This is a genomic window from Promicromonospora sp. NPDC057138 (assembly GCF_042670845.1).
GTDB lineage: Bacteria > Actinomycetota > Actinomycetes > Actinomycetales > Cellulomonadaceae > Promicromonospora.
This window is the reverse complement of sequence record NZ_JBHUUX010000029.1, coordinates 1-57,671: the sequence shown is the minus strand read 5'-3', so window position 1 is coordinate 57,671 and position 57,671 is coordinate 1. Positions and strand designations below refer to the sequence as shown.

Genomic DNA, 57,671 nt, shown 5'->3' with positions numbered 1-57,671 from the left:
CTGTCGCGGCGCCCCGTGTAGTGGTCCACGAGGGTGTGCAGCTTCTTGGTCATGGGATCCCGCACACCGCTCTGAAGCAGCGGTATGCCGAGGTTGACGGACACGGGGGTGGCCTTCGACCGGGGCAGCTGCAGGTCGACGCCGGTGCCGATCGTGGCCTCGACGTCGGCCACCGACATCCCGCTGCGCTGGCCGGTGAGGTTGAGCGCGATGTACCGCGCGTCGATGAACATGCCGAGGTCGTCGAGGGTCTGCAGCTCCTTGCGCAGACCCCGAACGCCCGGCACGTCCATGGTGGTCACGAAGAGCGGGTCGGTGGTCTCGTCCAGCGCGGCGAGGGTGTGATCGAGCAGGCCGGGCGCGGTGTCCACCACGACGTAGCGAAACTCCGAGGCCAGCGTCGCGAGCAGGCGACTCACGTCGTCGGCCGTCACCCCGTCTGCGGCGGCGGGCGAGTCGACGCCGCAGATCACGTGCAGCCCGGTCTCGTGCTGGGTGAGGAACGTCTTGAGGACCATCGTGTCGCCGCCCGCAGATCCCTGGACGGTGTCGGCGAGGCTGTGCTGCGGCGTGAGATTGAGCGCCGAGGCTACGTCGCCGAACTGGACGTCGAGGTCGACCAGCACGGTGGAGCCCGGCTCCTCCTTGGCGAGACCCACGGCCAGGTTCGTGGCGACGGTCGTCTTGCCGACCCCGCCCTTGGGCGAGAGCACGCTGATCACCCGGCCTCGGGACATCGGCGACTGCGGCTGCGAGCCGTCGGCCGCGGTCGCGGCCATGACAGTTGTGCTCATCGGAACAAGCCCCCCTCGGTCACGGTGCGGGTGCCGTCACGCGGGGTGCCTTCCGGCTCCCGGGACAGCCAGATGGTGCCGATCTCCTGGCTCCAGACGAGCGTCTCGGCGTCGGGAGCGGACAAGGCCAGGGTCACTACGACGCTGCCCTCCGGCACGGCGGGAGCCGCTGGTTCTGCGCCTTCTTCGGCATCGGACTCGGCATCGGGTTTGGCGTCCGACGGCGCGACGCCGTTCTCGATGCGCGTGACGAGCGCCTGGTGCAGGACCTGGTGCGTCGGCTTTCGGCCCTCGTGGTAGGTGGCGAAGACGCCGACCGTCTCGCCGGCGGTGATGGTGCTGCCGACCACGCGCTGGGACTCGAGCATGATCGAGATCTCCTGCATGTCCTCGGGAACGTCGACGGCGCCCTTGTCCTTCGCCTTCTCGGGTGCTTCGAACCGGTCGGCGAGCAGCTGCTCGCCGGCCACGAGGTCGGCGGTCGCGACCTTGCCGGCCACGTCCTCCAAGCTGGTCAGCGCACCGGGGGCGACGGCCTTGGCCGGCAGCACCTTGGGCTCCACCAGCTCGGCCAGGTCCTTGGCCGGGGTGCCGGCCTTGACTGGTTCGGTCACCACCAGCACGCTCGTGGTCTTCATCCCGGCCATCGCGCGCTGGTCAGCGCCCACGACGTAACCGGTCAAGAGAACCACGCCGACGATGGCGAGCAGTATGGCCGCGACAGCGGCGATGATTCGACTACGCACAGGTCTGGTCCTTCCGAGATGACAGTGCAGGTTGGGGGGTCGGAAACTATTGCTCGAGCGAGACGACGGACCCGCCCAAGGACGGTGCCGTCGTGCTGTAGTCGAAGGCGTCGTCGAGGTCGACGAACTCGACGAAGTAGCCCTGGACGCACTGGGTGCCGCCCTTGCAGCTGCCCGCGTTGCTCCACGAGAACTGCCCGACGAAGTGGTAGCCCGTGATCTTGAAGGCCGCGTACCCGTAGAGGTGGTACCAGGCGTTGCTGCCCGTGCCGCCGGCGTCATCGAAGATGGGCAGGAGCACAGTCTTGCCCTGGAGTGCGGCGAAGTCGGCCGGGGAGCAGGCGCTGGGCACTGACGCGCCAGTGCTCGACCAGATCACGTCGTCGATGCTGGTGCTCGTGGTGCACCCGGCCACGTTGTCGTCCAGCCAGCCGAAGCCGCCAGGCACGGCGTTGTTCGACGGCCCGGTGCACGAGGTCTTCGCGGCCTTCGTGAAGAAGACCGTGTACTCGACGGTCGAGGACGGCAGCCCGCCGCCCGTCTGGAGCGCGAACTCACACCAGGAGAAGGCGAGCGGCAGCACCGCGGTGCCGCCGGACGGCGCCCCCCACGATGCGGTGGCGCTTGCGCCGACATCGCTCTGGTCGAAGCCCAGGACCGGCGCGAACCAGTGCTCGCGGACGCTGGCGGTCTCCACGGTCACGGACCCGGTCGCGGGCGTGAGCGGGGACGTGACGACCGTCGCGGTCACCTCGGCGTCATTCTTGTTCGGTGTGGCGAGCGTCTGTGCGGTCGTGGCTGGCACGCCACAATCGTTCTTGGCGCAGTCCTGGGCGATTCCCAGGGCCGCGGCGTCGGCCCCGGTCTGGAGCTGCTGACGGTCGGCCCAGACGGCGGCGACGTCCACGGCGATCGCGGCGAAGCCGATGAGCGGGATGATCAGCAGGGCGACCATGACGCTCACGGCGCCCCGCTCCCGTGGGCGCGACAGAGCGTGCGTTATCCGTGGCATCGCATTGTCCCTCTTCCGGTGAGGTTGAAGCCGGACCCGAAGAGCCCGAACATGAGCTGCACGGGGTACGTCACAGTGACCGTGGCGGTCCCGGGGTTCGTCCCCGAACAGGTGGTGGGGGTGACGCTGATCTGGCTGTCGGTCAGGGCGAGCTGGGGCGAGGCGGCCTTGGCGGTAGCCCGCGCCTCCGCGACGTCGTCCTGCAGAGCCATGACGCGCACACCCTCGCGCGCCGCCCCGGAGAGGGCGGTCTGGATGTGGTAGGCCCGGCCGCACTCGACGATGCCCATCACCAGGAGCAGCAGGATGGGAAGGACCAGTGCGAACTCGACCGCGGCTGCACCGCGCTCGTGGTGCCTTCGCTTCCTCAGTCGAAACATGTCGTTCCCGTTCTCTCTGATGGTGGATCTTGGTTGGTGCATGAGACGGGCCGGCTCCCTCTCTGGGGGTGGTGGGAGCCGGCCCGTGGTCCTGCGTGCACCGCATGCGAGGTCTTCGATCGGAAGAGCTCGTCCTGCTCGGGCGTTGCTTCTGCGATTACGGCAGAGCGTTGAGCACCTGGAGGAAGAGGGCGTTCAGCTTCGGGCCGATGAGGGCGAGCGTTCCGATGATCGCGATGGAGATGAGTCCGACGAGCAGGCCGTACTCGACGGCGGTGGCGCCCTTGTCCTTCTTTACGCCGTCGAAGCGGGCCGTGAGGACGTGGAGCGAGGTCATGAGGAGTGCAGCAGCACGTGACATGTTGGATTCCCTTGCGGTTCATGCTCCGACGTCCGGAGCGTTCTGGTGGCTGCTATCTGCAACCGAGATGAACTCTAAGCGCAAAGATGCGTGATACGCAAACTCTTTCACCCGGCATGATTACCACCTGCGAAAATACACGGCTGTGATCGTCTCTTCTAGTCGCGCAACCTTGCGCGGTGAGCGTCCATACCTCCTCCGGAGACGACGAACGGCGGCAGCCCAGGGACCGGGCTGCCGCCGTCGCAAACAGGGTTGGCGGGGTGAGTTCAAGCGGAATTCAAGACAAAGGGGCCACCTTCCGTGCGGAAGGTGGCCCCTGAGTCGTCTGGCAGCAGAGCGTCAGCCGCCGTTGCGCGCGATCTCGATCATCTCGTCGCGCGGCACGACCTTGACGCGCTCGCGGCCCTCGACCTCGCCGAGCGAGCGCTCGTGGGCGTCCAGGAGCTCCCAGCCGGACCACTCGATGTACTCCACGCCCTTGCCGGCGAGGAACTCGGTGACGGCGTCCGGCGCGCCCTGCGGTGCGGTACGGCCGCCGTCCAGGTCGCCCGGCGCCTCGCCGTCGGCCACGCCGGTGACGTCCTCGACGAGGTGGCGCACGGTCTCGGACGCGTCGGACTTGGTGTGGCCGATGAGGCCCACCGGGCCGCGCTTGATCCAGCCCGTCGCGTACACGCCGGGCACCTGGTTGCCGTCGATGTCGACGACGCGGCCCTCGCGGTTGGTGATGACGCCCTTGACGTCGTCGTACGGGATCTCCGGCAGAGACGAGCCGAAGTAGCCCACCGCGCGGTAGAGGGCCTGGACCGGCCAGTCGACGAACTCGCCGGTGCCCTTGACGGTGCCGTCGCCCTGCAGGGCAGTGCGCTCCGTGCGGAACCCGACGACCTTGCCGTTCTCACCGAGCACCTCGGCCGGGGCATGCAGGAAGTGCAGGTGCAGACGGCGCGACGCCGTGTTCTGCGCCGGGTCCTTCAGCGTCCAGTCCACCAGGGTCTTCACGACCTGCTTGGTCTGGTTCGACGAGTTGATGGCCGCCTCGGAGCCCTCGTCGAAGTCGAAGTCCTCGGGGTACACGACGATGTCGACGTCGGGCACGTGGCCCAGCTCGCGCAGCTCCAGCGGCGAGAACTTGACCTGCGCCGGGCCGCGGCGCGCGAACACGTGCACGTCCGTGACCGGGGAGGACTTCAGGATCTCGTGCACGTTGGCCGGGATCTCGGTGGGCAGCAGGTCGTCCGCGTGCTTGGCGAGGATGCGGGCCACGTCGAGGGCGACGTTGCCGGCGCCGATCACGGCCACCTGCTCCGCCTCCAGCGGCCAGGTGCGGGGCACGTCGGGGTGGCCGTCGTACCAGGACACGAAGTCCGCGGCGCCGTAGGAGCCGTCGAGGTCGATGCCGGGGATGTCCAGCTCGGCGTCCTTGATGGAGCCGGTGGAGAAGATGACGGCGTCGTAGAACTGGCGCAGGTCTTCGAGCTTCACGTCCACGCCGTAGTCCACGTTGGCGAGCAGGCGGATGTCTCCGCGGCCCAGCACCCGGTGGAGCGCGACGATGATCTGCTTGATGCGCGGGTGGTCCGGCGCCACGCCGTACCGGACCAGGCCGAACGGCGCGGGGAGGCGCTCGAACAGGTCGATGCTGACGTCGAGATCGGTCTTGGACAGGATGTCGCTCGCGTAGATGCCGGCAGGGCCGGCGCCGACGACGGCGACGCGCAGGGGTCGGGTGGTGCTCACGAAGGGGCGCCTTCCGGGTCGAGGTCAGGAGGGGAAGCGAAGGCCGTTCCTGATTCTACCGACCGGGTAAGGATCGCCTCATACCTCTCTCGCAGGGCGGACGTGCGGGGGTTGTGGAGAACCCGGCCCGTTGACCGGCCCGGAACGCAAGAGAGCCCTCTCCCGACGTCGGAAGAGGGCACTTGCGCGCCGTGTGCGGCGCTGGTCTCAGATACCCGAGGCCAGCTGCGAGTCCGCGTCCTGCAGCGTCGTAGCAGCCTGCTCCAGGAACGAAGCCATACCCTCGATACCCTCGATGGCCTGCTTCGCGCCCGTCGTGAACTCCTCGTACGACTGCTGGAACTTGCCCGACGCCTGGTCCGTCTGGAAACCCGAAGCCACCAGGTTGTTCACCTGCGTCGACAGGTTCGTGAGCTGGTCCATGATCGCGGTCTGCCCGTTGCGCAGCTGACCCGCGGTACCCCGAAGCTCGTCGTACGTCACGTTCATGTTAACCATGAAGATTCCCCTTCTCAGATCCCGGCCGGCCCCCACGGCCGATCCGACTAACCCCGACAGTAACGGCACCCCACAACCCGGTCGATGGGTACCGCTACCCATGAGCCGGAGCGGGCGAGAATCGGCTGCGGAGCGCTTGCCGACCCGTACCGCGGACCAGATCGCCGGTCCGAGGGCGAAAGTACCGCATGCCCCGGGCACACGCGAGGAAAATCGGTCGCGACCGCGGGAGAGGCGGGCGCCGGCGGCCCTCGCGCACCCGGACATGACGACGGGGGCGGTTCCGGACCATGATCCGGAACCGCCCCCGCGCGCCGTCTGCGGCGCAGGTCTCAGATACCCGAGGCCAGCTGCGAGTCCGCGTCCTGCAGCGTCGTAGCAGCCTGCTCCAGGAACGAAGCCATACCCTCGATACCCTCGATGGCCTGCTTCGCGCCCGTCGTGAACTCCTCGTACGACTGCTGGAACTTGCCCGACGCCTGGTCCGTCTGGAAACCCGAAGCCACCAGGTTGTTCACCTGCGTCGACAGGTTCGTGAGCTGGTCCATGATCGCGGTCTGCCCGTTGCGCAGCTGACCCGCGGTACCCCGAAGCTCGTCGTACGTCACGTTCATGTTAACCATGAAGATTCCCCTTCTCAGATCCCGGCCGGCCCCCACGGCCGATCCGACTAACCCCGACAGTAGTGGCGCGGCGACGGAGACGTCGATGGGGAGCCCTACCCATCAGGCCAGGTCACGAGCGGTCACTCGTTGCGCAGTCGGTCTTCGCGCTGCTTCTTCAGCTCCTTCATGCGCTGTGCGCGCTGCCCGGCCGACATCGTCGCGACGCGGTCCTCGTTGCCGGCGCCGGCGGTCGACGCGCTCGCGCGAAAGGCACGGACGCCCAGTGTCCACGACGCCCCGAGGAGCAGCACCGTCAGCGCACCGAACACCACGTGGAGCACCTCGGAGACGCTCGGCGCGAGAGCGCCGATCGCCGTCGCCCACGCGAGCCCGGCGGGCAGCATCGCGACGATCATCCGCCCGTCGAAGCTCCATCCCGCGACGTAGAAGCGCATCACCCCGTCGGTAAACCGCGTGGCGCGGACCGGCTGGAGCGACAACGCGACGCCGCTCAGCGTGGGCGGCCCGATCGTGCTGCCCCACGCTCCGCGAGCCGTGAACGACAGCTTCTCGCCCGCGTAGGCCGGGTTGAGCGCGCGGACCACATAGGTGAACGACAGCACGGCGAGCGGCCACGAGGCGGTGATCACGTACCAGCCCCCGGCTCCGACGGCAGCCGCCACGATCGGCACCAGGATCACGAGAAATACGACGGCCTCGACCGGGTTCGAGAGCCTGTCCCCCACGCCCTCGACCAGGCTGTCGGAGTCGCCATACGCCAGGGCGGGCACTGAGCCCACCAAGAGCAGCACGGCGATCAGCCAGATCGCCAGCCAGACCAGGCCGATCAGCAGATACCCCAGGGGCCGCAGCGCCACGCTCGCGGTCCCCGGCCGCTGTCCGTCGTTCGTCGACCTCGCTGGGTCTCCGGCCACCGTTCCGCTCATCGCTTCTCCCCCTCGTCGCGCCGTCCGGCCGCCCTACGCTAGCGTCCGGAACCCTGCTGTACCACTATGTCCGCGTGTGTCGAAAGTTCACCCGTTCCGCCCAGCGGACTAGGGTCGAACCAGTACGGAAAAACACCATCCGGGACACCCGCCCAACCGACAGGAGCGCATGCGATGAGTAACAAGAGGGATGCGGAGCGGGACGCCGCGGTGAACAAGGCCGCGCGACCGGCGATGTACGCGTTCGGCACCGCCGCCGTGATCTGCGTGCTCGGTGTGCTCCTGAACGTCGCCGCGACGGACCTCTTCGTCGCGTTCGGCGGCTGGGTCACGGTCATCGGGCTGCTTCTCGTCATCTCTGTCTGGGCGGGGCTAGCCATGGTCCGGCGAACGAACAAGAACGCGGCCCAGCCGGACGATCAGTCAGGCTCTGACGGCTGAGGCGGCCACGGACAACGACGGGGGCGTCCCACCACTGCTGGTGGGACGCCCCCGTCATGTGCCGCTCAGCTCACCACTTGCCCGCCACGTAACCACCGTGCCCCGCGACGTCGCTGATGCCGTTCACGGCATTGTTGATGTTGTTCGGCAGCCCCGTGATCTTGCCCCAGGACCCACCGGCGCCGCTGGTGGCCACCGAGTTGCCGCTGGTGTACCCGCCCCACCCGTCGCCGCCGCCGATGCTCGTGCCGAGCTTCGCCGCGTTGTTGCCCAGGTTGGCGGCCTGGTTGAAGACAGCCCCGACGGATGCGATGGCCTGCGCGTTGCTCGTCGCGCGGTCGATCACCAGGCCCGTCTGGTTGAAGTGCTTCATCATGTCCACGACGTCGTCGTTGCCGAGGGCGAACCGCGCTCCGCCGTCCTTGTACGGAAGCGGGAACTTGGAGCCCTGCCACGACTTGAAGGCGTTCTTGTACAGGCCGTTCTTGGCCATGCCCCACACGGCCTTGTCGCCCGCGGACCGCACGAACGGGGACTTGAGCACCTCGGTCACCCGCTGCCCCTTGGTCATGGCCAAGGTCTTGCGGGAGCTCTTCAGCAGGGCGTTGCCGAACTTGACCTTCGACGCGCGGGTGCTCATGGTCGCCGCGGTCTTGACCACGGAACGGGCCTTCGCGTACTTGGCCACCGACCCGATCGCCTTGCCGCCGAAGAGACCCATGACGCCGAGGCCGACACCGAGCAGCATCGCGCCGAAGCCGATCTCACCCCGTGCGAACTTCACGATGTTCTCGATGATCGAGATGATCGACCCGATCGCGGCGAGCACCAGCAGGATCTGCCCCAGGATCGGTACCCAGGACAGGAAGATCGCCAGGATTCCCGCGATGTCGCAGATGATCTTGAAGACCTTGTAGACGCCCTTGACGAAGTTCTTGAACTTGTCCCAGCCGCTGTCCTCGAGCCCGTGGACCTTGTCGCCGCTCACGACCTCCTCGATCTTCGAGATCGCAGTGCGCGCCGCGGTGTCCTTGTCGCCGTGCCCGCTGTTCCACTCGGACTCGGCCTGGGTGATCTGCCCCTGAATGTCGCCGACCGCGTTGTTCGCGTTCGTCTGCGCGCGCGTCGCGTCGTTCTTGTCGGCCTCGCTGGCATCCTTGGGCAGGTCGTCCACGCCGTTCTCGGCGCTCTGCGCGGTGGCCTGCGCCGTCTCGAGGTCGGCCCGGAGGGTCCTCAGCCGCTGCGCGGCGGGGTCCGCCTCGTTCTTCGCGGCACGCAGGGAGGCGCCGTACGTCGTCAGCGCCTCGCCCGTGTAGGAGTAGCGCTCGCGCGCCTTCTCGATGTCCTCACGCACCTCACCGGCAAGCTTGCGCGTCTTGTCCATCGACTTGGCCGTCGTGTTGGTGTCGTCGACGATCTGCTGCAGAGTGCTGACCGACCGGGCGATCGCCTCGGCGAGCTCGGTATAGCTCCGGCCTTTCGACTCGACGGTGCCGGGTTCTCCGTCGAGCTCCTCCCACTGTGTGTCGCTCATCGCTACTCTCCTACGTCGCTGCCGCCCCTGCGAGCACCTTGTCGAACTCGGTATCGACCTGCGTCAAGCTGTCTGCTGTCGACCCGACTGCCCCGACAGTAGAGGCGCCACCGCGACCGCGTCGATGGGTATCTCTACCCATCGATCAGCGAAGCCCCTTGACCAGTGAGCCCTCCAACAGGGGGCGCGACCGGCAGCGGTTCAGGCGGTCGCGGATGCGGTCGCTGCCGCCTCGGGCACGACGCCGGTCGGCGAGTCACGGTCGTCCAGGAACATGATCGAGTCGACGATCTCGTCGAAGAGCATGGCGAACGGCTCGGCGGACGGGATGTCCGGGACGTTCACGCGGACGAAGAGCATCTTCGACGGGTCGGCCGGGTGGGGCATGTGGTACTCGAGGCGCATCGTGAGCACCTCCACCGCCTCCTCCCCGTCGCCGGCCTGCCCCTGTGTCATCTCGACGATGCGAGCGGCCGGCGATCCGTTGCTCTGCACCGCGACCTCCCCCTCGGGGTAGGCGAGCTTCAACGCCCCTTCGAGGTCTCCCGCCTCCACCAGGGTGCGAGTCGACGCCGGCCACTCGTCGTCGGCCATCAGCAGCGCCGCGGGAAACGGCACACCGGGCGCGAGCTCGAGCGACATCAGGTAGGTGTGTACGCCGATCTGCGCGGCGTCCCGAGCGGTGCCGAACACCTCCTCCACCGCCTGGCGTCGCATGCGTGCCAGCCGGTCGGCGGGACCCACCTGGTCACGGACGAGGCGCTTGATGAACGCACCGGCCTTCTCCGGGCTGTCCAGCGGGATGCTGACCCACGTTCCGGGCACGATGACGCGGACCTCGCGCCCAAGCACCTTCACGTCGTGGTTCACGTCCTGCGTCATGCTGCCTCCAGCTCCACGGCCAGTCCCGCGAGGAGGTCGATCATCTCCTGCGGCATGTCATCGAACGTGCCCACGCTGCGGGCGATCGCCGTGAGCTCGACCATGTCGGGGCATCCCGCCGGAAAGACGCCGAGCACCACGCGCTCCTCCAGGACCGCGGTGCCCTCGATGCCCAGGTCACCGAAGTGGCTGATCATCGAGTGCAGGCCCGTCACGTCCCCGGCGTCGGACGTGCCATCGACCCGGCCGGCGAACGCGAAGTCGTGCTCCTCGGAGTTCTCGACGATCGCCGCGAGCTGTGCCGCGAAGGCGTCGAGCGCCAGGTCCTGCTGGGCCCCCACGGTCACCATGGCGTCGACGGCGCCGAGCTCCGGGTGCCGCACGAGCACTGCGGTCTGCAGGCCGCCGATCCGCGTGTCGACGACGGCCTTCGCCACGTCCGCGAGCTGCTCGGCGAGGATCTCCGTCGCGTCTTCGGTCATCGCGTCGGGCCGCTCGAGCGTCGGCGACTCGAGCGTCGGCGCCCCGCCGACGAGCGCCTCGGCCGTGGACCGGGCCCAGCCCTCGATCTCGCCAGGCATCTCGGTCGGGACGACATGCCACGATTCAGGAAGGCGCAGCTCAAAGCCTGCGATCCGGTTGCTCACCATCCCGCCACCGTACCGGGCGCACCGATGATCTTCCCCCAGTCACCGCCAGCTCCGCTGGTGGCGAGGGAGTTCCCTTCACCGAAGGCTCCCCACCCGTCGCCACCGCCGATGGCCGTGCCGAACTTCGCGGCGCCGACCGCCATGGTGGCGCCCTGGTGGAAGATCGCGCCGACCGTCGCGACGGACTGGGCCGCGCTGGTCACGCCGTCGATCCGCAGGCCGGTCTGGCTGAAGTGGCTCATCATGTCCACGACGTCGTCGTTGCCCACCGCGAACCGCGCGCCGCCGTCCTTGAACGGAAGCGGGAAGTGCGAACCCCGCCACGACGTGAAGGCGTTCTTGTAGAGGCCGTTCTTGACCATGCCCGCCACCGCCTTGTCGCCGGCGGACCGCACGAACGGGGACTTGAGAACCTCGCCCACACGCTGTCCCTTGGTCATGGCCAAGGTCTTGCGGGAGGACTTGAGCAGGGCGGTGCCGAACTTGGCCTTCGCCGCGGAGTTGCTCATGGTGCCGGCGGTCGAGACGACCGACCGCGCCTTCGCGTACTTCGCGAGCGAGCCGATCGCCTTGCCGCCGAAGAGACCCATCAGACCGAGGCCGATCCCCAGGACCGCGCCCCAGCTGAAGCCTTCCCTCGCGATCTTCACCACGTTCTCGATGATCGCGATGATCGACCCGATCGCGGCGAGCACCAGCAGGACCTGACCCAGGATCGGCACCCAGGACAGGAAGATCGCCAGGAAGCCCGCGACGTCGCAGATAATCTTGATGACCTTGAGCGCGCCCGCGGCCCAGTCCTTGAACTTGTCCCAGCCGCTGTCCTTGAGGCCGTTGACCTTGTCGCCGGTCACGACCTCCTCGATCTTCGAGATCGCAGTGCGCGCCGCGGTGTCCTTGTCGCCGTGCCCGCTGTTCCACTCGGACTCGGCCTGGGTGATCTGCCGCTGGATGTCGCCGACGGCGTTGTTCGCGTTCGTCTGCGCGCGCGTCGCGTCGTTCTTGTCCGCCTCGCTCGCGTCCTTGGGCAGGCCGTCCACGTCTGTCTCGGCGCGCGCCGCCGTGGTCTCCGCGGCCTCGAGCTCGATCCGGAGGGTCCTGAGCTTCTGCGCGGCAGGGTCCGCCTCGTTCTTCGCCGCGCGAAGTGCGGCGCCGTAGGTCGTCAGCGCCTCACCCGTGTAGGTGTAGCGCTCGCGCGCCTTCTCGATGTCCTCGCGGACGTCGCCCGCCAGGGAGCGCGTCTTGTCCATGGACTTGGCCGTCGTGTTCGTGTCGTCCACGATCTGCTGCAGGGTGCTGACGGACCGGGAGATCGCCTCGGCGAGCTCGGTGTACGTACGCCCCTTGGACTCGACGGTGCCGGGTTCGCCGTCGAGCTCGTGCCACTGTGTGTCGCTCATTGCTGCTCTTCCCCTACTTCCTACTTCGCAGCGGCGTCTTCGAGCGCCTTGCCGAGCCCGGAGTCGATCTCCTTGAAGGTGTCCACGATCTGCGTGATGATGTCGGACAGCTTCTTGACGTTCTCGAGCATCTCGCCGCGCTTGATCTCCCACTTGTCGGCGAAGTCGTTCACGCGGTCGCGCAGGTCGTCATGACCGGTCGCATCCGCGGCCGCCTGTGCGTTTCCGTCGGCATTCTCCAGCTCGCTGGTGATCTTCTTGAGGTCATCCTTCAGCGCCGTCAGCTGTTCCATGTCGATCGAGAGATCGTAGCCAGCCATCGTTCACCCCCTGCTTCGTCGGGTCAGATTTCACGTCTGGGAGCACCGTACTGGGGCCCCCTGCGGGCGACCATGGGGAGCACTACCCATGGCCGCCCGCAGGTCAGCCCTCGGTTCCGAGGACCAGCGGCACCTGTACCCGCACGCTCTTGCCGCGCGCGATCCAGGCGCCACGTCCGGGCGGGAACTCGCCCTTCGCAGCGCGCGGGAGCGTGGTCTTGAGGATCGTGTCGCCGTCCAGGTTCTCCGGCTGCAGCAGCAGACCGCGGCGGCCGCTCTTGACCTCGGAGAGCAGCGGCCACGTGGCCGCCCACGAGCCGGTCTCCGCCTCGGCGACCAGCAGGTGGTCCGACTTCTTGATCGCCTTGGTGAGGTCCTGGATCGCCTTGTCGGCGGGCGTCTGCAGGTACTCGTTGATGCCCTCGATCATGACGACGACGCCGGGTGCGGTGTCCTCGTCCTGCACCGCAGCGAGCAGGTCCTTCGCCATCTCCGCGACCTTGTCGACGCCGGTCGCGACGTCGGCCCACGTGATCTCGCCCGCGAGCGGGGAACGCGACTGCGCGAACAGGTAGAGCCGCGCGCTCGGGTTCGCACGCTGGACCGCTCGCGCGATGTGCGCCATCGCGTTGGAGCGCCCCGCTCCGGGCGGGCCCGCCACGACGAGCGTGCCCGTCGGGTCGAACGACAGCGGCTGGAGCGCGATGTTGTCCAGACCGAGAACCGGCTGGCCCTCGACCGACGCCGGCAGGTCCCACGCCGAGTACTCGGCGGGCAGCACCTTCACCGCCGGCGCGGGACGCACGCCGGCCCGGCGCATCGACTCCGCGAGCCGGTCGGTGGCGATCGCCTGCTCCTGCACCGACTTGGTGCCGCCGACCACCGCGACCTGGACCTCCAGGCTGTCCACGACGGCACGCCCGCTGGGCGACGTCGGCGTCACGATGTCGCGCGGCGCGTTGAAGGCCAGGTAGCCGTCGTCGGTCATGCGCAGCAGGATGTTGCGCTGCACCAGCGACCGCACGTACGTCGGCACCGCACCGGACCGGTCGGCCGTGAACACCACGTGGATGCCGAGGCCGCGGCCGTCGTTGAGGATGTCGCGGAACGCCTCGAACCACTCGGCGCGGCCGGCGCCCACCTCGTACTCGTCGCGGAAGTTCGCGAACCCGTCCACGAGCAGGAGGATGCGCGGCACGTCCTGGCGGCCGGTGACCTGGCGGTACTCCGTGACGCTCGCGGCGTTCACCGCGGCGAACGCCTCGCCGCGGCGCAGCAGCTCGTCGCGCAGCAGCCGCATCAGGCCCACGACACGCTCGGTGTCGTCGCCCTTGGCGATGGTGCCGACGTGCGGCAGGGCCTCCAGCATGCGCAGCGCGCCGGCCGCGAAGTCCAGGCCGTACACGTGCACGGGGCCGCCGCGCGGCGTGATGCCCGCGACCGCGGCGAGCGTGCGCAGCGTGGTCGACTTGCCGGAACCACCGGTGCCGTAGACGCCGAGGTGGCCGTCCTGGTCCGGGTAGAAGTACATCGGGGCCTGTGCCTGATGCTCCGGCATGTCGGCCACGCCGATGAGCAGCTCGCTGTCGGTGCGCTGGTACAGCCGGGTGAGGTCGTAGACGTCGGCGAGCGAGTCCAGCCACGGGCGGCGCGGGATCGGCAGGCGGCCGCGCTCGAACGCCTCCTGGACCCGGGCGACGAGGCGCTGCTGGTCGTTCGGGCCGAGGTCCTTCTCGTCCACGGCGTTGTCCGACTCGACGACCGGCTCCTCCCACTTCTCCTCGCGGCCGAAGTGCAGGCGCGCGACCTCGACCTTGGCGCGCTCGGGTGCGCGCGTGCTCCACGCGCCGGCGTAGCCGGACTGGAAGGCCTGCACGCGGCCCGGTCCGGTCTTGACGAGCCCGCGGCCCGGGATCGACGGGTCCACGAACGCGGCGTCCTTCACGTCGACGACGTCGGAGGAGTCCGACTCGTCGGCCATCCGGAGCGCCACGCGCATGTTCGTGTTGGCCCGCAGGTTGTCCTTGATGACACCGGCCGGGCGCTGGGTCGCCATGATCAGGTGGATACCGAGCGAGCGGCCACGCTGGGCGACGTCGACGACGCCGTCCACGAACTCAGGGACGTCGCCCACAAGGGCGGCGAACTCGTCGATCACGATGACCAGCGCGGGCGGCGTCTCCGGGTCGCCGCGCTTCTCCAGCTCGAGCAGGTCCTTCGCCTTCTTGCGGTTGAAGAGGTGCTCCCGGTAGTGCAGCTCGGCCCGCAGGCTCGTGATGGCCCGCAGCACCAGGTGCGGCGACAGGTCGGTCACGAGGCCCACGCAGTGCGGAAGCTGGACACAGTCCGCGAACGCCGAACCACCCTTGTAGTCCACGAACAGGAACGTCACGCGGTCCGGGCTGTACTCGGCGGCCATGCCGAGCACCCACGCCTGCAGGAACTCCGACTTACCGGCACCCGTGGTACCGCCCACCAGGGCGTGCGGGCCCTGGGTGCGCAGGTCGAGGTGCTGGGCGTCCACGCCGGCGGAGCCGACGATGGCACGCAGCGTGCCGGGACGCTTGCGCTGCACGCCAGCGCCCGACCTGTCGTACACCGACAGGTTCTGGCGCCAGCGCTCCATGACGGCGTCCGGGTTCTCGAACAGGTCGTGGCCCAGCAGGGCCGGCATGGTGATCGAGCGCGGCAGGTCGGAGGCGTCCTCGACGATGGCGCCCGCGTCGAACACCGGGGCCAGGCGGCGGCCGTACTCCAGCGCCGTCTTGCCGTCGACCTCCTCCAGCACGATGTCGTCGACCCAGCGGCCCAGCCGCACCATGCCGACGCGCGGGCCCTCCTGGCCCACCTCGACGAACGTGCGGCACGCGGCGGGCAGGCCCGACGTGTCCGAGGAGATCCACAGCGGGTAGACGCCGGCGTCGGCGCCCATCTCGGCGAGCTGGATGAGCCGCGCGCGGTCCACGTCGATGTCGTCGGAGATCACGACGACCACCGCGGGGACCGGGGACTTGGTGCCGGTGTCGGTCTTGCTCTTGTCGCCGATGTCGCCGCCACGCTCCAGGGCTGCGGCGTCCTCGGCGATGGCACCACGGCGCTGCCCGCCACGGGCCGCCTTCAGGCGGGTGGAGATCAGCTCCTCGAGCTGCGCCAGCAGGCGCTGCGCGCCCGAGGCGGAGTCCGCGAGGTGGTGTCCCTCGACCGGGCTGTGGGCCGACGACGTGTGCGGGATCCAGGTGAGCCACTGCAGGTGCTGCGTCCAAACCGGGCTGACGATGCTCGTCACCACCAGCTCCGACGGCGAGTGCAGGCCCGTGAGCTGGAGCAGGACCGCATTGAGCGAGCCGACGACTCGCGCGGGCGGACCCGCGAAGCCGAGCGCGCCGGCGTCGTACAGGTTCTCGACGACGGGGACGCCGTCGACGTCCTCGTACTGGTCCACCAGCTTGTCGAGGACGTCCTGGTACTCCTTCATGAGCTGGCCCTTGCCACCGGTCTTGACGGTGTTGCGCGACGGCATGGTGCCCAGGCCGAACCGGACGTTGAGGAAGCTCCAGTGCTCGGGACGGCGTGTCCAGAGCAGCGGGCCGTGCCGCATGGCCTCCACGTAGACGTGCTGGGTGGCAGGGGCCTCGCGCAGGCGGACCGACCGCTCGGTCTCCTTCTCCTCCTTGAGCGACTCGCGCAGCGAGGTCAGCCGCTCCTCGAACTTCTCGACGTCACGATCCAGGCGCTTCTTCTTCTGCCGCTTCTGCGTGACGAAGTTGCCGACCATCATCAGCGGCGCCATGGCCACGAAGAGCAGCGAGGCCGGGCGCCCGGTCATGACGAACATCGCGCCGCCCATGAGGACCGGCGCCAGCAGCGCGAGGAACGGGAACTCCGTCGGGTCGGTCTCCTTGGGCGCCTCCGGGGACTCGAACTCCTCCCCGTTGTACCGCGCCTCGACCCGCGGCGAGCGCGTGAACGAGACCGGACCGGCCTTGGGCGTCACGCCGGTGATGGTGCTCGGCCGGCGGGTCTCGATGGTCACCGCGGTGTCGCCGAGGACCACGCGCTGCGAGCCCTCGATGCGCAGGCGCTGCACGTGCACGCCGTCGACCAGGATGCCGTTGGCCGAACCGAGGTCGACCACCTCCACGCCGTCCGACACGTCGAGGCGCAGGTGCTGCTTGGACACCATCGGGTCGTCGACGACCACGTCGCACTCCTGCGAGCGGCCCAGCACCCACGAGCCCTCCGTGAGCTCCACGGTGCCGCCGCCCTCGATGCGGATGGCCGCGCGGACGGCGTCGGAGCCCGGATAGTCGAAGCCCGGCATGGCCTGCTCCACCGACGCGACGAACGCGCCCGAGCCGATCCACGCCTCACCGAGCGCGGCGTCCGCGGGCAGCCGGACCGGGCGGTCCTGGCCCGGCAGCTGCGCCTCCAGCGTGCGAGACCGACCCGAGGCGCCGGGCGCCGACGGGTCCACGCGGGCGATCGTGTCGGCGATCTCGCCGATCCGAGCGCCGGCGTCCGCGGTCACCACGACGTCGTCGTGGCTACCGTCCGAACGTACGAGCGTCACTTTGACGCGCATGAATCCTCCCCGTCACTTCTGCTTGTCCTGGGGGCGGCCGACCAGGGCGCCCACGATTCCACCGGCCACGCCACCGCCGAGCGCGGCCAGCCACGTCGACCCCGTCGTGAGCACGCGCACGAGGGCGCGCCAGGGGTCAAAGAAATTGCCGGTCCCGGCGCCCGTGACCAGCACCGTCCCGAAGACCACGATCACCCAGACGATCGCGGCGCCGCCGATGGCTCCCGCCACCACGAGGTCCGCCCTCGTCCGCGCGGGCTTGCTCATGCCGTCGCCCCCTTCTCGTCGTCCGACTCGTCGAGGAGCGGCAGGTCGGCCTGCGTCACCAGGCGAGAGGCCACCGCGTACTCGACGAGACGCGCGCGGCGGTTGGTCGCCAGCGCGCCCGGGCCGCCGCGCAGGCCCTTCACGCCGATCCGGTCGAGCTTCTCGCACACGTTGTCGAGCTTGCGGTTGAACCGCGTGCTCGCCCAGCCGAGCCGCCGGGCCGCGGACGCCGACGACGGGATCTCGCTCAGCCCTGTGCCCTCACGCCGCAGCATGGGCTCCGCCAGCGACACGATGAGCTGCTTCTGGCTCTTCGTGAAGCTGATCGCGCCGATGGTAGTGGCGCCCGAGTCGTCGTCGTCCTCGGAGCGGATCTCGTGGTACGGCGCGTTGTCGAGCTGCGCGGTGATCTCGTACGTCGTGGGCCCGGCGGTGAACACTATCGACGTCGTGGGGAACACCATCGGCAGGCGGTTGCCCGGCGGGAGCCAGGACTGCACGCCGCCGCCGGCGTCGCACACGGTCGCCGAGATGAGGGAGCCGACGTTGGACAGCCACCAGATGCCGTCCTCGTGCGTGATGCGCAGGAAGCGGCGGTGCAGGTAGGGGTTGTCGTCGATCGCGAGGTCGCCCTCGCGGCCGATGTCGAAGGGCGCGCCCTCCTCGGACGGGCGAAACCACTCGCCCGCGAACTCGATCGCAAGGCCGTTCATCCAGTCACCTCCCTCTGTCCTTCTCCGGGCGGATGCGCTCGGAGCTACCGTCGTCGTGTCCTTTTCTGGTCAGCCCTGTGGGCTGACGCAGTCGTCCTGCGCGTTCTCCTGGGGACTGGACGCCTTGCCGGAGCGCACCACCACGATCTCCACGCACGTCTCGCCCTTGAGCGGCACCGTCACGGACGTACCGCTCGGCACCGGCTGGAACACGGGGTCGCCCGTCAGCTCCAGCACCCGGTATGCGTAGGTATCACCCTCCTCCAAGGACTTGGGGGGTGTCCACGAATACACCACCTCCTTGCCCTTGACCTCGGCCTTGACGTCCCCGACCGGCGGCACGTACCCGCCGGCGGGCGGCGGCGGCACGAAGGTCGACGTCACGGCCGTCTCCTCGCCCTCGGGGTCCTCGCCGCCGGAGCCGTTCAGCGCCCACACGGACACCCCGACCACCGCGACGACCACTACACCGACGACGAGCGCCCACACCCCCCGGCGCGGCTGCTCCTCCGCCTCGGCGTCGGGGGCAGGCGCCTGCTCGGCCGGCGCGAACTGCCCGGCCATGCCCGCCGGCGCCTGGGTCCCGGTCGTCGAGGAGTCGGCGGCACCGCGGTACACCGTGTCGTCCGACGGCGAAGGGCCGGGCGCCAGGGCCGGCGGCGCGGGAGCGTACGCGCCCGCCGCGGCGCGCACGCCGCCGCCCGAGCCACCGGGCCCGAAACCGCCCTGGCTCGGCCCGAAGCCGTTCCCACCCGGCCCGAAACCCCCCGCACCCGGACCGCCAGGACCGGCGGGGTCGATGGTGACGACCTGGCGCAGCCGGGTGCCGTCGGCCTCTGCCTCGTCCTCCTGCATGGCGCCGGACTCGTCCAGCAGGTCAATCGGGGTGACGTCCCGGGACAGCTCGACCTGGACCTTCTGCAGCTCGCGCGCGAAGGCCAGCACCGTCGGGTACCGCGAGGACGAGAGCTTCGACATCGCGATGCGCAGCACGCGCTCCAGCGACGGCGTGACATCGCTGCGGCTCACCGGCGGCAGCTCGTCCTGCGAGATGCGGCGCACCAGGTCCGCCGAGGTGTTGGACCCGCCCGGCGTCTCGAACGGCGTGCGCCCGGCCAGCAGCGTGTAGCAGGTGGCGGCCAGGGCCCACACGTCCGTCGCGATGCCCGACATCGGCGGGTCGCCGAACGACTCCGGCGGCGACCACGGGATCGACATGCCCTCCGCCGCCGCGGCCTCGTCCACGGTCGACGAGATGCCGAAGTCCGTCAGCGCCGGGTGCCCGAACTGCGTCACCAGGATGTTCGAGGGCTTCAGGTCGCGGTGCAGGATGCCGAGCCGGTGCGCCGTCTCGACGGCGCCCGCGATCTGGATGGTGATGCGCAGGGCCTCCGCCACCGAGAACCGCTCCGACCGGTAGCGCGCGCCCAGGTTCGGGCGCGAGCAGTACTCCATGGCCAGGTACGGGCGGCCGTCGTTGGCGACGCCTGCCTCGTACATCGTGACGATCGACGGGTGGTTGCCCAGCGTGGCCATGAGGTCCGCCTCGGCGTCGAACGCCGCCCGCTGCGTCGCGCTCGACCACTCCTTGAGCAGCACCTTGACCGCCACCTGCCGGCGCGGTCGCTGCTGCTCGTACAGGAACACATCCGAGAAGCCACCCGAACCGATGAGCTTGCGGTACTCGAAGCCCTCGATCTCGGGTGGCGGGGACGGCTTCCTCTTGCTGCTCACACTTCTCCTCTGTCGTTGGTCGAGCTTGTCGAGACCCTCACCAGATGCCCTCGAACGTGAGGGTCACGCCGTCGCCCAGGTCCACGACGTCGCCGTCGGACACGAGCTCCTTCTCGTTCGGGTGCAGCCGCCGCGGGGGCTGGCCCGGTCGCAGCAGCGTGGTGCCGTTCGTCGTGGCCAGGTCCGAGACCAGCACGTGCCAGTCCTCGAGCGAGATCTCGGTGTGGGACCGCGAGATGTCCTGCTGCGGGCTGGAGACCGTGACGAGGCGCGGCATCTGGTCGGCGGACGTGTTGTTCGTGCGGGGGCGGCGGCCCACGATCACCGGACGGTCCAGCTCGACCACCTGACCGCCCCGGATACCCGCCGCCCCGGACGTCGCGGCGCCGGAGCTCACGACCATCCGGCCCAGCGACGGGCGCGGCGCCAGCTCGGCCTCCGCCGACAGCGCGGCGCCGCACTCCCGGCAGTTCTCGCGGGCGGTGGGATTGGCGTGGCCGTTCTCGCACGTCACGGCCAGGATCTTCGGCGCGTTCGGGTTGGCCGGCGCGGAGAACTTCGGGGCCGACGGCGAGGACGCCGCGGCCTTCAGGTCGGCGATCGCCGACGACATCACCGTGTGGCCGTCGTGGTCGTCGTCGTCCTCGGCGGCATCCGCGCCGACGGCGGCCGCGCGGTGCGCGGCGGCGGGCGTGGAGCCGGGCGCGGCGCCGGACCAGCCGGGCACCCCGGCGATCGGGACGCCGGAGATCAGGCCGTCCGAGCCGGACAGCGCCGGGGCGGGCGTCGCGGGGCCGGGCGCGTTCGGAGCGGGCGGCGGAGGCGGCGGTGCCGAGGGCACCGGTCCCGACGTCGGGGCCGGCTCGTCCTCGCTCTCCTCCGTGCTCTCGGGCCGCACCGCCGCGGCCTCGACGCCGTGGGCGATCGTGGCGCCCCACAGGTGCATGTAGTCGTCGTCGTCCGGGCCGTCGTCCGCAGGAGGCTCCGGCGTCCGGTTGGGGGTCTCGCCGCCGTTGTCCTCGGCGGGCGTGATGGTCTCCTCCGAGGCGGGGACCATGGTGACGGTGCCCATCGGGGCGGAGGTGTCGGCGGGCTCGGGGGTCGACGCCGGTTCGGGCCTCGAAGCGGGCGCGGGGGTTGAGCCTGTCGAAACCGGGGTCTCGACAGGTTCGACCAGCGAGGGGGCGCGCTCGACCGGCGAGGGGGCACGCTCGACCAGCGGAGCAGGCGAGTCGATCGGGGACGAGGCCACCCCGGTCGACGGCGCGGCCGGCTCAACCACCTGGTTGCGCACCACGCCGGCCAGCACGACGCCCGACTCGACGGGCAGGCCGTCGGCGAAGCTGCCGAAGCCCGACACGCCGGTCGCCACCTCGACGGCCGTGACACCCTCGACGACCCGCTCGGTCCACGAGATCACGCCGGCGCCCGACACCGTCTGGGAGCCGTCGCCGGTCTCGATGGTGACGGTCAGCCCGTCGCCGCGCGCCACGACGTGCGCGCTCGCGGGCTCACCGGTCCCCGCGCCCGTGAGCACGACCACCGCGAACGGCGGGACCCCCTTCAGGCCGCCCACCGCCGACGTCGTCAGGGCTCCCAGCACCTCGGCGACGCCGGCGCCGGGCGCGCCGAGGTCCGCCCAGAGGCGGGCGGCCGGGTCGGACGCGTCCGACCCGGCCTCTTCACCGGGCAGCACGACGACGGCGTCGCCGCGCACGACGACGCGCGCCTTCCCCGTCGTGTACCGGATCCCGGTTCGCTGTCCAGCGTCCGAGGTGCTCATGGTCGCCTCCCTGTTGTTTCCTTGCTCGTGTACCGCCCCTGCCGGTGCCCGCGTCAGACTCTATTGACCCTGTCCGACATCGTGGCCCGGCTCAGCCACGTCACTCCCGCGGCAGCGTGTCCTCGTCCGCCGCGAAACCACCCCGCGGCGAGGTGCTCGATCCCGCCGTCTCCTGCGCCACCCCTGTCGCGTCCACCACGATGACCGTGATGTTGTCCCTGCCGCCCGCCGCGATCGCCGCCTCGACCAGCCGGCCCGCTGCCACCTGCGGGTCGGGATGGTCCAGCATGATCTCGGTGATCCGCCCGTCGGTGAGCTCGCCCGTCAGCCCGTCCGAGCAGACCAGGATCCGGTCGTGCGCACCGATCGGGATGTACCGGAAGTCGGCTCGCGCCTCGTCCCGCCCGCCCAGCGCGCGCGTGATCACGTGTCGGCGCGGATGGCTCCGCGCCTCCTCGGCGGTCAGCGTACCGGCGTCGACCATCTCCTGGACCTCGGAGTGGTCCACGCTGACCTGGTCGAGCACCCCCCGGGACAGCAGGTAGGTCCGGGAGTCGCCCACGTTGACGAACAGCCAGTAGGGCATGTCGTCCAGGTAGGCGACCACGGCACCGGTCAGCGTCGTGCCGGCGCCCCGGCCCGCGCCCGCGGTGTCGATGGCCCGGACCCGCTCCTGCGCGGTCTCCAGCAGCGCCTCCACATGGTGCGGCTCCACCCGCTCGATGTCCGAGAGCGCGCGCAGCGCGTCCAGCGCCGTCGCGCTCGCCACCTCCCCCGCCGCGTGCCCGCCCATGCCGTCAGCCACGAAGAACGCCCCGCCGGCGGCGAAGTAGCCGTCCTCGTTGAGCTGGCGGCGCAGCCCCCGGTCGGAGGCGGCCCCCCACGCGAGGGTCAACGACTCCTCGCTCATGCCGCCGCCTGCGGGTGCACGACGACGCGGCGGTCACCCACGTGGATCGTCGAACCCACCGGCACGCGCACCCGGGCGCCCGGCTCCGCCACACGCGGCGGCAGGCCCGGCGCCGAGACGACAGTGCCGTTCGTGGAGCCGCGGTCCGTGAGCCACAGGCCTGCGGTGTCCACGCCGAGCTCGGCGTGCGTCTTGGACACCGACCTGGTCGGGTCCTCCACCTTGATCAGGATCCAGCCCGAGCCGTCGGGCGCCTGCGGGTTGCGGCCGACGAGCGCCTTGGTGTCGACGACGTACCGCTCGCCGCTCTCCACCTCCAGCACCACCGTCGTCACGGCCGCCGGTGTCATCGGGCGGCTCATGTGGGTCCGCGTCATGTCGATCGGGGCCGAGTCGCGCTGCTCGGGCTCCGGCTGCCGCACGGGCTGCGCCGGCTGCTGCTGGCGGGGGAACGGGGCCCGCTGTGTCAGGTCCGGCTGCGCGAGCTGCTGGACGGGCTGCTGGAGGGGCTGCTGCTGAACCGGCTGCTGCTGCACGGGCTGCTGCTGCACCGGCTGGGCCGCCGGGCCCGGGTGCGGCGTGCCGCCCGAGCCCGGGTGCGGCCGGCGGACCGTCGCCGGCTCCTCCTGCGGGGGCAGTGCCCCCGCGCCGCCCTGCGCCTGACCGGGGATACCCGTGATGACGCTGCCTCCTCCACTCGCCGAGGAGTCCGGGAACGCCCATGGGTCCTGGGCGGGCGCGGTGGGCTGGGGCTGGTGCGACGTCGCCAGCTGGGCGGCCGGCTGGGCCTGCTGCTGGTTCGCCGCACCGGTCCACACCTGGGAGGTGCCGGCCGGCGCCTTCGCGCCCGCACCCGTGGTCGAGCTCGTCGCCGGGCTCGGGGCGGCCCCGACCGGCGCGGCAGCGACGTCGGACGCCATGAGGACCACCGCGCGGGCGGCCTTGTCGTGCCAGCCCTGCCGCTTGCCGCCGCCGTCGAACGCCGGGGACACGAGCACCAGGATCTCGCCGACCAGGCACACGAGGGACCCGAGCCCCACGATGAGCAAGCGCACGAACGCCCGGCCGAACCCGATCGGGCCGTGGCCCGCGACGTCGACCGTGCGGATCTTGCAGACGAGGTTGCCGACGGTCTTGCCGGTCTTGCCCTCCCAGGCCGAGACGCCCAGCCAGTAGCCCAGCGCCAGCACGCTGCTGATGAGCTGCGGCACCAGCATGGCGTCCGGGCTCATGAGCAGGGCGCTGATGCCACCGGCGCCGGCCAGCCCGATCATCAGGATGATCCAGACCACCACGCCGACCACGGCGCCGTCGACCAGCGCGGCGAGGAACCGGCGCCCGGTTCCCGCGTACGCGACCGGGACCGGCTGCACCGCCGAGACGCCTACCCGCGTGTGCGAGAGCGACTCGGGCACCGTGGTCCCCACGTCACCGGTCTGGGCGCGCGGGAACGGGCGCCCGCACACGCCGCAGTACGGCACGTTCCCATCCTGTGTAGAACCACATCCAGCGCAGACGACGTCCGTCATCGACCCTCCTTCGTCCGACGGGACCCGAGTCCCCCGAGTGCCGCGAGGATCCCGCGGCGTCCACCGATTCGTGCCCAGACGGAGCGGAGCGACAACGCCGCCCGCACTCTCCGCCGCGTGCTCACGGTGGAGCGTAGCCCGCCGACCAGCTCGTCCACCTCCATCCAGAAGGCCTCGACGTCCGTCTGCGTGGGTTCTCCCCGGCCGAACACCGTCGCGTCCGCGCGATGCGCGAGCATGAGCGTCGACGGGACCTGGTGCGCCCCGGCGATGACCCCGGCGCTCTCGCGCCTGGTCGCCCCGTGCGGCACGGTCGTGCCGAGGTCGGTCACGACGTCGACGACCTCGTGCCAGCCTCCGCTGATCCGGTCCGCGAGCTGGTCCGCACTGCGCCGCAGCGCCCGGCGCCGGGCCTTGTAGGCGAGGATCGCCACGATCGGGCCGGCGATCAGCAGCAGCGGAATGCCCACCGCCAGCAGGATCACGCCGAGCAGGCCCCAGTCGAAGAGGTCGTTCTCCGCGTCATCCTTGTCGTCGTCCTCGACGCTGCCGGCCTTCGCCTTGTCCGGCTCCTCCGGCGGCTCCGGGTCCTGCAGCACCGGCGGCTTCGGCACCTGCTGGCTCTTCGGCTCGGGCTGGATCTGCGGCTTCTCGTCCGGGACGGCGTCGATCGGCACCCAGCCGTAGCCCTTGAACGGCACCTCGATCCAGGCGTGCACGTCGCTGCCGAGCACCGTCCAGGGCTCGCCCTTCTCGTACTTGCTCTTCTCGTCCGGGTAGAAGCCCATGACGACGCGGGCCGGGATGCCGGACTGCCGGGCCATGAGGGCGAACGCGACGGCGAACTGCTCGTCGTCGCCGACCATCTCCTCCGTCTCGACGAGCGTGTCGATGCGCTCCGCGGAGTGACCGGGGCGGGACGGCGGCTGGCCGTCGAGCCCGCTGGACAGGTGCCCGGACGACACCAGCGCCTCCCGGATCTGGAACAGCTTGGTCGCCGGGTCGGTCTCCTCACCGCTGAACTGCGTGGCCTTGGCCGGCAGCCCCGGCGGCAACGCGGTCTGCTCGGTCTCCGGGAGGTCGGCCGGGAGGATCGTGCCCTTCTTCAGGGTGTCCTCGTCCGGCTCCTGGGTCACGAGCGTGTTCAGCGTGTACGTGTCGCCCGACTTGATGCCCGCCGTGGTGAGAGCAGTGCCGGTTTTCGAGTTGTAGTACGTGCCGTCGGTCTGCGCCTCGGCGTTCGAGCCGGACCACCGCACGCCCGTCAGGTTCCCGATCTCCGGGACCCAGACGCCGCTGTAGCCCTTCACGCTGATCTTGATCGGCTCCGGTGTGCCCTCCTGGGCCGTAGCGATCTCCTCGCCGACCCGCGTGTAGACGCCGGTGTCGCCGCCGTCGCCGGACGCGTCGTAGACGACGCCGTCGTACCGGTCGAGCGTGGCGAGCCGGATGCGACCGCCCTCGGGCAGGTCGCTGACCGTGAACAGCTCGGCCTCGCGGGCGTCCTTGGCGTAGTGCCGGAACGCCACGAGCGGGCTGGTGAACTGGTGGACGTCGAACGGCGGGACGATCGTCTCGCGCAGGACCGTGCGCGGCTGGTCCGGCATCAGGATCGGCGCGGTGAAGCCCGCGGCGACGGCCGCGACGCTCAGGATCGTGGCGCCGGTGCGGATCCGGTACCAGCGCAGGCGGCGCGTGGCCTCACGGCTGGACTCGGTGCTGATCGAGTGCGTGCCGACGCGCGCCTCCATGACCCGCACCGCGCCCCACAGGAGCGCGACGATGGCGATCACGAGGCCCTGCACCACCGGGATCGCGGCGTCGACGGTACCGAGGAGGATCACGGCGACCAGGCCGGCGACGACCGGCACCACCGCCCACACCGCGTGCTTCGCGCGCCAGGAGATGGTGCCCGTGATCAGGGCCACGAGCAGCATGAGCAGGAACGGGACCACGGCGAGGTCGGGGAACGACCGCATGGGCGGCACGGTGGTGACGAACTGCTTCCAGCCCTCCACGGCGCCGAGCAGCAGCTCGCGCAGCGTGTCCAGGGTGGGTACCACTCCCGCGATCGTCGTGTGCGGCAGCGCGAGCGCCCCACCGAACAGGAGGTAGCCCAGCACGGCGAGCGCGGTCACGGTCACGGCCGGGAACCGGCGCCAGGCGCCCACCCAGGCCACCAGCAGGCCGACGGCGGCGCCGCCGACCGTCGGCAGCAGGTAGCCGAGGGAGCCCCAGACGGGTCCGAAGCCGACGGCGACGGCGCCGAGCATCACGCCCAGCGCCGCGACGTCGACCAGGGCGAACCAGGTCAGCGCCCGTGGGCGCTCCGCCTCCTTGCGGCGCGTGGTGCCGCGGCCCGTACCGGTCCGGTACCCGGTGCGGGTGCCGCGCGTGCGGGACGACGGCCGGCCCGAGCCGGCACCGGCCGGCCCGGACTGCTGGTTCCCGCGCGTGTTCTCGTCGCTCATCCGTCGCTCATCTTCTTCAGCGCAAGGGGCAGGTCCGCCAGACGGCCCAGGGTGAGCACGCCCAGCTCGGCGATGGCGTGCCGGCCGAGGGACGCGCCGGGCACGCACTGAATGGCCATGACCTGCACCCCGGCGGGGACGCGGGCCGACGCCGAGCGCAGCTCCGTCGGCGTGACGCGGCTGCCGATGACGAACGCGATCACCGAGAAGTCCGCGGCGGCCATGGCGGCCGACCGGGCCAGGTCGACCAGCTTGGACTTGCGGGACTCGAGCTCGATCCGGGACAGGTCGTCCATGAGGCGGGTGCGGTGGTCGCCGCGCAGCGTGGCCTCGTTGACGAGCACGGTGACGCCGCGGTCCTCCTTGATGGCCTGCAGGCCCAGGGAGCCGCACACGCTCACGGCGAGCTCGAACTCGTCCTGGTTCGCGTAGTCCTCGGCGCGCGTGGACAGCAGCACCGCGAGGTGCGACCGCCGGGTCTCCTCGAACTGGCGCACCATGAGCTGGCCGGTGCGCGCCGTCGTCTTCCAGTGGATGTGCCGCCGGTCGTCGCCCGGCACGTAGTCACGCAGGGCGTGGAAGTTCACGTCCGAGTTCGTGATGTCGTTGGTGACCCGGCCCTCGAGGTCCTTGAGGAAGCCGGTCGAGGAGCCCGTGAGGTTCTTGACGCGCGGGTGCACGAAGACCTCCTGCTCGTTGGTCCAGGTCATCTCGCGGCGCAGCAGGCCCAGCGGGTCGGCACGCACGGACTTCACCGGGCCCACCGTGATCACGCTGCGGCGGCGCGTCGGGATGGTGAAGATCTCCTCGTGCGAGCCGCCGCCGGGCAGGCGCGGCACCGGGAACGCGGCGGTGCCGGTCCCCACGGGAAGCTCCATCACCGACGGCAGCAGCGCGCGGCTCGACGCGTTGCGCACGTCGAGCCGCCCGACGGCGCGGTCGCCGACCGTCACGCGGGCCTGCGCCAGGTCCAGCACGACGTCGTACTTGAACCGGCCCAGCACGAACACGATCGCGCACACCAGCGTGACGGTGAGCACGATCGCGGCGACGAGCACCTCGAGCCAGCCGAGCATCAGCCCGGCCACCCAGGCGCCGGCGGCGACGAGCGTCACCGCTATGCCGAACGTGCTGAACGTGCTGCGGACCGGTGCCAGGACGCGGCCGACCGCCGCCGCCCGCGAACGGGCGGCGGCGGCGAGTGTCACCCAGCCACGCTGGCCGCGCAGCACCTGCGCGCGGCCCGCGGCCACGGCTCCGCCGAGGCCACGCTGCTTCTCCTGACGCTTCCCGTACGCGGCACCCGACAGGCGGCCGGACGAGAGACCCGTGGCTGTCATGCCGAGGCCCGCTCCTGCGGCGCCGCGACGTCCGCCATGATCCGGGCGAGGATGACGTCGGGGCGGGCGCCGGCGAACTCGGCCTCCGGGTCCAGCACGAAGCGGTGGCCCCAGACCGGCTGGGCCAGCTCCTTGATGTCGTCCGGCAGCACGTAGTTGCGGCCGTGCGCGGCGGCCCACACCTTGGCGCAGCGCACCAGGGCCAGCGCACCACGGACCGACACGCCGACGCGCACCTCGGCCGCGTTGCGCGTCTCCTCGCTGAGCCGGCTGACGTACTCGAGCACCGCGGTGTCGGTGTGCACGGTCATGGCGAGGTCGGCCATCTCCGTGACGGCCTTGGTGGTGATGATCGGCTGCAGGATCTTGCTGCGGTCCTTCACCGACGCGCCGGACAGGATCTCCACCGTGGACGCGTGGTCCGGGTAGCCCACCGACGTCTTCATGAGGAAGCGGTCGAGCTGGGCCTCGGGCAGGCGGTAGGTACCGGCCTGCTCGATCGGGTTCTGGGTGGCGAGCACCATGAACGGGCGGCCGGTCTCGTGCGCGATGCCGTCTACGGTGACCCGGCCCTCCTCCATGACCTCCAGGAGCGCGGACTGGGTCTTCGGCGAGGCGCGGTTGATCTCGTCCGCCAGCACGATGGAGTTGAAGATCGGGCCGGGGTGGAAGTCGAACTTGCCCGTGTTCTGGTCGTAGATCGTCACACCGGTGACGTCCGACGGCAGCAGGTCAGGCGTGAACTGGATGCGGTTGTGCGTGCCCTGGACCGACGCCGCGATGGACCGCGCGAGCATCGTCTTACCGGTGCCGGGGGCGTCCTCCAGCAGCAGGTGCCCCTCGGCAAGCATGCAGGTGAGCGCCAGACGCACCACTGGGGCCTTGCCCAGGACCGCCTGGCCGACGTTGCCGACGAGCCGGTCGAAGGTCTGGGCGAACCAGGCCGCCTGCTCGGGGGTCATCGTGGTCATCTCGTGTTCCCTACTGCTCGTTACTGCTCGTTCGGAGGGTGAAGTTGTGTGTCGATGATGGCGTCACCGGCCGCCGACGGCGCGGCGGCCGGTCACCACCCGCCAGGTTCTACCATTTCCTGGCCTCGTAGAGGGTGCCGTCGATCCGCACGGCCACGTCGGTGTTGGCGTAGCCGTAGTAGCAGCTCAGCTGGAGGTTGCCGTTCGCCGAGCCGAAGTTGCGGGTGGTGCTGCGCCCGCTGCCCACGATGTTGTGCCAGCCCGACTCAGCGGGGTTCGTGCCCGACCAGCACTCAACGCTGTGGTTTCCGGTGCTGAAGTCCGCCCAGTTGACGACGAAGTAGGCGCACGCGGAGGTGTTGCAGTCGCTGGTGTTGACGCCCGGGCCACGCGTGACCCAGGCCTTCGGGTTCGGCCTCGCGTCCGACGTCGCGTCGTCGCAGTTGGAGGCCTTCTGCCCCTCGGTGTCCGTGACCTCGACGCACGCCTGCTTGTTGTCGCTGTAGCCGGCCGTGGCGGACTCGGTACCACTCGGCGCGGTGCTGTTGATCGCGCCGGTGACCCGGACCGACTGGATGGCCCGCCCGTTCGTCGCGCGACCGTCCCACGTGAACGTGACCTTCTGGTCGCCGCCGGTCGCCGTGATCGACGGCGTAGGCACCGGGCCGTAGGGCACCACCGCGTTGGAGGCGGTCGACCAGTCGGAGCACGTGTACTGGTTGCAGGCACGGACCTGGAACGTGTACGACGTGCCGTTGTTCAGGCCGGGGTAGGTATAGGACGTGGTGTCCCCGACTGACCTACCGCCCGCCCCGTTGGCCTGCACCTCGTACCGGTGCGCCGGTCCCCGGAAGTCGGTGCTCGCGATGGCGTTCCAGCTCACGTCGGCCTGCCGGTCCCTCGGGTTGCCGGCCTGCACGCCACCCGGGACGGTGGGCGTACCGTACGCCGGCTGCGCGGCGGACTGGGCACTGACCGGGGACCTGCCCGCCTTGTTCTCGGCCTGCACCGTGAACGTGTAGGACGACTCCGGGTTCAGGTCCTGCACCCGCTGCGACGTGGCTCCCGGCACCTCGATCGTCCTGGTCTTGCTGCCGTCCTGGTACACGTCGAGGTAGTAGGTCTTGACCGCGTCGCCGTTGTTGGCCGGAGCGGTCCACGACACGTCGATCTGACCGCCGACCGCCGTGTCGACGCGGCTCGCCGTCGGGGCGGCCGGCTGCGCGGGCGGCGCCGCCGGGGTCTCGGGCGCTGACGGGTCCGACCAGTCCGAGGGGTCGGGGGCGGCGTTCTTCGCCTGGACCCGCACCGTGTAGGCGGTGCCGTTCTCCAGCCCTGACCACACGATCGAGCTGCCGGTGACGCACGTCTTCTGGGTCACCCCGTCGGTCGGCGGCGGGCTGATCTCCAGGTTGACGCACTCGATCGGCGAGCGGTCGGTGTACGTCCGGTTCTGCCACGAGACGGTGACCTGCTGGTCGCCGAACTTGAGCGTCGGCGGCTCCGGCTGGTCCGGCTTCTCGTCCGGCCGCACCTCGCGGGACGCCGGCGACGGGTCCGAGTCGCCCACCTCGTTGGTCGCGACGACCGTGAACGTGTACTTCACGTTGTTCTGCAGCCCGTCGAACGTGCACGTGGTCGTGGCGCACTGCTTTTCCTGGCCGTTGCTCGCCCGGGCGGTGTAGCCCGTGATGTCCGCGCCGTTGTTGTTCGGCTGGTCCCAGGAGAGCACCACCGTCTCGGAGCGCACCTCCTCGACCCGCGGGGCCCGCGGGGCCTCGGGCGCGCCCAGCACGGTCAGCTTCACCATGCCGTCGACCTGGCGGTCGGGGTCCTCCGTGGCATCCTGCACCGTGTAGCGCACGGTCATGACGCCGTGGAACTCCGCGTCCGGGGTGACGACCACCTCGTCGTCGCTGAACGTCACGTCGCCGCTGCCGGTCTCGCCGACCGCGCCGACCACCTTCAGCGGGTCCTCGGGGAACGGGTTGACGTCGTTCTCGAGCACGGGGACCGATACCGGTTCGCCCTGGTGGGCGTCGGGCACCTCGTCCGGCGTGGTCTGCGTCAGCGGCCGGATGGACTGGACGACCTTGATCGTGAGCGTTCCGTTCACCGGCGGGTTCTTGCCGTCGGTGACCGTGAAGGGCAGCTCCTGGAACGTGCCCTTGGGGACGGACGGCTCCACCTGGGCGGACACCGTTGTCCCGGTGACCGACGGCGCGATGTCCCCCGTGCTCTCGACGTCGAACGTCAGCGGGTCCTTGTCCGGGTCCTTGACGTAGCGGCCCAGGTCGACCGAGCTGTCCTCGCCGGCCGCGACCTCGAGCACCGGGGTGCCCGTGATCTTGGGCGGCATGTTCTTGGAGGGGGTCACGTCGATCTGCAGGGTCAGCACGGACGTGAGGCCCTCCGGGTCGTCCGGCCCGTCGCCGTCGGTCACCTCGAAGCTGACCGACGCGGCGCCTGCGTAGTCCTCGACCGAGGTGTACTCGAGGGTGTCGGCGTCGATGATCTTGGCCGTGCCCTCCAGGGCCTTGACCGTCTCGTCCTCGGTGATGCGCGGCTTCCGGTCCTCGCGGACCACCACGTACTTCTCGAGCTCGATGGTCAGCGGCTCGCCGCTCGTGGCCTGCAGCGGCCCGAGCCCGGACTTGACGTGCGGGCGCGACTGGTCGCCCGGCACGCGCACGAAGGCCTTGGCCTCCAGCCCGTCCATGTCGGTCACGGTGTAGGTGATGACCCGCGCGCTCTCGGTGAGCTGCACCTCGATCGCCTTCGACTCGGTGATCGTGACGCCCTCGATGCCCTCGTCCACGGTCACGTCGAGGTCGGCCGCCACGCCGTCCGGGTCCACGTCGTTGTCCAGCACGTTCACCGTCACGCTCGAAGCCCCCTCCACGTCGTCGGCGGTGACCACGTCGTCGTGCGCGATGGGGTGCAGCAGGGGCGCGTCCTTGTCCACGTTCACGGTGATGGCGCCGCTCGCGCGGGCCTTGTAGCTGTCCTGGATGCCGTAGAAGAAGGAGTACGCGCCTTCGGCGCCCGGCGCGGTGACCACCACGTCGTCGCCCACCGCCTTCGGCTTCAGGTCGTCCGTGCCCTCGAAGCCCTTGGCCACCAGACCGATCTGGTCGCCGTCGGGGTCGGAGTCGTTGTCGAGCGCCGCGATCGCCACCGTGCGGCCGGGCCGCACGGTCGTCTCGTCGTCGGTGGCCTGGGGCGACTGGTTGCTCGCCGGGGTCGTCGCGATACCGACGCGGATGGTGCCCTCGGCGGGTGCACCACGAGTGTCCGTCGCCTGGTAGGTGAACTGGTCGAGCCCGGTCTCGTCGCCCGAGGCCTGGTAGTCGATGAAGCCGTCGACGATCGTCGCGGTGCCCTTGGACGGAGCACTGGAGATCGAGCTCAGCGTCACGTAGTCGCCGTTGGGGTCAGTCCCGTCGAGCGGTAGCGGAATCCGCACGATCCCGCCGCTGAGCACCCGCGCCTCGATGTCCGGTAGCGCCGGCGCGGCGTTCTCGGCGTCGTCCACCACATTGATGGTGACCTGCGCGGAGTCCTTCTGCCCGTTGGAGTCGACCACCTCGTAGACGGCGTGCACGGTCCCGGCCTCGTCGCCCGCGCGGAAGCGCACCGTGTCCTCCGAGACGAAAGCCTCACCCTCCGAAGGCGACGGTGCCTCCTGGAGCTCGTCGTTGAGCGTCAGCTCCAGACCGTCCGGGTGGGTGTCGTTCTTCAGCACCGGGATGGTCACCACGTCCCCCGTGTGCACGGTGGCGGTGTCGGGGCCCGCCTCCGGCGGCCGGAGCTGGGCCGGCGCCGGGATGGGCACCACGCGTAGCTGACCCGTGGCGGTTCCTGTGCCGTTGGCCACCTTGTAGTCGACGACCACCGGCCCGTCGAGCCGCTTGACCTCGGAGACCTTGAGGATCTGGTGGTTCAGGACCGCCACCTTCACCGGGGCGTCGGCGGGCACGGTCACGCCCTGCACCACGAGCACGCCGCCCGCGGGGTCGGTGTCGTTCGCGAGGACGTCCACCAGGGCCGAGCCACCGGTCGGCAGGAGCACCTGGTCCGAGACCGCGACGGGCAAGCCTGCGCTGTCCGGCGGGTCGACGACGTCCACCCGCACCAGACCCATCGCCGGGTTGGGGCCGTCGGTGATCTGGTAGGTGACGTCGTACGAGCCGGGCTCGTCACTCTGGAACTTGAACGTGCCCGCCGTCGCGTTGGTGGTGATCGTCGCGGGGTCGGCCTCGGCGACCGCCGTCAGGCGTACCTTGTCGCCGTTCGGGTCGTAGTCGTTCTTCAGCGGGTCGACGGTGATCGGCTCGCCGGTGAGCACCGTGGCGTGGTCCTGCACCGCGATCGGCGGCACGTTGGTCGCCACGACGTCGACGTTGAGCTTGCCCTCCACCGGCAGGCCGGCCGAGTCCGACACGGTGATGTCCACGATCTTGCGGCCGATGGACGTGCCGCCGTCCCGGAACTCGATGGTGCCGTCCGGACGGGACCGCACCTCGTCCCGGGGGTCGGCAGTGCTCGCGCTGGAGAGGAACATGTCGTCGCCGTCGGGGTCCTTGAAGTACGGCAGCACCTTGATGGTCGCCAGGCCGTCCTGGCCAACCTGCAGCACCGGCTCACCCGACTGAGCAGGCGCGTTGTTCTCCTCGAGCGGGACCACCTTGACGTCCACCGACGCGGTAGCGGTGCCGCCTTCGCGGCCGTCGTTCACCTCGTACTCGAACGTGGTGGTGCCGGTCGCGTCGGCGGGAACGTTCGCCTGCAGTGCCGCGCCGTCCAGCACGCGGTCGACGCCGATGTTGCCGTCCGGCGCAGTCTTGACGGACGCCGTCATGACGTCGCCGTCCGGGTCGACGTCGTTGCCCAGCACGTTCAGCACGGTGGTGCGGCCCGGCCGGACACCGAAGGTGTCGGGCTTGGCCACCGGCGGACGGTTGGCCTTGTTCCGCTCGGCCACGAACTGGTCGACCTGCTCGGGGGTGGTGTCCTCGGACTCGGTCTTGTCGCCCTCGGCGTCCTCGGGCATCGTCAGGTCCCAGTCATCGACCTTCTCGAACTCGTCCGCCGCCATCCACAACGTGCCGTCGTTGACGTCGTTCAGCACCACGATGTTCCGGTTCACGCGGTAGACCAGGTTCGCGGTGGCGTCCACGCCCTCCAGCACCTGGTCGACGTCGTTGTCGGGGCCGGGGCAGTCGCGGACGACCTGGCCGGACTCGGACCAGGCACCGTAGGTGCACCCGCCGAGCTGTACGGGGGCCGACGGCCTGCCGGACGCTGTACGCGTGGTCGCATCCCCGCCGCCCAGCGGCTGGGAGACGAGGCCCTTGGTGGTGGCGAGCACCACGTTGTCCGCATCGCCGGACGGCTGCTGCAGCATGGCCTGCGCGCCGTCCTCGACCTCGACCGTGTCGCCGCCCGGCAGCACCAGCGTGCCCGTGGACTGGTCCAGCACCACCGGCTCGTCGCCCACGGCGGAGACCTGCACCTCGGCATCGGTCTCGACGGGGAGGTCGGACTCCTCGGGGTCCTCCGCCGTACCCTGCGCGCCGGTCGGGATCGAGTAGAGCTTGCCCTCGGACGGCACCGCGAGGAACACCGTGCCCTCGTTGCTGACCGTCAGCTCGCCGCCCTTGCCGGCCTTCAGCGTCGGCTTGAGCTCTTTCTCGTCGAACGCGACCGCGCCGTCGAACGGGAGGACCCAGGTCCTGCCCGTCTCGCCGTCGTAGACGGCGGTCGTCGCGCCGCCCGCCGCCACCTTGGCGCCCGAAGGGAACTTCATCGTCCCGTCCAGGGCCAGGAGCGCCGGGTTGACCGGGCTCGCGGACGAGTCGCCCACGCTGTTCAGCAGCACCCGCTGCGCGTCCTGCTCGACGTCGAAGCTCGTCGAGTTCGCGAGCAGCGTGCCGTCCAGGGCCTTGGCCTCGTAGTTGAAGCGGCCCAGCTTGCCCGACGCCGTCTGCGTCACCCACACGCCGGAGTCGTTGAGCTGGACCTCCGCCGTCGCCTCGCCGTCGTAGAGGAGCGCGAAGCCGACCAGCCCCGCGCCGAAGAGGGTTACCACACCGATCGATGCCGCTGACCGGCGATTTTCATACACGCGTGAGACAAAGCTCATGCGCCCTCCTCTTTCATCACTCCACGGAAGTCTGTTCGCCCGGTCTACACACACAGGCGCAACGGGAGCACCCTACCGGGGTGGTGGGTGAATCGTCCCGGAGTTTTGATGGGCAGGACTACCCATACAGCCCGCCCGGGACACGTCCAGATTGTAGGGGTGTGTCCCGAAGAGTTCTAGGTCACCAGATGGTGTGTGTGGCGTCGCCCGGAACGGTCCAGCACCACCGGCTCGTCGCCCGACCGGCATCAGCTCCGGATCGGCGTCGAGGCCCCTCGCCGGACGATAACAAGCCTGTTATCGTCAACTCATGGATCTTGAGTTCGGCACGTGGGTGCACATCCGGCGGACGGCGCTCGGACTCTCCCAGGCGCGCCTGGCGGCGATCGCAGGTGTACACCAACCGACCATCGCCGCCATCGAGAAGGGCCACCGCAGCGCGACCGAGCCGGTCCGCCGCAAGCTCACCGCAGCGCTGCAGGCGCGGCCCGGCGACCTTCTTGCCGGCCTCCGCGACGAGGTGGTCGCTCTGGTCGAGCGGCACGGCGCGAGCAATCCCAGGGTCTTCGGCTCGATCGCCCGGGGGGCCGATACTGTCTGGTCCGACGTCGACCTGCTGGTCACCTTCCCCGACACGGCGGCTCGGCTTGCGTACTTCGACCTCGTCCAGGACCTGGAGGACCTCCTGACCGTCGAGGTCGACGTCGTCGACGACGCGTCGACCGGGCGAGCGGCTAAGCAGGCGCGACGCGAAGCGCTTGCCCTGTGACCAGCCAGAGCGCAGACGGACCTCCACGGTTCGAACGAGCCGTCACGCCACCTTCGGGCACCCCTGCAAGGGCCGACCTGACCAGGCGGCCGTACGATCCGGAACATACACGGCGCAGGCTCGGCGACCTCACGAAGTTCGCTGCGCGGTCCGCTGAGATCGTGAGCAACGGCCGCGCAGCTTTCCACACGGAACAGGGTTGGATGACGCGCGCGGCCGCGACCTATCTGATCATCGAGGTCGCGACGGTCTGCGAGAAGCTGCACAGCCGAGTGCGGGACCACTTCCCCAAGGTGCCCTGGCGTCGGATCGCCGGGATGCGCAACATCGCAGCCCACGCATACGACGAGGTGAACGACGATGTGGTCTGGGACGTGCTCGCGGTGTTCATGCCACAGCTCGTGCGCGATCTGGGGCTGCCGGAGCGGCCCGGTGACCCAATAGTGCTACCGCCCGGTCTCGACACCGCATGAATGACCCCGTCCTTCACGCCGCGCGGTCCGCTAAAACCTGGGCGAACTGCGCCAGCGACTCCTTGACCGGTCCCTCCGGCAGCGGGGCCAGCTCGGCCGAGGCGGCGCGCGCCCACTGCACGGCCAGGTCGCGCGTCTCGGTCAGGACGGCGTGGGCGCGCAGCCGCTCCACCGCGGCGTTCAGCGCCTCGTCCGAGGACAGGTCGCCGTCGAGCGTGGCGAGCAGGTCCCGGTCATCGGAGGTGGCCGCGTCCGAGGCGACGTGCTGCCGCAGCAGCAGCACCGGCATGGTCGGGACGTGCTCGCGCAGGTCCGTCCCCGGCGTCTTGCCCGAGGTCTCGCCGGTCGAGGCGACGTCGAGCACGTCGTCGGCGAGCTGGAACGCGACGCCCACCTTCTCGCCGAACGCGCCCACGGCCTCGATCTGCTCCTTGGGCGCGCCGGCGAGCATCGCGCCCAGGCGGGCCGACGCCGACAGCAGGGACGCCGTCTTGTCCGACAGCACCTGGAGGTAGTGGGCCACCTGGTCCTCGCCGTCGTCGGGGCCCATGGTCTCGTGGAGCTGGCCGAGGCACATCCGCTCGAACGTCTTGGACTGCAAGATCACGGCCTCGGGCCCCAGCTCGGCCACGCGCGCGGACGCCCGCGCGAACAGCATGTCGCCCACGAGGATCGCCACCGAGTTGCCCCACACCATGTGGGCCGACGGCGCCCCGCGCCGCATCGGCGCCGAGTCCATGACGTCGTCGTGGTACAGCGAGGCGACCTGCGTCAGCTCCACCACCACCGCCGCGTCGACGACGCCGCGGGCGGCTCCGTCGCCGAGCTCACCCGTCAGCAGGGTGAGCAGCGGGCGGAACCGCTTGCCGCCGGCGTCGATGAGGTGCCGGGAGGCGCCGTCGGCCAGCTTGTCGGCGCTGGCGACGGCCTCCAGGAGCGCCTCGTCGACGCCCGTCAGCCGGTCCGCGAGGCGCGACGCCAGCTCCGGGTCGGAGATCGGCAGGCCGAGCGCGGTCGGGTCGGGCAGGTTCGACGGAGCGGCCGGAGAAGCCGACGCGGACATACCCGTCGTCGTCTGGGGCGGCAGCGGTGCGGAGGTCACGGCACGAACTTACTTGCCTGTTCCACCAGACCGAGAACCGGGGACGGGAAAACGCCGAGAATCACTGTCACGATCGCGCAGACGGCGATCGCCACGGCGGCCGGTCCGCGGGACCGCACCACCGTCACGACCACCCGCTGCGCGGTCGTGACCTGCACCCTGGCCAGGGTGGCGGTCGCGCTGCCGCCCCCGCTGGTCGAGCTTGTCGAGACCTCGAGCCCACCCCCGCTGGTCGAGATCTCGGCCTCGCCCGGCTCGGCTCCCGGTGTCGTCTCGGCGAGCTCCACCCGCGACTCCGCCGGCTCGTCCTGCGCCCGCTGGAACACCATGACCACCAGCAGCCGCAGGTAGAACGCGACGGCGACCACCGACGCGAGCACGCCGAGCACCGCGAGCCACCACAGGCCGCCCGACGTCGCCCCGGTGAACGCGCCGAACTTGGCGATGAACCCGGCGGTGAGCGGGATGCCCGCCATCGACAGCAGGAACAGCGCGAACGCGCCGGTCAGCCACGGGGCCTTGCGGCCCAGGCCCGCCCACTGCGCGATCTCGGTCGCCTCGCCGAGCACGACGCCGTCGTCGCCGACCGGGCCGTTGTCCTCGCCGGAACCCGGCGTGATCCGGCGTTCCCGCACCAGCGTGACCACGCCGAACGCGCCGATCGTGGCGATGCCGTAGGCCAGCAGGTAGAAGAGGGTCGACGACTGCACCGGCGCGTTGAAGCCCGCGATGCCCACCAGCAGGAAGCCGGCGTGCGCGATCGACGAGTAGGCCAGCAGGCGCTTGACGTCGGTCTGGACCGAACCGACGACGGTGCCGACGGCCATCGTCAGGACGGCGACCACGACGATCACTATCTGCAGCTGCCGCATGATCTCCGGGTTGCTGGCCCCAACGCCGATGGAGATGCGGTACAGCACCTCGACGAGCGCCGCGACGGCGGCCACCTTGGTGCACGCCGCCATGAAGCCGGTGATCGGGGTGGGGGCGCCGGTGTAGACGTCGGGCGTCCAGGCGTGGAACGGCACCGCGCCGACCTTGAACAGCAGGCCGACCGTCACCAGCAGCACGCCGGCCACGAGCAGCCCGCTCATGCCCTCCAAGGGCAGGCCGCCCTGCCCCACCGCCTGAGCGATCTCCAGGAGCCGCACCGTGCCGGCGAACCCGTAGATCAGAGCGACGCCGAAGATGAACAGCGCCGAGGCGAACGCCCCAAGCAGGAAGTACTTGGCCGCGGCCTCCTGCGACAGGAGCCGACGCCGGCGCGCCGTGGCGCACAGGACATACAGCGGGAGCGAGAGCACCTCCAGCGCGATGAACATGACGATCAGGTCGTCGGTGGAGGCGAACAGCATCATGCCGCCGGCCGCGAACAGCAGCAGCGGGTAGATCTCGGTCTGCTCCAGGCCGGAGCGCCGGGCCAGGTCCTCGTACGAGGTGCCGGGCACCGCCGACGCCGTGGGCGCGAACGCGTCCTGCCCGGTGTTCGTGCGGTCGGCGACGACGAGCACGCCGAGGAAGGCCAGGACGGCGATGATGCCCTGCGCGCCCAGGGCGAACGGCGTCAGCGTCACGCTGCCGCCCACCACCTGCACGGGCTGCGCCACGATCTGCGGCCACAGCACCGCGATGAACGCGAACCCGCCGGCCAGCGCCGCCAGGGTCAGCACGATCTGGGTCATGCGGCGCGCCCGCGCGGGCACGAACGCCTCGACGAGCACGCCGACCACGCCCGCGCCCAGCACCACGATCAGCGGTGCCAGGGCGAACCAGTCGATCTCGGGTGCCACGAACTCGGTCACTTGTCGCTCCCCATCTGCGCGGCGGCGTCCGCCGGTTCGTCGACCGCCGTGAGGGCCGCCGACTGGTCGGCCGGCGCGTTCACATAGGTCAGGGCCAGGCCCGGCACGAGTCCGAGCACCAGGAGTCCGGCCACGAGCGGCGCCGCCACGATGCGCTCACGCACCCTGAGGTCGGGCAGGGCGTCGAGCCCCGCCGCCGGCGCTCCCGTGAAGATCTTCTGATAGGTCAGCAGCACGTAGACCGCCGCGAGCACCACACCGGGGATGGCCGCGATCGCCCAGCCGGCCGAGCCGGCGGGGGCGCCGCTGAACGCGCCGATCAGCACCATGATCTCGCTGACGAACGTGGCCAGGCCCGGCAGCGACAGCGTCGCCAGGCCCGCCACGAGGAACGTCCCGGCGAGCACCGGCGTGACCGACCGCAGGCCGCTGTAGGCCGCGATCTTCTGCGACTTCTCCGGGTGCCGGGCCACGAGGAACCCGGCCACCAGGAACAGCGCGCCGGTGGCCAGGCCGTGGTTGAGCATCATGAAGCTCGACCCGGCGGTCCCCAGCGGTGTGAAGGTGAAGATGCCCAGGATGATGAAGCCGAAGTGGCTCACCGACGTCCAGCCGACCAGCCGCAGCAGGTCGGTCTGCATGATCGCCATGATCGCCCCGTACAGCACCGAGATCGCGGCGAGCGCGATCACGAACGGCGCGGCCCAGCGGGACGCCTCCGGGAACAGCGGCAGGCACAGGGTCAGCATGCCGAACGTGCCGACCTTGTCCAGCACGCAGATCAGGAGGGTGGACGTGCCCGGGGTGGCGTTCCCCGCGACGTCGGGCAGCCAGCTGTGCACCGGGACCATGGGGGCCTTGATCGCGAACGCGATGAAGAACCCGATGAAGATGAGGCGCTCGGCCACGGGGTTCATCTCGAGCCCGGTCAGGTTGGTCGTGAGGAACGCGTCGGAGGCACGCAGGCCCGTCTCGGGGTCCGCCGGAAGCTGGAAGTACAGCGCGATGACCGCTGCGAGCATGATCAGCCCGCCGCCCAGGCTGAACATCAGGAACTTGACAGCGGCCCTGCGCCGTCCGGCACCCTGCCCGAACCCGCCGATGAGGAAGTAGGCCGGGATCAGCATCGCCTCGAACAGCACGTAGAACAGGAAGACGTCGCGGGCGCAGAACACCGCCACCATGAACGCCTCGAGCAGCAGCACGAGCCCGACGAACTTGCGCAGCCGCACTTCGTCGCGGCCCTGCTCCTTCCAGGCGGCCAGCAGCACGAGCGGCACCAGCACCACGGCGAGCGCCACGAGCAGCAGGCCGACGCCGTCGACGGCCACCGCGTACGAGACGCCGATCTGCGGGATCCACGGGTAGGTGGCGCCGAGCTGGTGCTCAGCAGCCGCGCTTGTGTCGAAGGCGGCGAACGCCCCGACGAGCAGGACCACCTCGACCAGCGAGAACAGGAGCGCCAGCGGCCGGGCGAGGCCCGTCCTGGCGCTCGCGGGGCCGGTACGGGACCGGCCGAGCGCACCCAGGCCCACCACGGCCGCGCCGACCAGCGGCCATGCGATGAGCACGGTCAGCCAGGGAAACATCTCTCCTCCGATCACTGGGCACCACCGAGGCCGACCACGAGCCAGGCGACGACGGCGATCACGAGGACGCCGCCCGCCATGCCCGCCGCGTACGAGCGGACGTAGCCGCTCTGCGCCTTCCGGAACACCGCGCCGAACCACGACACGGCCTGGGGCAGGACGCTCCAGCCGCGGTCGACGACGTCACGGTCGCCGACCTCGACCAGGCGCGCCACCCCGTGCGCGGGCAGCAGCACCAGCGTCTCGTTGGCGGCGTCCTGGTACAGGTCCTTGCGGGCCGCCCGGGTCAGGACGGAGCCGCGCGGCGCCTCCACGGGTACGAGCTGGACCGCGTACATCCGGAACGCGATCAGCGCGCCGAGCACGACGACCACCAGCGTCGCCGTGATGATCACGGGCACCGGGAGCACCGGCTCGTGGTGCCCGGCCTCCCCGACCACCGGCTCCAGCCAGGTGACGAACGTGCCGCCGATGCCGAGCACGGCACCGAGTGCCGCGGACCCGACGCCGAGGAACACGAGCGGCCACCACATCAGTGGCGAACCCTCGTGCGGGTGCCGGTGGTCCTTCCAGCGCGGGCGGCGTCCGCCGAACGTCATGAAGAACAGGCGGGTCATGTAGAACGCGGTGATCGCGGCGCCGAGCACCGCGACCGACCCGAAGACCCACGCCCGCCACGGCTGGCCTTCGACCGGGATGAACGCGGCCTCGATGATCCCGTCCTTCGACCAGAAGCCGGAGAACGGCGGGATCCCGAGGATCGCCAGCCAGCCCAGACCCATGGTGATCCACGTGATCGGCAGGAACCGCGACAGCCCGCCGTAGCGGCGCATGTCGGTCTCGTCGCCCATCGCGTGCATCACCGAGCCGGCGCCGAGGAACAGCCCCGCCTTGAAGAAGCCGTGCGTGAGCAGGTGGAAGATCGCGAACGCGTACCCGGCCGGGCCGAGGCCCGCGGCGAGCATCATGTACCCGATCTGCGACATCGTGGAGGCGGCCAGCGCCTTCTTGATGTCGTCCTTCGCGGTACCGACCACCGCACCGAACAGCAGCGTGATCGCGCCGACCAGCACCACGACGAGCTGCGCCGTCGGCGCCGCCTCGAGGATCGGGCCGGACCGCACCATGAGGTACACACCGGCGGTGACCATCGTGGCGGCGTGGATGAGCGCGGAGACCGGCGTCGGGCCGGCCATCGCGTCGCCCAGCCAGGCCTGCAGCGGGAACTGGGCCGACTTGCCGCACGCGGCGAGCAGCAGGCACAGGCCGATCGCGGTGGCGACGGCCGGGGAGATCCCCGCGGCGCCGCCGCCGGCCGCGGCGGGCAGCACCTCCGCGAAGCTGACGCTGCCCACGGCCGAGAACATCAGCGCCATCGCCGCGATGAGGCCCATGTCGCCGATGCGGTTCATGACGAACGCCTTCTTGGCCGCGACCGCGTTCTCCCGGGCGGCGGGCCGCCCCGTGTCCCAGAACCCGATGAGCAGGTAGGACGCCAGGCCGACACCCTCCCAGCCCACGAAGAGCAACAGGTAGGAGTCGGCGAGGACCAGCGTGAGCATGGCCGCGACGAACAGGTTCAGGTACGCGAAGAACCGGCGCCGGTCCGGGTCGTGGTCCATGTACGCCACGGAGTACACGTGGATGAGCGTGCCCACGAAGGTCACGAGCATCACGAAGGTCATGGACAGCGGGTCCAGCCGGATGCCGAGGTCCACGTCCAGGCCGCCCGCGGACAGCCATGTCCACAGGTGGTGGTCGATGGCGCGCTCCTCGGGCGCCGTGCCGATCATGCGGAACATCAGGATGAAGCCCACGGCGCCGGCGGCGGCCGAGGCCAGCACCCCGAGCCAGTGGCCCCAGCGGTCGGTGGCCTTGCCACCCAGCAGCAGTATCGCTGCGCCGATCAGCGGGAAGCCGACCAGCCAGGGGGCGAGCCCGATCACGTCGTTCACGTCTCTACCCTTCAGCCCTTGAGCAGGTTGACGTCGTCGACCGAGGCCGAGCGGCGGGTGCGGAATATCGTCACGATGATCGCGAGGCCGACGACTACCTCGGCGGCGGCCACGACCATGACGAAGAAGGCGAGCACCTGGCCCGTCACGTCGCCGTGCATCCTGGCGAAGGTGACGAAGGCGAGGTTGGTCGCGTTGAGCATGAGCTCGACGCCCATGAACACGACTATCGCGTTGCGGCGCAGCAGCACGGTCGTCGCCCCGATGGCGAAGAGCACGGCGGCCAGGATCACGTAGTTGGTGATGTCCATCAGGCGTCGCCCTCCTCGTCGCGGGTCGAGCCCGTCCCCTCGCGGGTCGAGCTGGTCGCCCCGCTGGTCGAGCTCGTCCCCTCGCGGGTCGAGCTGGTCGAGACCACCACCGCCGCGTGCGGCGCCGGCCGCTCCTGCCCGCGGATGCGCAGCACCCGCGACACCGACTGCGGCACCTGCTCGCCGTCCGGGCCGAGCGCCGGCGTGTCCATCGCGTTGGACCGCGCGTAGACGCCGGGCGACGGCAGCGGGGTGAGGACCACGCCGTCGGGCAGCGCCTTGATCCGCGCGTCCGCGACCGACCGCTGGTTCTGCTTGGGCGTGAGCCGGCGCCGGTGCGTGAGCACCAGCGCGCCGACCGCCGCCGTCACGAGCAGCACGCCCACGGCCTCCATGGCCAGCACGTAGTCGCCGAACAGCACGCGGGCCAGGGCCTGCGGGTTGGCGACGCCGCCCGGGTCGCCGCCGGCCAGGCCGACGGCGGGCGGGAACGCGGCGCGGCCCACCACGCCCCCGAGCACCGCCGCGAGGCCGATGCCGATGAGCAGCCCGAGCCAGCGCTGCCCCCGGATGGTCTCGGTGAGCGAGTCGGAGGCGTCGACGCCGACGAGCATCAGCACGAACAGGAACAGCATCATCACGGCGCCCGTGTACACGACGACCTGCACGACGCCGAGGAACGGCGCCTCCTGGGTGATGTACAGGATCGCCATGCTGACCATGACGAACACGAGGCACATCGCCGCGTGCACGGCCCGCTTCACGAACAGCAGGCCGAGCGCGGCGAGCACCATGAGCGGGGCGATCACCCAGAACAGAAAGGTCTCGCCGCCCGAGATCTCCAGCGTGCCCGGGGTCATGCCGTCACCCCGTTCCGCACCGAGCCGACGGCGGCAGCGCCCGCGGACTTCTCGGCGGCGCCGGGGCCCTCCTCCGGGCGTGCCTCGTGCTGCCTGGTCCCGGGGGCGGGCGCCGTGCCGGACACGACCGCCTCGGCCGCGTCCAGCGTCGGGTCGTCCGGCCGCTGCTCGCGGACCCAGCCGACCTGCGCCGCCGTCGGGCCCAGGACGTCGCCGCTGTAGTAGTCGGTGTCCGTGGTGCCCTCCACCATGGGGTGGGGCGCGGCCAGCATGCCCTCGGAGAGCGGGGCCAGCAGGTCCTGCTTCTCGTAGATCATGCCTGCGCGGGTCCGGCCGGCCAGCTCGAAGTCGTTCGTCATCGTCAGCGCCCGCGTGGGGCAGGCCTCGATGCACAGCCCGCAGAAGATGCAGCGCAGGTAGTTGATCTGGTAGACGGAGCCGTAGCGCTCGCCGGGGCTCATGTGGGCCCCCTGCGCGTCGTCCGCGTTCACCGTCAGGCCGGCGTTCTCCGGCAGGGCCGCGTTGGACGCGCCCTCCACGTAGATCGCGTCGGCCGGGCAGGCCCATGCGCACAGCTCGCAGCCGATGCACTTCTCCAGCCCGTCGGCGTACCGGTTGAGCTGGTGCCGGCCGTGGAACCGGGGCTGGGTGGGCACCTTCTCGCGCGGGTACTGCTCAGTGACCGTGGGCCTGAACATCGACGACAGCGTCACGCCGAAGCCCGCGACGGGGGCGAAGATCTCCCCGATGGGCCCCGGCTGGGGTCGCAGGGGCTGATACTCCTGGTGCTCACTCACCGTGGACCTCCTTTCCGAACCGCTTGGACGGGGGCAGCTTCTCGCCGGGCAGCGGGGGCACGGGGAACCCGCCGGCGAACGCGTCGACGGGCTCCTTCTCCGTGCCGGCGCCCGGTGGCGCCTCCTTCTTCTCCGGCCAGAACCACATGACCGCGATGAAGACGACGGCGGCCCCGACGATGACCGGGATGAACTGCTGGTAGGTGACGCCCTGCACGCGCTGCAGCCACTGCACGACCGAGAGCACGACGACCCAGCCCAGCGCGACCGGGATGAGCACCTTCCAGCCGAACACCATGAACTGGTCGTAGCGCAGGCGCAGCAGCGTGCCGCGCACCCACACGAACACGAACATGACGGCCCACAGCTTCACGAGGAACCAGATGACCGGCAGCCAGCCCTCGTTGAGGGCGCCGCCCAGGAACCCGTCGGGCACCGGTGCCCGCCAGCCGCCGAGGAACAGCGTCACGCAGACCGCGGACACGTTGAGCATGTTGATGTACTCCGCCAGGAAGAACCAGGCGAACTTCATCGACGAGTACTCGGTCATGTAGCCGGAGACGAGCTCGCCCTCGGCCTCGGGGAGGTCGAACGGCAGGCGGTTGGTCTCGCCGATCATCGAGATCACGTAGATCACGAACGCGGGGGCCAGCGGGATGAACCACCAGATCTGCGTCTGGCTGGACACGATCTGCGACGTCGACATCGACCCCGCCATGATGAACACGCTCACCAGCGACAGGCCCATCGCGAGCTCGTAGCTGATCACCTGCGCCGTCGAACGCACCGAGCCGAGCAGCGGGTAGGTCGAGCCGGAGGCCCAGCCGCCCAGGACGATGCCGTAGACCCCGAGCGACGCCGCGGCCAGCACGTACAACACGGCGACCGGGAAGTCGGTGAGCTGCGCCGGGGTGGTCCAGTCCGTCCAGGGGAACGGCAGGCTCGGCCCGAACGGGATGACGGCGAACACCAGCAGCGAGCAGAACACCGAGATCATCGGCGCCAGCAGGTACACGAACCGGTCGGCCCGCGTGACCGTCATGTCCTCCTTGAGCAGGAGCTTCATGGCGTCCGCGAGCGACTGCAGCAGGCCGAACGGGCCGTGCCAGTTGGGTCCGGGGCGCACCTGCATGCGCGCGACGACCTTGCGCTCGAACCAGATCGCGAAGAGCACGCTGGTCAGCAGGAACACCACGATCAGCACGGCCTTCACGATGGAGGCCCAGATGGTCTCCTGCGAGAAGTCGGCGGCCACGCCGGGTGCGGCCGCGGCCACGATCACCGGGTTCATCGGGCGTTTCCTTCCGTGCGCTCCGTCGCGGTGACGGAGACGAGGTCGCCCGCCGTCGCGCCGAGGGTGTCGTGCACGCGGCTGCCTGCGCTGTTCAGCGGCAGCCACACGACGCCGTCGACCATCGAGTCGGTCACGGCGGTGGGCACCTCGACGGTGCCGCGCGCCGTGCTGACCGCGACCCGGCCGCCGTCGGCCACGCCGAAGCCGGCCGCCGTAGCGGCGGACATCCGGGCCACGGCCTGCTTGGCCGTGCCGGCGAGGAACTGCTCGCCGTCCTGGCCGCGGCCGGCGTCGAGCTGCAGCCGCCAGGTGGCGAGCACCGCCTGCCCGGGCCCGACGGCGGGCGGCTCGGCCGGACCCGCGTCCTGGACGGCCGGCCGGTCGCCGTCCCACGCGTCGCGCTGGGTCATCGCGATGGAGAGGTGGGCCTCGGCCGGCGACGCCGCCTGCAGGTCCACGCCGAAGTGCTGCGCCAGCGCGTGCAGCACGCGGTGGTCGGGCAGGGCACTCGAGTCGAGCGCCGCGCCGAAGGACCGCACGCGGCCCTCCCAGTTCCAGTACGAGCCGGCGCGCTCCACGGGGGGCGCGACCGGCAGCACGACGTCGGCCAGCTCGGTCACCTCCGAGGCCCGCACCTCCAGGCTCACGACGAACCCGGCAGCCCCGAGCGCCGCGCGTGCGGCGGCCGGGTCGGGCAGGTCGGCGAGCTCCACGCCGCCGACGATCGCCCCGCCCAGCGCACCAGACGCCAGCGCGTCGAGGATGCCCGCGGTGTCGCGGCCCGGGGTGCGCGGGATCTCCGCGCCCCAGGCCTGGGCGACCTGCGCGCGCGCCGCGGCGTCCGCGACCGGGCGCCCGCCCGGCAGCAGGCCGGGCAGCAGGCCCGCCTCGACGCCGCCGCGCTCGCCCGCGCGGCGCGGGATCCACGCGAGCCGCGCGCCCGTCGCCTCGGCGAGGCCGACGGCCGCCGCGTACGCGCCGGGCGAGCCCGCGAGGCGCTCGCCCACGAGGATGACCGCGCCCGGCTGGGCCAGGGCGCTGGTGTCGATGTCCGACGTCGGCGCGTCGGCCGGGAGCAGGCCGCCCGCCAGGCTGGTGGTCAGGCTGTGCAGCCACTCGGCCTCGGTGCCCGGCGCGGCCGGCAGCAGCGTGCCGTCCATGCGGGTCAGGCCGCGGGTCGCGTAGGGGGCGATCGAGAAGACCTTGGTCTTCGCCTTCCCCTGGGAACCCTTGCGCAGCCGCAGGAACGTGACGCCCGCCTCCTCCTCGGCCTCCAGGCCGACGAGCAGCACGGCGGGCGCCTTCTCGAGGTCGCCGAACGTCACCCCGACGCCCGACCCCGCGACGACGCGGCCCAGGAACGCGGCCTCCTCGGCGGAGTGCACGCGGGCGCGCTGGTCGACGTCGTTGGTACCGAGCGCCGTGCGGGCGAAGCGCGACCACGCGAAGGCATCCTCGACGGTGAGCCGGCCGCCCGGCAGCACGCCGACGCCGCCGCCCTGCCGGGCCCGGGTCAGGCCGGCCGCCGCGATCTCCAGCGCCTCGACCCAGGACGCGGGCCGGAGCTCGCCGCCCTCCCGGACCAGCGGCGTCGCGATGCGGTCCCCCGCGGACTGCCAGGTGAAAGCGAAGCGGTCCTTGTCGGTGATCCACTCCTCGTTGACCACCGGGTCCTCGCCCGACAGCCGCCGCAGCACCTGGCCGCGGCGGTGGTCGATGCGGATCGCGGAGCCGCAGGAGTCGTGCTCGGCGATGCTCTCGGTGCTGACCAGGTCGAACGGCCGCGACCGGAAGCGGTAGCCCGCGCCGGTGAGCGCACCCACCGGGCAGATCTGCACGGTGTTGCCGGAGTAGTAGGACGAGAACGGCCGCCCGGAGGTGTCCGTGGTGGCCTCCCCGATCGGGCGGTCCACCGGGCCGTTCGACGTCGAGGCGCCCGCGAACCCGAGCACGTCCTCGTCGTACCGGCCGATCTGCTGGTGGGCGCCCCGGTCCTGCAGCGCGATGAACGCGTCGCCCGCGATCTCCTCGCTGAACCGGGTGCAGCGCTGGCACAGCACGCAGCGCTCGCGGTCCAGCAGGATCTGCGTGGACAGCGCGATCGGCTTGGGGAAGGTGCGCTTGACGTCGACGAACCGCGTGTCGGACCGGCCGTTCGACATCGCCTGGTTCTGCAGGGGGCACTCGCCGCCCTTGTCGCAGACCGGGCAGTCCAGCGGGTGGTTCATGAGCAGCAGCTCCATGACCCCCTGCTGCGCCTTGTCGGCGACGGCGGAGGTGTGCTGCGTCTTGACGACCATGCCCGGCACGACCGTCATCGTGCAGGACGCCTGCGGCTTCGGCATGGGCCGCACGTTGCCCTCGCGGTCCGGCATGGCGACCTCGACGAGGCACTGCCGGCAGGCGCCCGCGGGCGCCAGCAGCGGGTGGTCGCAGAACCGCGGGATCTGGATCCCTGCCTGCTCGGCGGCCCGGATGATCAGCGTGCCCTTGGGGACGCTGACCTCCGTGCCGTCGATGGTGAAGGTGACCAGCTCGACCGGTGCGGCCTCGGTCGAGGGCTTGTTGGTGGTGACGGTCATCAGTGACCTCCCGCGCCGGCGCCCGCGAGGGCGCCCGGTGTCCGTGTCTTGGGGGTGTACGCGAAGAGGGCCGACGCGCTCGGGTCGAACGGGCAGCCGTGCCCGTCGATGTGCGCCTGGTACTCGTCGCGGAACAGCTGGATGCTGGAGGTGATCGGCGAGACCGCGCCGTCGCCCAGCGCGCAGAACGCCCGGCCCAGGATGTTGTCGCACAGGTCGAGGAGCAGCTCGAGGTCGCCGTCCTGCCCCTCGCCCGCCTCGATGCGGTGCAGCACCTGCTTGAGCCAGTACGTGCCCTCGCGGCACGGCGTGCACTTGCCGCACGACTCGTGCGCATAGAAGTCGGTCCAGCGGCTCGCCGCACGGACCACGCACACCGTCTCGTCGAAGATCTGCAGCGCACGCGTGCCGAGCATCGACCCGGCGGCGCCCACGGACTCGTAGTCGAGCGGGGTGTCCAGGTGGTCCTGAGTGAAGATCGGCGTCGACGACCCGCCGGGGGTCCAGAACTTCAGCTCGTGCCCCGCACGGACGCCGCCCGCCATGTCGAGCAGCTCGCGCAGCGTGATGCCGAGCGGCGCCTCGTACTGGCCGGGCCGGGTGACGTGCCCGGACAGGGAGAACAGGCCGTGGCCCTGCGACTTCTCCGTGCCCATCGAGGCGAACCAGTCGGCGCCCTTGGTGATGATCGCGGGGACCGACGCGATGGACTCCACGTTGTTCACCACGGTGGGCCGCGCGTAGAGGCCCGCGACGGCGGGGAACGGCGGCTTGAGCCGCGGCTGGCCGCGCAGGCCCTCCAGCGAGTCGAGCAGCGCCGTCTCCTCGCCACAGATGTAGGCGCCGGCGCCGGCGTGCACCGTGACGTCGAGGTCGAAGCCCGAACCCTGGATGTTCTTGCCCAGGTAGCCCGCCTGATACGCCTCCTCGACGGCGTTCAGCAGCCGCCGGTAGACGTGCAGCACCTCGCCGCGCACGTAGATGAACGCGTGGTCGCAGCCGATCGCGAAGCTCGTGATCGCCACGCCCTCGATCAGGTGCTGGGGGCTGACGAGCATGAGCGGGATGTCCTTGCAGGTGCCCGGCTCGGACTCGTCCGCGTTGACGACCAGGTACCGCGGGCCGCCGTCGGGCGGGGGCAGGAAGCCCCACTTCATGCCCGTGGGGAAGCCCGCGCCGCCGCGGCCGCGCAGACCCGAGTCCTTGACGGTCTGCACCAGGTCGGCCGGGTCCATCGTCAGGGCCTTCTTGAGCCCGGCGTACCCGCCGGCCCGCTCGTAGGTGGACAGGCGCCAGGAGCGGTCCTTGTCCCAGGTATCGGTCAGTACCGGTGTGAGGTTCACTTCGCGTCCCCTCCGGGCTTCTTGTCCTTGCCGACTTCGGTGTCCGACGGCGTCGCGGGCTTGCGCTCGGCGCTCGAGCCCGGCGCGCCGACCGGTCCGGTGGTCGACCCACCGCTGGTCGAGCTCCCGGTGGTCGAGCTTGTCGAGACCTCGGTTCCGGTCTCGACAGGCTCGACCCCCGAACCGGGCGCCGTCCAGCCGCGCTCGCGGGCGATCTTCAGCCCGGCGAGCGTCGGCTCGCCCGCGGCCACGCCCTCGTCGGCGCGGCCGTCGGGGAACCCCGCCAGGACCCGGCTCATCTCCTTGAACGAGCACACGGACGCGGCGCCCCGTGTCGGGACGACGTCCTCGCCGAGGATCAGCTTGTCCGCGAGCGCCGTCGCCGTCTCGGGCGTCTGGTTGTCGAAGAACTCCCAGTTGACCATCACGACGGGCGCGTAGTCGCAGGCGGCGTTGCACTCGACGCGTTCGAGCGTGATGGCGCCGTCGGGCGTCGTCTCGTCGTGCCCGACGCCGAGGTGGTCGCTCAGCTCGTCGAAGATCGCGTCGCCGCCCATCACGGCGCAGAGCGTGTTGGTGCACACGCCCACGGTGTAGGTGCCGTTGGGGTGGCGCTTGTACTGGGTGTAGAAGGTGGCGACGGCGGAGACCTCGGCGGCGGTGATGCCGAGCATCTCGGCGCAGAACAGGATGCCGTCGCGGCTGACGTAGCCGTCGACGGACTGCACGAGGTGCAGCATCGGCAGCAGGCCGGAGCGGGGGTCCGGGTAGCGCTCCATGATCGCCGTGGCGTCGGTGGTCAGCGCCGCCAGGGTGTCGGCGTCGTAGCGGGTCTTCGTCGCGGCCGCTGCCTGCGGGTCTGCGGTCATCGGTCCACACCTCCCAGCACGGGGTCCAGGGACGCGACGGCGACGACGACGTCGGCCACCTGGCCGCCCTCGCACATCACCGACGTGGCCTGGAGGTTGTTGAACGAGGGGTCGCGGAAGTGCGCGCGGTAGGGCCGGGTGCCGCCGTCGGACACGACGTGCACGCCGAGCTCGCCCCGCGGGTGCTCCACGGTCTGCCAGGCCTGGCCGACGGGGACGCGGAAGCCCTCGGTGACCAGCTTGAAGTGGTGGATCAGGGCCTCCATGGAGGTGCCCATGATCTTCTTGATGTGCTCCAGCGAGTTGCCCTGGCCGTCGCCGCCGACGGCGAGCTGGGCGGGCCAGGCGATCTTCTTGTCGGCCACCATGACCGGCTCGCCCTCCGTGCGGTCGAGCCGCTCCATGGCCTGCTCGACGATCTTCAGGGACTGGTAGCACTCCTCGATGCGGAGCACCGCCCGGTCGTAGCAGTCGGCGCCCTTCGAGGTGGGGACGTCGAAGTCGTACGTCTCGTAGCCGCAGTACGGGTTGTCCTTGCGGACGTCGTACGGCAGGCCCGTGGAGCGCAGCACCGGCCCGGTCACGGCGAGCGCCATGCACCCGGACAGGTTCAGGACGCCGACGCCGGTCAGGCGGGCCTTGAAGATCGGGTTGGCGAGCATGAGGTCGGTGAGCTGCTTGAGGTAGCCGCGCACCTTCACCAGGGCCGCGCGGGCCTGGGTGGTGAAGCCCTCGGGGGTGTCGACCGCCACGCCGCCGGGGCGGATGTACGCGTGGTTCATGCGCAGGCCGGTCACGGCCTCGAACAGGCGCAGGATCTCCTCGCGGGCGGTGAACCCGACGGTCATCACGGTGGTGGCGCCCATCTCGTTGCCGCCGGTGCCGAGGCAGACCAGGTGGGACGAGATCCGGTTGAGCTCCATCATCAGGACCCGGATCACGGAGGCGCGCTCGGGTATGTCGTCCGTGATGCCGAGGAGCTTCTCGACGGCGAGGCAGTACGCGGCCTCCTGGAACAGGGGCGCCACGTAGTCCATGCGCGTGCAGAACGTGGTGCCCTGCGTCCACGTCCGGAACTCCATGTTCTTCTCGATGCCCGTGTGCAGGTAGCCGATGCCGGCGCGGGCCTCGGTGACGGTCTCGCCGTCGATCTCCAGCATCAGGCGCAGCACCCCGTGCGTGGACGGGTGCTGCGGACCCATGTTGACGACGATCCGCTCCTCGCCGATCGCCTCGCGCGCGATGTCGTCCCAGTCGCCGTCGCCATAGGCCTCGAAGGCGCGAACCGTGGACGACATGTCCTCGTTCCCCGCGGGCCTGGTCGCGTGCGGAGCCGCAGTGGGAGCGCTCATGAGTAGCTCCTCCTCGTGTCCGGCGGGGGCACCGTGGCCCCCTTGTACTCGACGGGGATGCCGCCGAGCGGGTAGTCCTTGCGCTGCGGGTGGCCCACCCAGTCGTCCGGCATCTCGATGCGGGTCAGGGCGGGGTGTCCGTCGAAGACGATCCCGAAGAAGTCGAACGTCTCCCGCTCGTGCCAGTCGTTGGACGGGTACACGGACGTGGTGGACGGGATGTGCGGGTCGTCGTCGGGCGCGGCGACCTCCAGCCGCAGCCGGCGCGAGTGCGTGACCGAGGCCAGGTGGTAGACGGCGTGCAGCTCGCGGCCGGCGTCGTGCGGGTAGTGCACGCCGCTCACGCCGAGCGACAGCTCGAACCGCAGGTCCTGGTCGTCCCGCAGCGCCTGGCAGACGGCGACGAGGTGCTCGCGGGCGACGTCGATCGTCAGCTCCGCCTGCTTGGCGTCCGCGCTCTGGGCGCCGTGCAGGTCCACGACCACCTTCTCGATCGCCTGGTCGAAGGTGGGCCCACCAGTCCGCGCGGCGTCCTCCAGCACCTCTGCCAGGACGTCGACCACCTGGTCGAACCAGCTCCCGTACGGGCGGGGCGACGCCGCGGGCATCGCGACGGGCGTGACCAGGCCGCCGTAGCCGGACGTGTCGCCCGAGCCCTGGGCGCCGAACATGCCCTTCTTGACCTCGACCACCTCGAAGGTGGCCGCCCCCTCCGGGGGCGTCAGGGCCGAGCCCTGATCGCCGCCCGGCGTGACGTCGCTCATCGCAGCAGGCCCTTCATCTCGAAGGTCGGCGTGGCCTCCATGGCGGCCGCCTCGGCCGCCCGCGCCGCCTCGATCCGGTTCACGCCCAGCGGCGCGTTCTGGATCTGGTCGTGCAGCCCGAGGATCGCGTTGATCAGCATCTCCGGCCGCGGCGGACAGCCCGGCAGGTAGATGTCGACCGGCACGATGTGGTCCACGCCCTGCACGATCGCGTAGTTGTTGAACATCCCGCCCGACGACGCGCACACGCCCATGGAGAGCACCCACTTGGGCTCGCTCATCTGGTCGTACACCTGGCGCACCACCGGGGCCATCTTCTGGCTCACCCGGCCCGCCACGATCATCAGGTCCGCCTGGCGCGGCGAGGCGCGGAACACCTCCATGCCGAACCGCGACAGGTCGTACCGCGACGCCCCCGCCGCCATCATCTCGATGGCGCAGCAGGCCAGGCCGAACGTCACCGGCCACAGCGAAGCCTTGCGCAGGTAGCCCGCGAGATCCTCGATCGTCGTCAGCAGGAACCCTGACGGCGCTTCCTCGACACCCATGTCCCCTCCTTGCTGCCGGGACCCGCCCGGCGTCGCTGCGCCGCGCCGTCGGGCGCCGCGCATGAAGTCGCTAGCTCAGACCCAGTCGAAACCGCCGCGGCGCCACTCGTAGACGAACGGGACGGTGATCAGCGCCAGGAACGCCAGCATCGCCACCAGCCCGAACGTCGCGAGCGTCGTGAAGTCCACGGCCCACGGGTAGAGGAAGACGACCTCGATGTCGAAGACGATGAATGTCATCGCCACCAGGTAGTACTTGATCGGCAGCCGGCCACCGCCCACCGCGTGCGGCGTCGGCTCGATGCCGCACTCGTACGAGTCGAGCTTGGCGCGGTTGTACCGCTTGGGGCCGATGACAGCGCTCGCGGCGACGCCACCGAGCGCCAGGACGGCCCCGATCGCCATCAGGATCAGGATCGGTACGTAGGGATTCATGCTGTGCCCTTCGTGGACGACGTGCCCTTCGTGGACGTGATGTTCATGAGCTCGGGACCACCCTGGTCAGGCCCGCGATGACGCGGTCGACCCAGTCGCCGCCGTGGGGCTCGTAGCAGTCGGACAGGAGCTTGAGCGTGAACTGCATGACGACCTGGCGAGGCAGCCCGTACCGGACGCACAGGCGCATGATCTCGGGGTGCTCGATGAGCCGCACGAACCAGCGGCCCAGCGTGTAGTAGCCGCCCAGGTCGTCGCGCATCCGGTCCGCGTAGGTGGCGAGCGTGGCCTCGCGGGCGGCGTCGGTGGTCTTGTGGCGGGCCTGGCTGATCGCCTCGGCCGCGACCCGGCCGGCCTGCAGCCCGTACGCGATGCCCTCGCCGTTGAACGGGCTCACCATGCCTGCGGAGTCGCCGGCCAGGAGCACACCGTCCGCGTAGAGCGGGCCGCGGTTGTAGCCCATGGGCAGCGCCGCGCCGCGGATCGGCCCGCGCTCCGGCTCGTGCACCAGGTCCCAGCCCTCCGGCGCGCTCTTGGCCAGCCAGGTCTCCATGAGGCGCCGGTAGTCGATGCCCGCCTTGGACTGGCGCGCGGGCGTGGAGTGCACGCTGCCCAGGCCGACGTTCACCGTGCCGTCGCCGAGCGGGAAGATCCAGCCGTAGCCCGGGAGCAGGTCGCTCTTGCCGGGCTCGCCGTCCCACAGCTCCAGGTGCGACTCCATGAACGGGTCGTCGTGGCGCGGGGTGCGGTAGTAGGCGCGGACGGCGGTGCCCATCGGCCGGTCGTCCCGGCGTTCCCGCCCGACGGCGAGCGCGAAGCGCGAGCTGACGCCGTCGGCCGCCACCACGACGGGCGCGCGCAGCTCTTTGACGGGGCCTTCGGCGCGGCCGCGCGCGTCGAGCGGCTGGGCGGTCACGCCGACCACGCGGCCGCCGTCGTCGTCGCGGAGCGGGCCGGTGACCTTGGTGCGCTGCAGCAGCTTGGCGCCGCTGGCCTGCGCGTGCTGGGCCAGGGTGTGGTCCAGCGTCATCCGGGAGCGGGCCATGCCGTAGCCCGGGTAGGTCGTCAGGGTGGGCCAGTCGAGCTCGTAGGAGCGGCCGCCGCCGTGGACGCGCAGGCCGCGGTTGCGGATCCAGCCGTCCTCCTCGCGGGTGGGCACGCCCATGCGGACCAGCTCGGCCACGGCGCGCGGCGTCAGGCCGTCGCCGCAGATCTTGTCCCGCGGGAACTCGCCCTTCTCCAGGAGCAGCACGTCGAGACCCGCGGCCGCGCACCAGTGCGCGGTGGACGAGCCCGCCGGACCGGCGCCCACCACGATGACATCCGCGTCGTCGCGTCTCTCTCTTCGCACGTTCACCCCCGTTGGGAACCCGCTGCTGGTCGTTGCTGACCTCGCTGCGCGGGGTTCGGCCGGGCTTCCTGACACGCCCTTGTGAACCCTGTCACAACACCGACACCCTAGCCACACTTAGGGGGGATTGTGTAGGAAGGTTCCCCTTACTTGGGGCACCCCTCATCGCCGAAGTAGAGCGCCTGTCCGGACACGGGCTCTACTTCGCCGATCGGGTATCGGCGAAGTAGAGCGGGTGTCCGGACAGGCGCTCTACTTCGGCGGTCCGGTGGAGGACGGTCAGGACGGGCGGACGGCGCGGTGGAGCGCCACGATTCCGCCCGTCACGTTGCGGTAGGCCGCGTGCTCCCAGCCGGCGTCGAGCATGAGGCGCGCGAGGTCGACCTGGGTGTGCCAGGACCGGATGGACTCGGCCAGGTAGTCGTACGAGCCCTTGTCGCGGGTCACGACGTTCGCCACGATTGGCAGCGCCCGCATCAAGTACTCCTGGTAGACCTTCCGGAACGGAGCCCAGGTGGGGGTAGCGAACTCGCAGATCACCGCGCGCCCGCCCGGCCGGACCACCCGCAGCATCTCGCGCAGGGCCGCCGTCGTGTCCACGACGTTGCGCAGGCCGAAGCTGATGGTGACGGCGTCGAAGGACTCGTCGGCGAACGGCAGCCGCGTCGCGTCGCCCGCGACGAACGGCAGGTCCGGCCGGCGCGTCTTGCCGACCTGCAGCATGCCGATCGAGAAGTCGGACGGGACGACGAACGCGCCGTCCGCGGCGAAGGGCTCGCTGCTGGTCCCGGTGCCCGCGGCGAGGTCGAGCACGCGCTCGCCCGGCATCGCCGCGACCGCCTCGACCGTGAGGCGGCGCCAGCGCCGGTCCTGGCCCAGGGAGATGAGGTCGTTCGTCAGGTCGTAGCGGGCGGCGATCCCGTCGAACATCGACGCGACCTCGGCCGGCTTCTTTTCCAGGCTTGCGCGGGACATGCGGCCATAGTTTCACGGCCCGGCGGCCGGCTGCGGTGGGCGCGGCCCACCCGGCAGAGCGTGGTCGGCAATCTGTCAGGTGATCGGCAACCCGAGTTGCCGATCACCTGACAGATTGCCGAACACACGCGACGGGTGAGCCGCCGGTGTGAGGTCCGCTACGGGGCGGTCCGGCGGGGGCCCGGCGCGCTTATCCTGAAGCAGATGATCGCTTCACCTGCCGGACGCACCCCCGGTGCGCAGACCGGCACCCCCGCGTCCGGCACCTGGACCCTCGTCGCGCCGGCCGAGCCCGACGACATACCGCGGGGCGCGCCCCACGGCCCGGAGCTCGTCGTCCGCACCGTAGCGATCGACGACCTCCCCGACACCCCGACCGCGCTCGTCGACCGGCTCCCCGACACCAACGGGCTCGCCTGGGTCCGGCACGGCGACGGGCTCGTGGGCTGGGGCGAGGCGCTGCGGTTCGAGACGTTCGGCCCGGGCCGCTTCGCCGACGCCGACGACGCGTGGCGCCAGGTGCTCGACCGCGCCGTCGTGCACGACGACGTGACCCTGCCCGGCAGCGGCCTGGTCGCGTTCGGCAGCTTCGCCTTCGACGACGTCACGCCCGGCGACGAGTCCGAGGACCCCGCGCGCGCGAGCGGCGTGCTGATCGTGCCGCGCGTCGTCGTCGGACGGCGGGGCGACCGGGCCTGGATGACCACGATCTCCCTGGTGGGCGACCGGTCCGCGCCGGTGGGCGACGACCTGCTGTCCGCCTACCCGCACCAGCCGGTCACCGAGCCGGGGCGCGTCGTGCTGGCCGACGGCGCGGTGGGGGCCGCGGACTGGCCCGCCGTCGTCGCGGAGGGTGTGGCCCGGATCCAGACCGGGGAGCTGGAGAAGGTGGTGCTCGCGCGCGACGTCGTCGCGACCGCCGAGCACCCGCTGGACACCCGGCACCTGCTCGGCCGCCTCGCGTCCGCGTACGACGCCTGCTGGGCGTTCAGCGTGGACGGCATGGTCGGCGCGACGCCGGAGCTCCTGGTCCGCAGCGAGAAGGGACTGGTCGCCTCGCGCGTGCTGGCGGGCACCATCCGCCGCGAGCACGGTCCGGGCTCGCCCGCCGCCCCGGCCGACGCCGACCTGCTGCACGCCGCCCAGCTCGCCCGCTCCTCGAAGGACCTCGAGGAGCACGAGTTCGCGGTGCGCTCCGTCGCCGCGGCCCTCGAGCCGTTCTGCTCGTCGATGAACGTGCCCGAGGCGCCGTTCGTGCTGCACCTACCGAACGTGATGCACCTGGCGACCGACGTGACGGGCGTGCTGACCGACCAGGGGCCGACGTCGGGCCGGCGTCCGCCGTCATCGCTCTCGCTCGCCGCCGCGCTGCACCCGAGTGCCGCCGTCTGCGGCACGCCGACGACCGTCGCGCGCAGCCTCATCCGGGAGATCGAGGGCCTGGACCGCGCCCGGTACGCCGGCCCGGTGGGCTGGGTGGGGGCCCACGGCGACGGCGAGTGGGGCATCGCCCTGCGCTCGGCCGAGATCTCGCCGCGCAACCAGCGCCACATCCGGCTGTTCGCCGGCTGCGGCATCGTCGCGGCGTCCGACCCGCAGGCTGAGCTGGCGGAGTCCGAGGCCAAGCTGGAGCCGATGCGCTACGCCCTGGGCGTCCCCACCCCGCCGAAGTAGGTCCGCGAAGTAGAGCGCCTGTCCGGGTCTCCCTTGTGTCACCAAGGGAGACTCTGTCTCTTATACAC

46 protein-coding genes (1 of these 46 running past the window's edge) are annotated in these 57,671 nt (G+C 70.9%); 4 read left to right on the top strand and 42 right to left on the bottom strand.

What is annotated here, in order from left to right; genetic code table 11:
- The 9 genes from ACFT2C_RS16675 to ACFT2C_RS16635 form a co-directional block, all read right to left on the bottom strand.
- A protein-coding gene (locus ACFT2C_RS16675; RefSeq protein ID WP_377208181.1) for a CpaE family protein crosses the window boundary here: on the bottom strand, positions 1 to 794 show its 5' portion. It extends 37 nt beyond the left edge of the window; only the first 794 of its 831 coding nucleotides appear in the window; the start codon lies at positions 792 to 794; its stop codon lies beyond the left edge, outside the window.
- On the bottom strand, positions 791 to 1,540 hold the full coding sequence (locus ACFT2C_RS16670; RefSeq protein ID WP_377208180.1) for a Flp pilus assembly protein CpaB: 750 nt from the start codon (positions 1,538 to 1,540) through the stop codon (positions 791 to 793). Before ACFT2C_RS16670 ends, ACFT2C_RS16675 begins: the two co-directional genes overlap by 4 nt.
- A 46-nt stretch (positions 1,541 to 1,586) precedes the next feature.
- The gene (locus tag ACFT2C_RS16665; RefSeq protein ID WP_377208179.1) at positions 1,587 to 2,504 is read right to left on the bottom strand and encodes a pilus assembly protein TadG-related protein; all 918 of its coding nucleotides are present in this window, start codon (positions 2,502 to 2,504) and stop codon (positions 1,587 to 1,589) included.
- 35 nt (positions 2,505 to 2,539) lie between these two features.
- Complete coding sequence (locus tag ACFT2C_RS16660) at positions 2,540 to 2,932, bottom strand: TadE/TadG family type IV pilus assembly protein (protein ID WP_377208178.1); 393 nt, start codon at positions 2,930 to 2,932, stop codon at positions 2,540 to 2,542.
- 157 nt (positions 2,933 to 3,089) lie between these two features.
- The gene (locus ACFT2C_RS16655; protein ID WP_377208177.1) at positions 3,090 to 3,293 is read right to left on the bottom strand and encodes a Flp family type IVb pilin; all 204 of its coding nucleotides are present in this window, start codon (positions 3,291 to 3,293) and stop codon (positions 3,090 to 3,092) included.
- 342 nt (positions 3,294 to 3,635) lie between these two features.
- Positions 3,636 to 5,036 (bottom strand): FAD-dependent oxidoreductase, encoded by a 1,401-nt coding sequence (locus ACFT2C_RS16650; RefSeq protein ID WP_377208176.1) that lies wholly within the window; start codon positions 5,034 to 5,036, stop codon positions 3,636 to 3,638.
- A gap of 207 nt (positions 5,037 to 5,243) precedes the next feature.
- Positions 5,244 to 5,534, bottom strand: a complete 291-nt coding sequence (locus ACFT2C_RS16645) for a WXG100 family type VII secretion target (RefSeq protein WP_377208175.1) — start codon at positions 5,532 to 5,534, stop codon at positions 5,244 to 5,246.
- 332 nt (positions 5,535 to 5,866) lie between these two features.
- The gene (locus ACFT2C_RS16640) at positions 5,867 to 6,157 is read right to left on the bottom strand and encodes a WXG100 family type VII secretion target (RefSeq protein ID WP_377208175.1); all 291 of its coding nucleotides are present in this window, start codon (positions 6,155 to 6,157) and stop codon (positions 5,867 to 5,869) included.
- A 122-nt stretch (positions 6,158 to 6,279) separates the two neighbouring features.
- Positions 6,280 to 7,086, bottom strand: coding sequence for a hypothetical protein (locus tag ACFT2C_RS16635; protein WP_377208174.1), 807 nt, complete (start codon positions 7,084 to 7,086; stop codon positions 6,280 to 6,282).
- Between the two features lie 174 nt (positions 7,087 to 7,260).
- On the opposite strand from ACFT2C_RS16635, the gene ACFT2C_RS16630 reads away from it, so the two are divergent.
- Positions 7,261 to 7,527 carry a hypothetical protein gene (locus ACFT2C_RS16630; RefSeq protein ID WP_377208173.1) on the top strand — a complete coding sequence of 89 codons (267 nt, stop codon included), beginning with the start codon at positions 7,261 to 7,263 and terminating at the stop codon, positions 7,525 to 7,527.
- 70 nt (positions 7,528 to 7,597) lie between these two features.
- Here the strand turns inward: ACFT2C_RS16630 and ACFT2C_RS16625 are convergent, their stop codons facing one another.
- The 16 genes from ACFT2C_RS16625 to ACFT2C_RS16550 all read right to left on the bottom strand — a co-directional run bounded on the left by ACFT2C_RS16625 (position 7,598) and on the right by ACFT2C_RS16550 (position 34,758).
- Positions 7,598 to 9,061, bottom strand: coding sequence for a hypothetical protein (locus ACFT2C_RS16625; protein WP_377208172.1), 1,464 nt, complete (start codon positions 9,059 to 9,061; stop codon positions 7,598 to 7,600).
- Between the two features lie 201 nt (positions 9,062 to 9,262).
- Positions 9,263 to 9,943, bottom strand: coding sequence for a hypothetical protein (locus ACFT2C_RS16620; RefSeq protein ID WP_377208171.1), 681 nt, complete (start codon positions 9,941 to 9,943; stop codon positions 9,263 to 9,265).
- The gene (locus ACFT2C_RS16615) at positions 9,940 to 10,593 is read right to left on the bottom strand and encodes a hypothetical protein (RefSeq protein WP_377208170.1); all 654 of its coding nucleotides are present in this window, start codon (positions 10,591 to 10,593) and stop codon (positions 9,940 to 9,942) included. Before ACFT2C_RS16615 ends, ACFT2C_RS16620 begins: the two co-directional genes overlap by 4 nt.
- Positions 10,587 to 11,993 (bottom strand): hypothetical protein, encoded by a 1,407-nt coding sequence (locus ACFT2C_RS16610; protein ID WP_377208169.1) that lies wholly within the window; start codon positions 11,991 to 11,993, stop codon positions 10,587 to 10,589. The genes ACFT2C_RS16615 and ACFT2C_RS16610 overlap by 7 nt, the downstream gene beginning before the upstream one ends.
- 20 nt (positions 11,994 to 12,013) lie before the next feature.
- Complete coding sequence (locus ACFT2C_RS16605; protein WP_377208168.1) at positions 12,014 to 12,313, bottom strand: hypothetical protein; 300 nt, start codon at positions 12,311 to 12,313, stop codon at positions 12,014 to 12,016.
- Between the two features lie 103 nt (positions 12,314 to 12,416).
- Complete coding sequence (locus ACFT2C_RS16600; RefSeq protein WP_377208167.1) at positions 12,417 to 16,895, bottom strand: FtsK/SpoIIIE domain-containing protein; 4,479 nt, start codon at positions 16,893 to 16,895, stop codon at positions 12,417 to 12,419.
- 12 nt (positions 16,896 to 16,907) lie between these two features.
- Entirely contained in the window at positions 16,908 to 17,162 is a 255-nt protein-coding gene (locus ACFT2C_RS16595; RefSeq protein WP_377208166.1) for a hypothetical protein, read from the bottom strand.
- Positions 17,159 to 17,875 carry a hypothetical protein gene (locus ACFT2C_RS16590; protein ID WP_377208165.1) on the bottom strand — a complete coding sequence of 239 codons (717 nt, stop codon included), beginning with the start codon at positions 17,873 to 17,875 and terminating at the stop codon, positions 17,159 to 17,161. Before ACFT2C_RS16590 ends, ACFT2C_RS16595 begins: the two co-directional genes overlap by 4 nt.
- A gap of 69 nt (positions 17,876 to 17,944) precedes the next feature.
- A complete protein-coding gene (locus tag ACFT2C_RS16585) occupies positions 17,945 to 19,609 on the bottom strand; it encodes a serine/threonine-protein kinase (protein WP_377208164.1) in 1,665 nt (554 codons plus the stop codon).
- A 37-nt stretch (positions 19,610 to 19,646) separates the two neighbouring features.
- Positions 19,647 to 21,392 carry an FHA domain-containing protein gene (locus tag ACFT2C_RS16580; protein WP_377208163.1) on the bottom strand — a complete coding sequence of 582 codons (1,746 nt, stop codon included), beginning with the start codon at positions 21,390 to 21,392 and terminating at the stop codon, positions 19,647 to 19,649.
- A gap of 100 nt (positions 21,393 to 21,492) precedes the next feature.
- Positions 21,493 to 22,302 (bottom strand): PP2C family protein-serine/threonine phosphatase, encoded by an 810-nt coding sequence (locus ACFT2C_RS16575; protein WP_377208162.1) that lies wholly within the window; start codon positions 22,300 to 22,302, stop codon positions 21,493 to 21,495.
- The gene (locus ACFT2C_RS16570; protein WP_377208161.1) at positions 22,299 to 23,831 is read right to left on the bottom strand and encodes an RDD family protein; all 1,533 of its coding nucleotides are present in this window, start codon (positions 23,829 to 23,831) and stop codon (positions 22,299 to 22,301) included. Before ACFT2C_RS16570 ends, ACFT2C_RS16575 begins: the two co-directional genes overlap by 4 nt.
- Positions 23,828 to 26,302, bottom strand: a complete 2,475-nt coding sequence (locus ACFT2C_RS16565; RefSeq protein WP_377208160.1) for a transglutaminaseTgpA domain-containing protein — start codon at positions 26,300 to 26,302, stop codon at positions 23,828 to 23,830. Before ACFT2C_RS16565 ends, ACFT2C_RS16570 begins: the two co-directional genes overlap by 4 nt.
- On the bottom strand, positions 26,299 to 27,642 hold the full coding sequence (locus ACFT2C_RS16560) for a DUF58 domain-containing protein (RefSeq protein ID WP_377208159.1): 1,344 nt from the start codon (positions 27,640 to 27,642) through the stop codon (positions 26,299 to 26,301). The genes ACFT2C_RS16565 and ACFT2C_RS16560 overlap by 4 nt, the downstream gene beginning before the upstream one ends.
- A complete protein-coding gene (locus ACFT2C_RS16555; protein WP_377208158.1) occupies positions 27,639 to 28,613 on the bottom strand; it encodes an AAA family ATPase in 975 nt (324 codons plus the stop codon). Before ACFT2C_RS16555 ends, ACFT2C_RS16560 begins: the two co-directional genes overlap by 4 nt.
- Before the next feature lie 109 nt (positions 28,614 to 28,722).
- Complete coding sequence (locus ACFT2C_RS16550; protein WP_377208157.1) at positions 28,723 to 34,758, bottom strand: Ig-like domain-containing protein; 6,036 nt, start codon at positions 34,756 to 34,758, stop codon at positions 28,723 to 28,725.
- Between the two features lie 310 nt (positions 34,759 to 35,068).
- Here ACFT2C_RS16550 and ACFT2C_RS16545 point away from each other — a divergent pair, with 310 nt between their 5' ends.
- A complete protein-coding gene (locus tag ACFT2C_RS16545) occupies positions 35,069 to 35,527 on the top strand; it encodes a nucleotidyltransferase domain-containing protein (protein WP_377208156.1) in 459 nt (152 codons plus the stop codon).
- 203 nt (positions 35,528 to 35,730) lie between these two features.
- The gene (locus ACFT2C_RS16540) at positions 35,731 to 36,000 is read left to right on the top strand and encodes a DUF86 domain-containing protein (RefSeq protein WP_377208155.1); all 270 of its coding nucleotides are present in this window, start codon (positions 35,731 to 35,733) and stop codon (positions 35,998 to 36,000) included.
- A gap of 13 nt (positions 36,001 to 36,013) precedes the next feature.
- Here ACFT2C_RS16540 and ACFT2C_RS16535 read toward each other — a convergent pair whose 3' ends face one another.
- The 17 genes from ACFT2C_RS16535 to ACFT2C_RS16455 all read right to left on the bottom strand — a co-directional run bounded on the left by ACFT2C_RS16535 (position 36,014) and on the right by ACFT2C_RS16455 (position 55,929).
- Positions 36,014 to 37,063 carry a polyprenyl synthetase family protein gene (locus tag ACFT2C_RS16535; RefSeq protein WP_377208192.1) on the bottom strand — a complete coding sequence of 350 codons (1,050 nt, stop codon included), beginning with the start codon at positions 37,061 to 37,063 and terminating at the stop codon, positions 36,014 to 36,016.
- Positions 37,064 to 37,098: 35 nt separating this feature from the next.
- Positions 37,099 to 38,904: an NADH-quinone oxidoreductase subunit NuoN gene (gene nuoN / locus ACFT2C_RS16530; protein ID WP_377208154.1), complete on the bottom strand. Its 1,806-nt coding sequence runs from the start codon at positions 38,902 to 38,904 to the stop codon at positions 37,099 to 37,101.
- The gene (locus tag ACFT2C_RS16525) at positions 38,901 to 40,493 is read right to left on the bottom strand and encodes an NADH-quinone oxidoreductase subunit M (protein ID WP_377208153.1); all 1,593 of its coding nucleotides are present in this window, start codon (positions 40,491 to 40,493) and stop codon (positions 38,901 to 38,903) included. The genes nuoN and ACFT2C_RS16525 overlap by 4 nt, the downstream gene beginning before the upstream one ends.
- A gap of 11 nt (positions 40,494 to 40,504) precedes the next feature.
- Positions 40,505 to 42,439, bottom strand: a complete 1,935-nt coding sequence (gene nuoL, locus ACFT2C_RS16520; protein WP_377208191.1) for an NADH-quinone oxidoreductase subunit L — start codon at positions 42,437 to 42,439, stop codon at positions 40,505 to 40,507.
- 20 nt (positions 42,440 to 42,459) lie between these two features.
- A complete protein-coding gene (gene nuoK, locus ACFT2C_RS16515; RefSeq protein ID WP_377208152.1) occupies positions 42,460 to 42,759 on the bottom strand; it encodes an NADH-quinone oxidoreductase subunit NuoK in 300 nt (99 codons plus the stop codon).
- Positions 42,759 to 43,619 carry an NADH-quinone oxidoreductase subunit J gene (locus ACFT2C_RS16510; protein ID WP_377208151.1) on the bottom strand — a complete coding sequence of 287 codons (861 nt, stop codon included), beginning with the start codon at positions 43,617 to 43,619 and terminating at the stop codon, positions 42,759 to 42,761. Before ACFT2C_RS16510 ends, nuoK begins: the two co-directional genes overlap by 1 nt.
- Positions 43,616 to 44,416 carry an NADH-quinone oxidoreductase subunit NuoI gene (nuoI, locus tag ACFT2C_RS16505; RefSeq protein WP_377208150.1) on the bottom strand — a complete coding sequence of 267 codons (801 nt, stop codon included), beginning with the start codon at positions 44,414 to 44,416 and terminating at the stop codon, positions 43,616 to 43,618. Before nuoI ends, ACFT2C_RS16510 begins: the two co-directional genes overlap by 4 nt.
- Positions 44,409 to 45,707: an NADH-quinone oxidoreductase subunit NuoH gene (gene nuoH, locus ACFT2C_RS16500; RefSeq protein WP_377208149.1), complete on the bottom strand. Its 1,299-nt coding sequence runs from the start codon at positions 45,705 to 45,707 to the stop codon at positions 44,409 to 44,411. The genes nuoI and nuoH overlap by 8 nt, the downstream gene beginning before the upstream one ends.
- On the bottom strand, positions 45,704 to 48,292 hold the full coding sequence (locus tag ACFT2C_RS16495; RefSeq protein ID WP_377208148.1) for an NADH-quinone oxidoreductase subunit G: 2,589 nt from the start codon (positions 48,290 to 48,292) through the stop codon (positions 45,704 to 45,706). The genes nuoH and ACFT2C_RS16495 overlap by 4 nt, the downstream gene beginning before the upstream one ends.
- The gene (nuoF, locus tag ACFT2C_RS16490; protein WP_377208147.1) at positions 48,292 to 49,635 is read right to left on the bottom strand and encodes an NADH-quinone oxidoreductase subunit NuoF; all 1,344 of its coding nucleotides are present in this window, start codon (positions 49,633 to 49,635) and stop codon (positions 48,292 to 48,294) included. The genes ACFT2C_RS16495 and nuoF overlap by 1 nt, the downstream gene beginning before the upstream one ends.
- A complete protein-coding gene (nuoE, locus tag ACFT2C_RS16485) occupies positions 49,632 to 50,504 on the bottom strand; it encodes an NADH-quinone oxidoreductase subunit NuoE (RefSeq protein ID WP_377208146.1) in 873 nt (290 codons plus the stop codon). The genes nuoF and nuoE overlap by 4 nt, the downstream gene beginning before the upstream one ends.
- A complete protein-coding gene (locus ACFT2C_RS16480; RefSeq protein ID WP_377208145.1) occupies positions 50,501 to 51,856 on the bottom strand; it encodes an NADH-quinone oxidoreductase subunit D in 1,356 nt (451 codons plus the stop codon). The genes nuoE and ACFT2C_RS16480 overlap by 4 nt, the downstream gene beginning before the upstream one ends.
- Positions 51,853 to 52,620: an NADH-quinone oxidoreductase subunit C gene (locus ACFT2C_RS16475; protein WP_377208144.1), complete on the bottom strand. Its 768-nt coding sequence runs from the start codon at positions 52,618 to 52,620 to the stop codon at positions 51,853 to 51,855. Before ACFT2C_RS16475 ends, ACFT2C_RS16480 begins: the two co-directional genes overlap by 4 nt.
- Positions 52,617 to 53,168: a NuoB/complex I 20 kDa subunit family protein gene (locus ACFT2C_RS16470; RefSeq protein WP_377208143.1), complete on the bottom strand. Its 552-nt coding sequence runs from the start codon at positions 53,166 to 53,168 to the stop codon at positions 52,617 to 52,619. The genes ACFT2C_RS16475 and ACFT2C_RS16470 overlap by 4 nt, the downstream gene beginning before the upstream one ends.
- A gap of 75 nt (positions 53,169 to 53,243) precedes the next feature.
- Positions 53,244 to 53,603, bottom strand: a complete 360-nt coding sequence (locus ACFT2C_RS16465) for an NADH-quinone oxidoreductase subunit A (protein ID WP_253876038.1) — start codon at positions 53,601 to 53,603, stop codon at positions 53,244 to 53,246.
- A 43-nt stretch (positions 53,604 to 53,646) separates the two neighbouring features.
- The gene (locus ACFT2C_RS16460; protein WP_377208142.1) at positions 53,647 to 54,954 is read right to left on the bottom strand and encodes a geranylgeranyl reductase family protein; all 1,308 of its coding nucleotides are present in this window, start codon (positions 54,952 to 54,954) and stop codon (positions 53,647 to 53,649) included.
- 279 nt (positions 54,955 to 55,233) lie between these two features.
- On the bottom strand, positions 55,234 to 55,929 hold the full coding sequence (locus tag ACFT2C_RS16455; RefSeq protein WP_377208141.1) for a demethylmenaquinone methyltransferase: 696 nt from the start codon (positions 55,927 to 55,929) through the stop codon (positions 55,234 to 55,236).
- 204 nt (positions 55,930 to 56,133) lie between these two features.
- On the opposite strand from ACFT2C_RS16455, the gene ACFT2C_RS16450 reads away from it, so the two are divergent.
- Positions 56,134 to 57,603 carry an isochorismate synthase MenF gene (locus tag ACFT2C_RS16450; RefSeq protein ID WP_377208140.1) on the top strand — a complete coding sequence of 490 codons (1,470 nt, stop codon included), beginning with the start codon at positions 56,134 to 56,136 and terminating at the stop codon, positions 57,601 to 57,603.
- Positions 57,604 to 57,671 lie beyond the last annotated feature (68 nt).

Coding starts and splice junctions, on each gene's coding strand:
- ACFT2C_RS16590 (WP_377208165.1), bottom strand. CDS start 17,875: ATGAACGGCCTTGCGATCGAGTTCGCGGGCGAGTGGTTTCGCCCGTCC.
- ACFT2C_RS16555 (WP_377208158.1), bottom strand. CDS start 28,613: ATGACCACGATGACCCCCGAGCAGGCGGCCTGGTTCGCCCAGACCTTC.
- ACFT2C_RS16605 (WP_377208168.1), bottom strand. CDS start 12,313: ATGGCTGGCTACGATCTCTCGATCGACATGGAACAGCTGACGGCGCTG.
- ACFT2C_RS16655 (WP_377208177.1), bottom strand. CDS start 3,293: ATGTCACGTGCTGCTGCACTCCTCATGACCTCGCTCCACGTCCTCACG.
- ACFT2C_RS16620 (WP_377208171.1), bottom strand. CDS start 9,943: ATGACGCAGGACGTGAACCACGACGTGAAGGTGCTTGGGCGCGAGGTC.
- ACFT2C_RS16455 (WP_377208141.1), bottom strand. CDS start 55,929: ATGTCCCGCGCAAGCCTGGAAAAGAAGCCGGCCGAGGTCGCGTCGATG.
- ACFT2C_RS16510 (WP_377208151.1), bottom strand. CDS start 43,619: ATGACCCCGGGCACGCTGGAGATCTCGGGCGGCGAGACCTTTCTGTTC.
- ACFT2C_RS16475 (WP_377208144.1), bottom strand. CDS start 52,620: ATGAGCGACGTCACGCCGGGCGGCGATCAGGGCTCGGCCCTGACGCCC.
- ACFT2C_RS16580 (WP_377208163.1), bottom strand. CDS start 21,392: ATGAGCACCTCGGACGCTGGACAGCGAACCGGGATCCGGTACACGACG.
- ACFT2C_RS16610 (WP_377208169.1), bottom strand. CDS start 11,993: ATGAGCGACACACAGTGGCACGAGCTCGACGGCGAACCCGGCACCGTC.
- ACFT2C_RS16565 (WP_377208160.1), bottom strand. CDS start 26,302: ATGAGCGACGAGAACACGCGCGGGAACCAGCAGTCCGGGCCGGCCGGT.
- nuoH (WP_377208149.1), bottom strand. CDS start 45,707: ATGAACCCGGTGATCGTGGCCGCGGCCGCACCCGGCGTGGCCGCCGAC.
- ACFT2C_RS16540 (WP_377208155.1), top strand. CDS start 35,731: ATGACGCGCGCGGCCGCGACCTATCTGATCATCGAGGTCGCGACGGTC.
- ACFT2C_RS16495 (WP_377208148.1), bottom strand. CDS start 48,292: ATGACCGTCACCACCAACAAGCCCTCGACCGAGGCCGCACCGGTCGAG.
- ACFT2C_RS16545 (WP_377208156.1), top strand. CDS start 35,069: ATGGATCTTGAGTTCGGCACGTGGGTGCACATCCGGCGGACGGCGCTC.
- ACFT2C_RS16595 (WP_377208166.1), bottom strand. CDS start 17,162: ATGAGCAAGCCCGCGCGGACGAGGGCGGACCTCGTGGTGGCGGGAGCC.
- ACFT2C_RS16640 (WP_377208175.1), bottom strand. CDS start 6,157: ATGGTTAACATGAACGTGACGTACGACGAGCTTCGGGGTACCGCGGGT.
- ACFT2C_RS16575 (WP_377208162.1), bottom strand. CDS start 22,302: ATGAGCGAGGAGTCGTTGACCCTCGCGTGGGGGGCCGCCTCCGACCGG.
- ACFT2C_RS16550 (WP_377208157.1), bottom strand. CDS start 34,758: ATGAGCTTTGTCTCACGCGTGTATGAAAATCGCCGGTCAGCGGCATCG.
- ACFT2C_RS16625 (WP_377208172.1), bottom strand. CDS start 9,061: ATGAGCGACACACAGTGGGAGGAGCTCGACGGAGAACCCGGCACCGTC.
- ACFT2C_RS16480 (WP_377208145.1), bottom strand. CDS start 51,856: ATGAGCGCTCCCACTGCGGCTCCGCACGCGACCAGGCCCGCGGGGAAC.
- ACFT2C_RS16600 (WP_377208167.1), bottom strand. CDS start 16,895: ATGCGCGTCAAAGTGACGCTCGTACGTTCGGACGGTAGCCACGACGAC.
- ACFT2C_RS16560 (WP_377208159.1), bottom strand. CDS start 27,642: ATGACAGCCACGGGTCTCTCGTCCGGCCGCCTGTCGGGTGCCGCGTAC.
- ACFT2C_RS16635 (WP_377208174.1), bottom strand. CDS start 7,086: ATGAGCGGAACGGTGGCCGGAGACCCAGCGAGGTCGACGAACGACGGA.
- ACFT2C_RS16535 (WP_377208192.1), bottom strand. CDS start 37,063: ATGTCCGCGTCGGCTTCTCCGGCCGCTCCGTCGAACCTGCCCGACCCG.
- nuoK (WP_377208152.1), bottom strand. CDS start 42,759: ATGGACATCACCAACTACGTGATCCTGGCCGCCGTGCTCTTCGCCATC.
- ACFT2C_RS16450 (WP_377208140.1), top strand. CDS start 56,134: ATGATCGCTTCACCTGCCGGACGCACCCCCGGTGCGCAGACCGGCACC.
- ACFT2C_RS16465 (WP_253876038.1), bottom strand. CDS start 53,603: ATGAATCCCTACGTACCGATCCTGATCCTGATGGCGATCGGGGCCGTC.
- ACFT2C_RS16525 (WP_377208153.1), bottom strand. CDS start 40,493: ATGTTTCCCTGGCTGACCGTGCTCATCGCATGGCCGCTGGTCGGCGCG.
- ACFT2C_RS16645 (WP_377208175.1), bottom strand. CDS start 5,534: ATGGTTAACATGAACGTGACGTACGACGAGCTTCGGGGTACCGCGGGT.
- ACFT2C_RS16570 (WP_377208161.1), bottom strand. CDS start 23,831: ATGACGGACGTCGTCTGCGCTGGATGTGGTTCTACACAGGATGGGAAC.
- ACFT2C_RS16630 (WP_377208173.1), top strand. CDS start 7,261: ATGAGTAACAAGAGGGATGCGGAGCGGGACGCCGCGGTGAACAAGGCC.
- nuoE (WP_377208146.1), bottom strand. CDS start 50,504: ATGACCGCAGACCCGCAGGCAGCGGCCGCGACGAAGACCCGCTACGAC.
- ACFT2C_RS16470 (WP_377208143.1), bottom strand. CDS start 53,168: ATGGGTGTCGAGGAAGCGCCGTCAGGGTTCCTGCTGACGACGATCGAG.
- ACFT2C_RS16660 (WP_377208178.1), bottom strand. CDS start 2,932: ATGTTTCGACTGAGGAAGCGAAGGCACCACGAGCGCGGTGCAGCCGCG.
- ACFT2C_RS16615 (WP_377208170.1), bottom strand. CDS start 10,593: ATGGTGAGCAACCGGATCGCAGGCTTTGAGCTGCGCCTTCCTGAATCG.